42 protein-coding genes (1 of these 42 running past the window's edge) are annotated in these 57671 nt (G+C 46.9%); 35 read left to right on the plus strand and 7 right to left on the minus strand.

Translation table 11 applies throughout. The features are described from left to right. Positions 1-3146: pentapeptide repeat-containing protein (locus IQ268_RS13070; protein ID WP_193879347.1), on the plus strand; the 3146-nt coding region annotated here is incomplete at its 5' end. On the opposite strand, the gene IQ268_RS13075 is transcribed toward IQ268_RS13070, so the two are convergent. The 3 genes from IQ268_RS13075 to IQ268_RS13085 form a co-directional block, all read right to left on the minus strand. Beyond that, entirely contained in the window at positions 3143-4219 is a 1077-nt protein-coding gene (locus IQ268_RS13075; RefSeq protein ID WP_193879540.1) for a P1 family peptidase, read from the minus strand. The two genes, IQ268_RS13070 and IQ268_RS13075, sit on opposite strands and share 4 nt — an antisense overlap. A gap of 193 nt (positions 4220-4412) precedes the next feature. Beyond that, entirely contained in the window at positions 4413-6587 is a 2175-nt protein-coding gene (locus IQ268_RS13080) for a polysaccharide biosynthesis tyrosine autokinase (protein WP_193879350.1), read from the minus strand. 71 nt (positions 6588-6658) lie between these two features. Then, positions 6659-8578, minus strand: coding sequence for an SLBB domain-containing protein (locus IQ268_RS13085; RefSeq protein ID WP_228035329.1), 1920 nt, complete (start codon positions 8576-8578; stop codon positions 6659-6661). 1387 nt (positions 8579-9965) lie between these two features. Here IQ268_RS13085 and IQ268_RS13090 point away from each other — a divergent pair. The 31 genes from IQ268_RS13090 (at position 9966) to IQ268_RS13240 (ending at position 44581) form a co-directional block, all read left to right on the plus strand. Next, a complete protein-coding gene (locus IQ268_RS13090; protein ID WP_193879353.1) occupies positions 9966-11009 on the plus strand; it encodes a glycosyltransferase family 4 protein in 1044 nt (347 codons plus the stop codon). A gap of 174 nt (positions 11010-11183) precedes the next feature. Beyond that, positions 11184-12452, plus strand: a complete 1269-nt coding sequence (locus IQ268_RS13095; RefSeq protein ID WP_370584660.1) for a glycosyltransferase family 4 protein — start codon at positions 11184-11186, stop codon at positions 12450-12452. Positions 12453-12833: 381 nt separating this feature from the next. Next, positions 12834-13472 carry a PTPA-CTERM sorting domain-containing protein gene (locus IQ268_RS13100; RefSeq protein ID WP_193879359.1) on the plus strand — a complete coding sequence of 213 codons (639 nt, stop codon included), beginning with the start codon at positions 12834-12836 and terminating at the stop codon, positions 13470-13472. A 193-nt stretch (positions 13473-13665) separates the two neighbouring features. Continuing rightward, positions 13666-14274 (plus strand): HpsJ family protein, encoded by a 609-nt coding sequence (locus tag IQ268_RS13105; RefSeq protein WP_193879363.1) that lies wholly within the window; start codon positions 13666-13668, stop codon positions 14272-14274. Between the two features lie 6 nt (positions 14275-14280). Further along, a complete protein-coding gene (crtC, locus tag IQ268_RS13110; protein ID WP_193879366.1) occupies positions 14281-15198 on the plus strand; it encodes a cyanoexosortase C in 918 nt (305 codons plus the stop codon). A 617-nt stretch (positions 15199-15815) separates the two neighbouring features. Beyond that, a complete protein-coding gene (locus tag IQ268_RS13115) occupies positions 15816-16244 on the plus strand; it encodes a hypothetical protein (RefSeq protein WP_193879546.1) in 429 nt (142 codons plus the stop codon). A gap of 175 nt (positions 16245-16419) precedes the next feature. Then, positions 16420-18237 (plus strand): ABC transporter ATP-binding protein, encoded by a 1818-nt coding sequence (locus tag IQ268_RS13120; protein ID WP_193879369.1) that lies wholly within the window; start codon positions 16420-16422, stop codon positions 18235-18237. 309 nt (positions 18238-18546) lie between these two features. After that, positions 18547-19164 (plus strand): DapH/DapD/GlmU-related protein, encoded by a 618-nt coding sequence (locus IQ268_RS13125; protein ID WP_193879372.1) that lies wholly within the window; start codon positions 18547-18549, stop codon positions 19162-19164. 961 nt (positions 19165-20125) lie between these two features. Further along, on the plus strand, positions 20126-21097 hold the full coding sequence (locus IQ268_RS13130) for a glycosyltransferase family 2 protein (RefSeq protein ID WP_193879374.1): 972 nt from the start codon (positions 20126-20128) through the stop codon (positions 21095-21097). Positions 21098-21135: 38 nt separating this feature from the next. Next, positions 21136-22140 carry a polysaccharide pyruvyl transferase family protein gene (locus IQ268_RS13135; protein ID WP_193879377.1) on the plus strand — a complete coding sequence of 335 codons (1005 nt, stop codon included), beginning with the start codon at positions 21136-21138 and terminating at the stop codon, positions 22138-22140. 41 nt (positions 22141-22181) lie between these two features. Then, positions 22182-23009, plus strand: a complete 828-nt coding sequence (locus IQ268_RS13140) for a class I SAM-dependent methyltransferase (protein WP_193879380.1) — start codon at positions 22182-22184, stop codon at positions 23007-23009. Between the two features lie 38 nt (positions 23010-23047). After that, entirely contained in the window at positions 23048-24265 is a 1218-nt protein-coding gene (locus IQ268_RS13145) for a glycosyltransferase family 4 protein (RefSeq protein ID WP_193879383.1), read from the plus strand. Between the two features lie 4 nt (positions 24266-24269). Then, on the plus strand, positions 24270-25178 hold the full coding sequence (locus IQ268_RS13150) for a hypothetical protein (protein ID WP_193879386.1): 909 nt from the start codon (positions 24270-24272) through the stop codon (positions 25176-25178). Between the two features lie 1263 nt (positions 25179-26441). Next, positions 26442-26804 carry a hypothetical protein gene (locus tag IQ268_RS13155; protein WP_193879390.1) on the plus strand — a complete coding sequence of 121 codons (363 nt, stop codon included), beginning with the start codon at positions 26442-26444 and terminating at the stop codon, positions 26802-26804. A 140-nt stretch (positions 26805-26944) separates the two neighbouring features. Beyond that, the gene (locus IQ268_RS13160; protein ID WP_193879549.1) at positions 26945-28033 is read left to right on the plus strand and encodes a glycosyltransferase; all 1089 of its coding nucleotides are present in this window, start codon (positions 26945-26947) and stop codon (positions 28031-28033) included. 166 nt (positions 28034-28199) lie between these two features. Continuing rightward, entirely contained in the window at positions 28200-29243 is a 1044-nt protein-coding gene (locus IQ268_RS13165) for a glycosyltransferase family A protein (RefSeq protein WP_193879393.1), read from the plus strand. A 23-nt stretch (positions 29244-29266) separates the two neighbouring features. Further along, positions 29267-30226: a glycosyltransferase gene (locus IQ268_RS13170; RefSeq protein ID WP_193879396.1), complete on the plus strand. Its 960-nt coding sequence runs from the start codon at positions 29267-29269 to the stop codon at positions 30224-30226. A 22-nt stretch (positions 30227-30248) separates the two neighbouring features. Further along, positions 30249-31226 (plus strand): glycosyltransferase family 2 protein, encoded by a 978-nt coding sequence (locus IQ268_RS13175; protein WP_193879399.1) that lies wholly within the window; start codon positions 30249-30251, stop codon positions 31224-31226. Positions 31227-31233: 7 nt separating this feature from the next. Further along, on the plus strand, positions 31234-32187 hold the full coding sequence (locus IQ268_RS13180; RefSeq protein WP_193879402.1) for a glycosyltransferase family 2 protein: 954 nt from the start codon (positions 31234-31236) through the stop codon (positions 32185-32187). Between the two features lie 31 nt (positions 32188-32218). Next, positions 32219-32812: an acyltransferase gene (locus IQ268_RS13185; protein WP_193879405.1), complete on the plus strand. Its 594-nt coding sequence runs from the start codon at positions 32219-32221 to the stop codon at positions 32810-32812. Further along, positions 32809-33702 carry a glycosyltransferase family 2 protein gene (locus IQ268_RS13190; RefSeq protein WP_193879408.1) on the plus strand — a complete coding sequence of 298 codons (894 nt, stop codon included), beginning with the start codon at positions 32809-32811 and terminating at the stop codon, positions 33700-33702. The genes IQ268_RS13185 and IQ268_RS13190 overlap by 4 nt, the downstream gene beginning before the upstream one ends. After that, entirely contained in the window at positions 33699-34940 is a 1242-nt protein-coding gene (locus IQ268_RS13195) for a glycosyltransferase family 4 protein (protein WP_193879412.1), read from the plus strand. The genes IQ268_RS13190 and IQ268_RS13195 overlap by 4 nt, the downstream gene beginning before the upstream one ends. A gap of 28 nt (positions 34941-34968) precedes the next feature. Beyond that, on the plus strand, positions 34969-36096 hold the full coding sequence (locus tag IQ268_RS13200) for a glycosyltransferase family 4 protein (RefSeq protein WP_193879414.1): 1128 nt from the start codon (positions 34969-34971) through the stop codon (positions 36094-36096). 33 nt (positions 36097-36129) lie between these two features. After that, complete coding sequence (locus IQ268_RS13205; protein ID WP_193879417.1) at positions 36130-37377, plus strand: glycosyltransferase family 4 protein; 1248 nt, start codon at positions 36130-36132, stop codon at positions 37375-37377. A 269-nt stretch (positions 37378-37646) separates the two neighbouring features. Then, positions 37647-38807: a hypothetical protein gene (locus tag IQ268_RS13210; RefSeq protein WP_228035332.1), complete on the plus strand. Its 1161-nt coding sequence runs from the start codon at positions 37647-37649 to the stop codon at positions 38805-38807. A gap of 8 nt (positions 38808-38815) precedes the next feature. Beyond that, a complete protein-coding gene (locus IQ268_RS13215; RefSeq protein WP_193879423.1) occupies positions 38816-40012 on the plus strand; it encodes a glycosyltransferase in 1197 nt (398 codons plus the stop codon). Positions 40013-40052: 40 nt separating this feature from the next. Continuing rightward, complete coding sequence (locus IQ268_RS13220; RefSeq protein ID WP_193879426.1) at positions 40053-40670, plus strand: YdcF family protein; 618 nt, start codon at positions 40053-40055, stop codon at positions 40668-40670. A gap of 195 nt (positions 40671-40865) precedes the next feature. Continuing rightward, positions 40866-41462, plus strand: a complete 597-nt coding sequence (locus IQ268_RS13225; protein WP_228035333.1) for a YdcF family protein — start codon at positions 40866-40868, stop codon at positions 41460-41462. Positions 41463-42024: 562 nt separating this feature from the next. Further along, the gene (locus IQ268_RS13230; protein WP_193879429.1) at positions 42025-42771 is read left to right on the plus strand and encodes a PTPA-CTERM sorting domain-containing protein; all 747 of its coding nucleotides are present in this window, start codon (positions 42025-42027) and stop codon (positions 42769-42771) included. A gap of 367 nt (positions 42772-43138) precedes the next feature. Beyond that, the gene (locus tag IQ268_RS13235; protein ID WP_193879431.1) at positions 43139-43867 is read left to right on the plus strand and encodes a PTPA-CTERM sorting domain-containing protein; all 729 of its coding nucleotides are present in this window, start codon (positions 43139-43141) and stop codon (positions 43865-43867) included. 117 nt (positions 43868-43984) lie between these two features. After that, complete coding sequence (locus IQ268_RS13240) at positions 43985-44581, plus strand: putative colanic acid biosynthesis acetyltransferase (RefSeq protein WP_193879434.1); 597 nt, start codon at positions 43985-43987, stop codon at positions 44579-44581. Positions 44582-44621: 40 nt separating this feature from the next. Here IQ268_RS13240 and IQ268_RS13245 read toward each other — a convergent pair whose 3' ends face one another. Then, complete coding sequence (locus IQ268_RS13245; RefSeq protein ID WP_193879438.1) at positions 44622-45473, minus strand: DMT family transporter; 852 nt, start codon at positions 45471-45473, stop codon at positions 44622-44624. Positions 45474-45568: 95 nt separating this feature from the next. After that, positions 45569-45880 (minus strand): hypothetical protein, encoded by a 312-nt coding sequence (locus IQ268_RS13250; protein ID WP_193879440.1) that lies wholly within the window; start codon positions 45878-45880, stop codon positions 45569-45571. A gap of 276 nt (positions 45881-46156) precedes the next feature. On the opposite strand from IQ268_RS13250, the gene IQ268_RS13255 reads away from it, so the two are divergent. Then, positions 46157-52252 (plus strand): HAMP domain-containing protein, encoded by a 6096-nt coding sequence (locus tag IQ268_RS13255; protein ID WP_193879443.1) that lies wholly within the window; start codon positions 46157-46159, stop codon positions 52250-52252. A 92-nt stretch (positions 52253-52344) separates the two neighbouring features. On the opposite strand, the gene IQ268_RS13260 is transcribed toward IQ268_RS13255, so the two are convergent. Both IQ268_RS13260 and IQ268_RS13265 read right to left on the minus strand, forming a co-directional pair. After that, positions 52345-54255: an acetate--CoA ligase family protein gene (locus IQ268_RS13260; protein ID WP_193879446.1), complete on the minus strand. Its 1911-nt coding sequence runs from the start codon at positions 54253-54255 to the stop codon at positions 52345-52347. Positions 54256-54405: 150 nt separating this feature from the next. After that, entirely contained in the window at positions 54406-55215 is an 810-nt protein-coding gene (locus tag IQ268_RS13265) for an Rpn family recombination-promoting nuclease/putative transposase (protein WP_193879449.1), read from the minus strand. A gap of 321 nt (positions 55216-55536) precedes the next feature. On the opposite strand from IQ268_RS13265, the gene IQ268_RS13270 reads away from it, so the two are divergent. Further along, a complete protein-coding gene (locus IQ268_RS13270; protein ID WP_193879452.1) occupies positions 55537-56529 on the plus strand; it encodes a ligase-associated DNA damage response exonuclease in 993 nt (330 codons plus the stop codon). After that, positions 56529-57671: the 5' portion of an ATP-dependent DNA ligase gene (locus IQ268_RS13275; protein WP_193879455.1), read on the plus strand. The gene runs 489 nt beyond the window's last position; only the first 1143 of its 1632 coding nucleotides appear in the window; the start codon lies at positions 56529-56531; the stop codon falls past the right edge of the window. Before IQ268_RS13270 ends, IQ268_RS13275 begins: the two co-directional genes overlap by 1 nt.

Genomic DNA, 57671 nt, shown 5'->3' on the forward strand with positions numbered 1-57671 from the left:
TGGGGGGGCTGGGAAAAACCGCACTCTCGCTTAAACTAGCACACCAGATTCAAGATCGGTTCGAGTACGTTGTGTGGCGATCGCTGCGGAATGCGCCACCGCTCAAATCGGTGTTGTCCAGCATTGTTCGGTTTTTGTCGAACGGGAAAGAAACCGAGACGGATGTGTCCGGCTTTATTGATTATCTAAATCGGCATCGCTGCCTGATTCTATTGGACAATGCCGACTCGGTTCTGCGTAGCGGCGCTCGAACGCTACACGATCGAACGGGATATTATCTGGATGGCTATGCTGACTATGGCGACTTGATCCAGCAACTTGGAGCCGTTCCTCATCAGAGCTGTATTCTGATGACGAGTCGAGAAAAGCACCGCGAATTGGTGGTGCTTGAGGGAGCCACTAGACCCGTTCGAGCCATGCAGCTCACGGGTTTGTCTGAAGCAGAGGGACGAGAGCTATTTGCCGAAGTGGGCAAGTTTACCGGGTCAGATCATGAGTGGTCAATGCTGATGGCGCACTATGCCGGAAATCCACTGGCGCTGAAAATTACGGCTTCTGCCATTCATGAAATCTTGAATGGAGATATCTCCAGGTTCATTCAAGACTACCTCAGGCGCGGCCAGGTGTTTTTTGATGATATCAATGATCTAATCGCTCGGCAGTTCGAGCGGTTGTCCAATGCCGAGCAAGAAGTGATGTATTGGCTGGCGATCGCGCGTGAACCTGTTTCATCTTCAGAGCTACAAGCCGATATTGTATCCCCTACCTCGCAACATGAACTAATTGCAAGCTTGCTATCCTTACGCAGGCGATGTTTAATTGAGCGCAACTCTGACCTGTTTACACAACAGCCCGTCATTATGGAGTATGTCACCAGCCATTTTATTAAGGTCATTAAACAAGAGATTCTCGATCGAAAGATTCAACGGTTTAATAGCCATGCGCTGATTAAAGCTCAAGGAAAAGATCATATTCGAGAAATTCAAACCCGTCTCATTTTACAGCCGTTGGTTAATCAACTTCTTGCTGTATTAGGCAGCAAGGGAGCCGTTGAGTCGCAGTTAAAAACGATTATTTCGTGGCTCCACCACCAGTTTTCGGATCAGCCAGGTTACGGAGGCGGCAATAGTTTAAATGTGCTGTGCCAACTGGGTGTGGAGTTGAACGGGTACGACTTTTCAAATTTAGCGATTTGGCAGGCAGACTTGCGCGGTCAACGGCTCCATCACGTTAATTTTTCCAATGCCGACTTAACCCACTCTATCTTTACTCAGGCATTTAGCAGCGTTCTTTCGATCGCAGCCAGTCCCAATGGGGAACAGTTAGCAACGGGAGATGCCGACGGGCATATTTACCTGTGGCAAGTCGCTGATTTCAAGCAGCTTCAAACAATGGACGGGCATACCAATTGGGTCAGAGCCTTAGCCTTTAGTCCCAATGGTAATTTACTCGCAAGCGGCAGTAGCGATCATACGGTTAGACTCTGGGATGTAAAAACGGGGCGCTGTTTGAAAACCTTGAGAGGCCATGCCAGCCGGGTGTGGACGATCGCCTTCAGTCCCGATGGTGAGATGTTAGCCAGTGCCAGTAACGATCAAACCGTGCGGTGGTGGTCTGTTCGTAGCGGCGAACTAATTGGGTTGGTGCCAGCGCAAACGGGTATTCGTTCGATCGCGTTTCAGCCTGATGGCCGTTCTATCTTAGCGATGGGGCATGAGGATGGTACAGTCCACTGGTGGGATTTATCGACCCATACTTTCTTAAGAAAACTGACGGCTCATGCAGAACCAGTCCTATGTTTGGCCTTTCATCCGCGTGGCGAAATTCTGGTTACGGGTAGCAGCGATCAAACCATTAAACTATGGCAGATCAGCGATGATCAATGCCTCAAGGTGTTGAGCGAACATACCAAAGCCGTTCAAGTGATTGCCTTTAGTGCAGACGGGCAGCGGTTTGTTAGCGGTAGTGGTGACCATACGTTGCGGCTTTGGGCACTGGATCAAAATGCCAGTTTGAAACGGCTGCTGGGGCATGTGGGCAGAATTCATGCGGCAACGTTCATTCATGGTGGTGCGGCGATCGCCAGCGGCAGCAGCGATCAGGCTATTAAATTATGGGATGTGGAATGCGGGCACTGTTTTAGAACACTACAGGGCTATTCCAATTGGAATTTGTCGGTTGCGTTTAGTTCAGATGAACAACTGCTAGCGAGCGGCGGAAATGATACAAACGTCAGGCTGTGGCATGTGAAAACAGGTCGGCTTGAACAAACGTTGAGCGGACATTCCAGCCAGGTGCAAACCGTTGCCTTTAGCTACCACAAACAGTGGCTTGCCAGCGGCAGTGAAGATGGCACGATCAAACTGTGGGACGTGGATACTGGAGCCTGTATGTGGACACTGGCTGCCCATGACAACATTGTTTGGATGCTCGATTTTGGCGGGGGCGATCGCACATTGGTTAGCGCCAGTAGCGACTGTACTGTCAAAGTCTGGAATAGCCAAACGGGGGAGTGTCTGCATGTTCTACCCCACCCCAATACTCAAGTATGGTCTGCTACGATCAGCCCTGATGGGCAACTGATTGCCAGCGGCAGCGACGATGGCACGGTTCGTCTCTGGGACAGTAAAACGGGGGAATGCCTTAACCAATTAAAACTTCACACGGCACAGGTGTGGAAAGTGAGCTTTAGTCCTGATGGAGAGACGCTGATCAGTTGCAGCAATGATTTAACCGTGAAGTGGCTGAACGTCCACACTGGACAGTGCTTTAAAACGGTAGACGGATTCACAGACGAAGTACTCAGCGTTGCCTTTACTGCTGATAACCAAATTCTGGTCAGTGACAGCAGTTTGGGTCATTCCAGCATCAAGGTTTGGAACATCAATACTCAAGAATGTGTGGCGGTGTTTGACGGTCACGAGGACGGTGTGTGGTCTACCACCCTGAGTTCAAGCGGCCAACTGCTAGCTAGCACCAGCCGCGATGAAACCATTCGACTGTGGAACAGTGCGACTGGGGAGTGTTTGAACGTGTTGCGCGTCAACAAGCCCTATGAACACTTAAATATTGCTGGCGTTCGTGGATTAACCGACGCGCAACGCGCCACCCTGAAAGCGTTGGGAGCAGTGGAACGCCAAACTTAACGCATCGCCTGATAGTGAATTAATACTCGTTTTAATTGATCTAATGGCAGGGCATAGGCCACGCGATCGTGCAGCCCTTTCATGGTTTCAGCCATTGACAAGGCATTGAGAATGGCTTCTTCTACCGCTTCAGCAACCGCATCGAAAAAAGCATTCATCTGGCCGTGGGGAACCATTTCCAGCGATCGCAGCGTTGAACAGTTGCAGGGCAAGTGATTGCCCGTTGCAAAAGCCAGGAAAATATCACCACTGCTGTTGTGCCCGGTGCCGCCCACCCGTGCCAAACCCACGGTGGCTCGTTTGGCTAAGCGCTTGCATTGAGCTGGAAGCAGCGGTGCGTCGGTCGCAATCACAACAATAATTGAACCATCCCAAGGTGAAGTAACCCACGGCAACGCAATCTGGTGGTGATCAATGTCGCGACCTACCGGGGCACCATTCACGCGCAGCAAGGAGCGATCGCCATAATTTGCTTGTACCAGCACCCCCAGAGTATAGCTACCGCAAGCCACACTCACCAGACGGGAAGCCGTGCCAATCCCTCCTTTGAAGGCATGGCAAATCATGCCAGTGCCGCCACCCACGTTTCCTTCATCGACCGATCCGCTGCTGGCCTTAGCCAGGGCTTGATAAACATGCTCTTTGGTGACATGAAAAGCGTTGATATCATTGAGCCAGCCATCGTAGGTTTCAGCGACTACCGGCAACAGAAAGCCATCGTCTTTACCATGATCGACCCAGTAGGAAATGAGCGCATCGTGTACCGCTCCTACAGCATAGGTATTAGTAATGCCAATCACCGACCCCAGCATTCCAGATTCTTCCAGCCACAGCATCCCTGTCATCTCGCCATTGCCGTTAAAGGCGTAGTGTCCTGCAAAGGCATAATCCGTCCAGATTGCCCCATCCCGTGGCACGATCGCCGTTACCCCTGTTCGAGCCACTCGCGGCTGATCGTACAGCAGGGTGGTATGACCCACCAGAACCCCTGGCACGTCTGTAATAGCATTATGTTTACCGGTTGGAAAGGTGCCAATTGTAATGCCCAAATTTCGGATGCGATCGCGGCTCATATCGTACGTGTAGACTTGGATAATCCAATAGTTATACCAGGTACTTTGCACGTAGTTCAGCGGCTTACACGATGAAATAAAGCTTGGGTCACGCTTGCCGAACGTTTCAAAGCTCCCCAGATGGAGGGCTTAGCGCCTGCGGTTAAGCCAGAACAGGAAGCAGTTTGACCATTAGCACTTTTAAAATAGCCCCTTATACTCCATTAGCAACGAGACCTAAAATTGGAGTCTTGGGCAACTTGAGACTGGTCAACATTTGGGTTACAGCAGAACGCTCAGTTTTACCCAGCCGAACCACTAGAAGCACTCCATCGGTTCGAGTAGCCAGCACATTGGCATCCGCCAGACCAATCAATGATGGCGTGTCATAAATTACGAGATCGAAGGACTGAAGCATATCATCCATCAAATAATGCATGACGTATGATGAGAGCAACTTGGTTGAATCGGCCTGGATCTGTCCGGCAGGAATGACGTACAAATCAACAGACTCCAGCGGCTTCTGGATCACGTCGCTCAGGGACGACTCTCCGATCAGCAAATTGCTGAGTCCCTTAGGATGGGCAAAGTTTAACCACGTGTGAAGCTGCGAATGGCGTAAATCAGCATCAATGAGCAATACTCGTTTTCCCATTTCTGCGGCTGTTCGAGCCAGATTAAGGGCGATCGTCGATTTACCATCGCTGGAACCTGCTGAACTGACAACCAGGGATTGAATCGGTTGACCGAGATTGGCCAACTGAATATTCGTGTGGAGCAGTCTCAATGCATCTATAAATATTGACGAATCATCAAGAGTGTTTCCAGGCAACAACGTTTGCATCAGTGAGCGTCTGTTGGCCATTTCCTCCGATGAGAAAGACATCCTCTCCTCTGACGTTAGTTTGTCTGAATCCAGGAAGAACTGGCTTTGAATACTTGCCAGATGCGAGTACCACGGAATCGCCCCCAGCACTGGTAATTTAGTATGTTGTTGTAGTTCTTCAGCGGTGCGATAAACATCCGTTAGTTTTTCAAGCATGAAAGCCGCACCCAACCCGGCGGCCAACCCAGCAAAACAGCCCATCATCAGGCCACGCTTAACGTCAGGAGAAATAGGTGCCCCCGGTTGCACTGGTTCCCTGACAACTTGCCAGGGAATTTCCTTCTGAGCCGCTTCAATTTGCAGGTTTTCACGGGCTGCCAAAAAGCGGTTAAGGCTTTCGGTTGTCACTTGCAGTTCTCGCTGCAAATCGTTGTACCGTCGTTCGATCACGGGCAATTGCTGTATCTGTTGGTTCAATTTTTGTTGCGCCTGATCGATCGCCTGACGCTGTACTTCTAATGCCCGAATTTCGGTGGTGACCGCAGCCAATTCGGTTCCTACAATGCGCTCGGCTTCCTGACTGATCAAGGGCAACAGATTTCGCTGCTTCTCTCGTAACACTTGAATGGCAAGATTCTGCTCCTGAAAACGAGTCAACTCCACTGCAATCTCAGCATCTATTTGCTTCATCTGGCTAACGAGCTGCTGATAGGCGGGCGAGTTATTGAGCGTGGCGATTGCTCCTGCTTCGTCTTTTAAGTTATTCAAACGAAAGTTGGCTTGTGATAATGCCTGTTCAACCGTCTGCCGTTGCTGAGTTAAGCTCTCAACCTGGCTTGTAATTTGCCCTGCATAACTGGCTGGATCAATAAAGTTGTATTCCTGTCGAAACGCTTGCAGGTCTTGCTGAAGCTGATCAACCCGCTCTTGACTGGACGGTAACTGGTTTTCAACAAATTGGATGCCCTGGCGCAAGTTGGTTTGTCGTTCTTTGGAGCTGTATTCTAAGTACTCTTGAGCCGCTTGTTTTAATACAGCCTGAACTCGCGCCGGGTCGGTATCCTGATAGCGAATTTCCAGGATTTTGGTCTTTCCCAAACGACTAATACTTAATTGACCCGGAATGGACTCATAGCCGAGTCCTGGGTAGGCATCTTGCAACCCTTCTGCAATGTCTGTCAATAGCTCTGGGCTTCGCAGAACTTGAATTTGGGTTTCATAATCCAGCTCAGAGCGGCCTGAACTTCCACTTGAACCTGAGGTTAGTTCTGATACGTTGCGATCGCTGCTGTTAACGGGTTCAACCAATAGCTGAAACTGACCTTCATACACGGGCTGTTCGGTCAGGGTTGAGGCAGACATAAACGTCATCACCGTAATCGCTACGCCTGCAATGACGAGCGATCGCCGCCGTACCATTGCCAGCAACTGCTTGACGTTCCAATCCTCTTTGGGTTCATCTGGTGCTGGCAGGGTTGGCACCGGAAGCAGGTTGGGCTGTAATGGCGGTAAAGACCGATCACCCTGGTGGCTGTTTAAAGACTCAGAGGAGGCATTCTCCATTGTTCATTTTGCTAGGTTGATGGTGTGCAGGGAACGATACAAAACGCACAGGTGAATGAGAACGAACGCGGTTAAAACGGCAACAGACGAAAAAGGGGATTGAGCATAAAGAAAGACCCTAGCAGGCTGGAGAGTCCATCCGAGAGTCTGGCAAACCCAGTGCGATTGACTACAATAATGTCGTTATTTCGTACAATAGGGTTCGTGTTAGGGTCAATGCCTTGAGTCAGGTCAACCTGAACCTCCTGTTCAGACAACGTACCGTTTGGATTAAGCCGCAGCAACTTGACGGTGCGTTGTGCCCGTGGCCCCAACCCCCCTGCCGCGATGATGGCCTGGTTCAATGTGGCGTTAGACGGTACATCTACTGAACCCGGTGCTCCAACTTCACCAATCACACTGACTTGAATAGCCGTCGGAGAGATATTAGCCGATCCTAGCTGAATAGCTTCTGCCGTCGTCAGTTCTCCTGCGGTTGGAATGAGGATGGTGTCTCCTGCTTGCAGAATTAAATCCTGGCTCAGATCGCCCGACTGCACCAGTTGCCAAAGGTTGATGTTGATGAGCTGTTCTGCGCCTCTGCGAGTCGCGCGTCGAATCTGGATCTCGCGAAGGTCGGCTGAGGGCGTAATGCCACCAGCTGTTTGGATTGCCTGAGTCAGCGTCGGGCGATTGCCAATCCCTCCCTGCAACTTATAGGCACCGGGGCGATTGACTTCTCCAATTAAGGCAATGTCAATCATCTCGTTTGTATTGCTTGCCAGATTGGAATCCGCCAGTTGGGCGGTTTCGGCCAGGTTCACTTCACTGGTGGCGGCAATGAAAATAGTATCGCCATCTCTCAGGCTCAGATTTTGGCTTAAGTCGCCATTCTGTAAAAAGTCCCACAAATTGACGGTAATGGTTTGCGGGGAGCCAGAACGAGTGGGTCGGCGTATTTCAATTTGCCGAAGATTGGCTGCTTGAGTTGCGCCTCCAGCCGTTTGGATAATTTGCGTCAGTGTGGGAAATTGGGCACCCCCAACCAGGGGTAATGTGTACAGTCCAGGCTGTCCAACTTCTCCTAAAATACCGATTTGCAATGGACGAGCCGCTATGAGACCAATCGTGACTCTAGGATGGCGCAGTTCAGCGCTATAACGAGACGAAATGGCATCTCCAGCCTCTCTCAGGGTCATGCCTTTAACTGAAATACTGCCGACGGTAGGCATGTTCAGGGTGCCATCCACCAAAACCTGGTATTGACCGTTGTATTCAGGGACGTTGAAGAAGCTGACTGAGATGCTGTCTCCCGGCCCTAGCGTATAGGTTTCATCAACGTTTGTAGGGCTAACACCATTTGTCGGCGTTGCGTTTGAAGCCGCTTGAACCAGAACTACATCTGCTGGAGCATCACTGCCGTTGGTTGGCGACCCTTCGTTCGCGGTGCGCTCATCAGGTGCAACGTCATCAGCTAGCGAAAACAGTGCTACTTCCCTGGCAATTTGCGATCGCACAGTGGTGGGTAGTTCGCCCGGACTGGACTTTAAGGAACGGGCAACAATGGCGTCCCAGGGCAGATGGCTAGTGTCTGGTGGAGTGACGGTTGGATAAACGAGTGGCTGGGTTTCCGATCCGATCGGTTTGGGTAGAGAAGCTGGAACGGCTGATGCTGTCTCTGCGAATGGAGGAGGTGCATGGAGGGGGAGGGGCGATCGCTTGAGAGCCGATCGACTCACAGCCATTGATTCAGGAACAACAGTAGTAGCTGATTGCTTAAACTGATGTTTTGCAGAAAGATGCTTAGCCTCTAATGCTGGGTTTGGAAGCGAGGGTTGAGGAGAAGCTTGGACGTTTACATTTGGCTCGTGAGCCACCACAAACCCAATTCGGCTAAGAGCCGTTGCTGATAGAGATAGAATAAATACCGCACGCATTAAGGGATACCCTATTGCAATCTTAAATAAACGGTTGTGACTGGAATGAACTGTAACACCTATCGCTAAAGACATCTCCATCAACGCCTGTAACACCTCAATACGTATTGCTCTAGATGCTTGAGGGTTGGCAAGTGATATCAGAACGCATCAACCTGTCTAAACGGCTTTTTGAAATGAGTCTCAGATATACTCCTTACTACCAACGTTTACATACCGATCAGGAGAGACACTTAAAGATTTTGCTGATTACCAGTAGCGGTTTGTGAAGTTTTGTCAGTGCTGTTTTGTAGTACTGTCTTGCCTGGGGGTGGCTGCCAACCGCTGCCGCTAATTATTCTGACTGGCTTAATACACGCTGAAGGGCGTGGAGCTAGTCAAAAATCCTATCAATATAGAAGTTCGCTTATGGGTTGCCGCTCGGAGAAAGTCAGTTGGCTCGGCAATCTGTCTTCGTGTGCTGCGTTGCACAAGCATTAATTAACCCACATTACGTATCGCCAGCTTTTGTTTAGCTGCGGCTCCAACCTCCTGCTAAACGCTGATTGAAATTCAAACGAATTTCCCATATACCACTTCGAAACCTAAATGTACCTACTTAAATCAACCATGTGATTTTACTTAATTGATATACACAGACCGTTGATCTAAAACTAATCGGCAATTGATCTCGTGTGCTGAGAATAAGATTCGTCTCTCTACTTCTATAAACGGACAAGGATTGATCAGCAATTGCTCGGATTGTTTTCAGCCTATTTACTTACCTTAAATAGGTGATTTTGTGTCGAGGTCAGTTTAGAAAACAGATTGAGATGGAACTTTAAAAAATGCTTAGAGCGCTTTGTTTCAGCCTGGTTCAGGAGATTGCCTCAGCAGAAATAGAGATCAATAAGCAAACTACATATAAAAGTGGTAGTTACTTAAAGATAAAGTGAAGCTAGAAACTTTTTATACAAAGGTCATCAATATAGCTTTAGTATCAATTCAACTTCGAGATACAGGGTTATTGAAGTAGGCAGTTCCACGTAAGAGATTGTACTGAGCAAAGTAACTGAACAAAAGCTGCCTTGTTAGCTAGCATCACCACATTCGTTAGCAAACTCTCAATAGGTATTTATCTCAACGACGACTTAAGACGGGTTTTGAGCATCTCAGCAATTGTCACTCCAAACTCCCGGTTCAATGTGGGACGCCTGTACAAAACCATCAATTTTGATTCACAAGTATTTCTACATGGTGCCGTTCTGGAATGGTGTTACGTTCAACCATTGAGAATAAGCCAGTATTCTCTAACAGGTTTTGATATATTTCTCCAGACCTCAATCTATCTGAAGCAGGTAGATCCCTTCAGTTAACATTGAGGGTTTGGTTGAGATACAAGGGGAGCCTCTGCCAGGTTGTTTTAGAGTTGCAGACTCGTTTTGTAGTCTTTTCATCCACTCCTCGCCGTTTCCTAATCCTCATGTTGCTGTCTTTGTACTATCTGCTGGTTTTTGTCTTGGCCGCAGTGATTGTAATTTGGAGTACTCCCCTAGTTCGCGCGTTTGCGCTTCAGCATGGATATGTTGATTTGCCTGGAACACGTAAGGTTCATCGTCGTCCTATCGTGCGGCTAGGCGGTATTGCAATCTGTATTGGAACGTTGATTCCGCTTATCCTTGTATTTGGATTGGGCGGATTTGACCATCTACCGCCTGAAACGGTTTCCAGTATTGGCTGGGTGATGCTGGGAAGCAGCAGCTTTTTCCTGATCGGTTTAGTAGATGATCTCATCGGTTTGTCGCCCTTATTGAGGCTGTTTATGCAAGGGGGAGTTTCTAGCCTCATTTGGATGCTGGGTGTTCAGATTGAGTTCCTCACTGTTCCGGGCATGGACATTGTTCATCTAGGCTGGCTTAGTTTACCCGTGACGGTTATCTGGTTAACAGGTGTTGTGAACGCAATTAACTGGATTGATGGTCTGGATGGTTTAGCGTCTGGTGTGTCTGGTATTGCGGCGGCGGCACTCTTTACGGTTTGCCTCTTTACAGGAGATCTGGCGGCGGCGGCTGTTGTCATCGCTCTTGCTGGAAGTTTGTTGGGTTTCCTGTACTACAACTTCAATCCAGCCCAAATTTTCATGGGAGACAGCGGCTCCTATTTCATTGGCTTCACCATTGCGGGCATCAGCGTGGTTGGATTGGTTAAAAGTGCGGCGGCTACTGCGATTCTAATACCGCTTTTCGTTTTGGCAGTGCCTATTTTAGACATGTCAGCCGTGATTGTAGCTCGGTTGTGCAACGGGCGATCGCCCTTTAGAGCCGATCGGCGGCATCTCCATCATCGGCTATTGCAAGCGGGACTTTCCCATCGCTTCACAGTTCTGGTGATTTATGTTTTAACCTTCTGGTCTGGAAGTTTAGCGATCGCATTTGCCGGGGTTCCTACCAGTACAGCTATCCTGGCTAGCGCAACTGGGTTACTAGGGTGTACGACCTGGAAAGCATTCCGCTCTATTCGTCATTGATTCCGTCAGCATTCATTTACTGCAATTAAGTTGCAGGTTGGTTGGGCTAAGAAACCAGGGCATCTATCAACTTTGCGGATTATCCGCCATTTGAACATCACTTTTATTAGGTTGGTAGCATTCGTGAAACTAAACTATCGGCTCAAAAAAACCACCTGGTTCGGCTTTGATTCCATTGATGCTGTAACACAGCCCTTTGTTCAAACGAAACGCCCAATTAAACTCTCGGTGATTACTCAGTTCTTTCCTCCAGATTTTGCGGCAACGGGGCAACTGCTGGATGAACTGGTTCGACACTTGGGAGAGCAAGGAATAGACGTTAAAGTATTTACTGGACAACCAGGCTATGCGTTTCGGGCGACTAATGCTCCAATCTATGAAAAGAAGGGATTGGTGCAAATTAAGCGATCGCGCACATCGCAAATGTGGCCTCAGCGCATTCGTGGTAAAGCGGTAAATGGTCTCATCTTTAGCGTGCGAGCCATTTTACATTTGCTAAAGAACTGCCGCCGCCGCGATTTGGTCTTGATCACCACGGCACCTCCCTTTCTGCCTGTGTTGGGGTATCTGGCTCATCTCTGGTTTGGTATGCCGTATGTTTGCCTGCTTTACGATTTGTACCCAGATATTGCTGTTGAGTTGGGAGTGGTTCCGGCACAGCACTGGGTGGCTCGGGTATGGCGAAACGTGAATCGTCTTGTTTGGCGCAATGCCGAAAAAATTATTGTACTCAGCCCGGCGATGAAACAGCGAGTAATATCTGCTTGTCCGGATGTGGCTGATAAGGTTTCGGTGATTCACAGTTGGGCAGATCCGGAGCGTATTGTACCGATCGCCAAGAATAAAAATTGGTTTGCCTGGAAACACAACTTAGTGAAAAAGTTTACCGTTTTGTATTCCGGCAACATGGGTCGTTGTCATGATATGGACACGATTCTGGAAGCAGCCAAGCGATTACAAGATGACCCGATCGAATTCGTCTTCATCGGTGGCGGAGCTGGACGTGATGTCCTCATTGAAGAGGTTCAGCAGTTTGGACTAAAGAATTTTCAATTTTTGCCTTACCAGGACAAAGAGATACTACCTTATTCATTAACAGCTTGCGATCTATCTTTGGTAAGTGTAAGCCCTGGAATGGAGAACTTAGTAGCACCGAGTAAACTGTATTCGGCATTATCAGCAGGGCGTCCGATCGCGGTGATTTGTTCTAAGGAGTCGTATCTGAACCAGATCATTAAGGATGCTGACTGTGGTGCCACGTTTGAAAATGGCGACGGCCAGCGGCTGGCTGAGTTTATTCGCCACCTCAGTGTGGATCAACGTTTGGCTGAAAATATGGGCAATGCAGGGCGTCGATATTTGCAGCGACATTTCACGCCCACGGTGATTGCAAAGCAGTATTTTGGGTTAATCAATCAAGCGTTTGCCAATGCTTGGAAGTGATGAGATGATACATGGTTCATGCTAGGCAAATGTAATGACGACAAATATCAAGCCAGCATGAATTAACCCCATTCCGTCTTGATTAATGCTGTAGAACTATCTAGGATCGAATCAATATCAGAGTGATATTAGAGATATTTCTACGGTGTAATCGCTAAGTTTCAGGGTGCAAATGCTTCTACCAACACTGCACTGATGGAATGGTGAAACTAGCGATATCTGCTTCAGCTATCTAACAACTGAGACAAAGCTCATCCTTGATTGTTCCCAGTTCCATGTCATAAGCAGAACGTCGTGATGTTGCGTCTTAACGTCAGTTGCCTTGCGGGTTGAGTTCGATACACGTAAACGGTTCAAGGTACACACAAGGTAAATTCAACTATGAACTTCAAAAACATTGGCCTTGGCTTGGTAGCAACTGCAGCTGCTGTATCAAGCGTCGCTTTAGCCCAAGCTCCTGCACATGCTTTTTTCATCGGTGGAACAGCAGACTATGAACCATTAGGATCATTGCCAGCAACTCTTAAATTAACCGATGGTGCAATAATTAACGATGCCCAGTTCACAGCAACAGTCGCTAACTTGGAAATCAAGGACTTAAAGCTCTTATCTGGTTCTACTGCTGGTGGTTTCTATAATGCTAGCTACGAAAGAGTCAGTAGCTACATAACTGGCTTCAAGTTTAACGGTGTAGAGGCGGTCTTTGACCTTGCTGCAGGGAACGAAGTTGCTTTCAATGGTGCACCTGGTGTCGCTTCTGGCTCTGTTGACTACAATCTAAGTGGTATTATCAGAAGACAAGATGGTACAGGAGCCTTGGCCCAGGTTGTTGGCAGTCTTAATTCAGCAGGTGAAAATACAAGGACTGCAAACTTCTCTCTAACATTCGGTCAAGTTACCGAAATTCCTACCCCTGCTCTATTACCCGGTTTAGTGGGAATGAGCATTGCAGCCCTTCGCAAAAAGCGTAAGGATGAGGAGTTGAATGCAGGTGTTGAGCGTGCTGAAGCCCGCGCTTAATCAGGTAGTACGTTTCTTTTAGCTCTTTATTTTCGTGTTTTGCTTGGTTGGGTTGAGGATTAGAAGTTTTACACGATCCTAAAAATACATACGGATTGGTTAGGTTTTACAACCTCTCAACCCAACTTCTTTCTTTGAGGTCTGATTTCTCGATCGCATCTGTTCTTGGTTAACTTTACCTTCATTAGTCACTATGGCATCTATTTCTTCCCCCGCCCCTAATGCTGCTGGTTTCTACAGTGCCAAAGGATTTTGTCAAATTGTTGGTTTTGTTTGTTTAGCAGGGTTCATCATTGATGTTGTTGTTTTAGCCCTGCCTCCTGATATCGGTAATCTTCAATGGCGTGCAGGTTTGATGCAGCAGGTTTCAGACCGGAGCATTGTGCTTCTGCTTGGCACCGCCTTAACCCTGTTTGGCTGCATTGAAAACCGTCGGTGGTTAAAGCGGCTTTCTAGAGTGTCTTTAATTATTGGTGTTGCCTTTGTTCTCTCGTCTTTAATCGTTGTTGCCGATAGCGCCAAACTACAGCAGCAGGCGGTTAGTACCATTAGTAATCAGGAATCGCAGCTACAAACTCAAATTCAAACGGCACAGACTAACCCCAGTGCAGTCGGTGAAAATGTAACCTCACAAGATTTGCAACGGTTCTCAAAAGAGCTAACCAGTCAGGCTAATGCCTTAAAGAGCAATGCAAAAACCAGCGCGTTGAAACTGGCAACAGCGAGTGTGGGTAACTTGGTTGTGATCGGCTTGGGAATGATTAGCCTTGGGCTATATGGAATGCGGTTACGCATCAGATAATTTTTCATGAAACTGCCAACGATTAATCAATCCGCTAGCTCTCTGCTACATCAAAGTCTCAAAAATACCCATAACCGAATTGTTGCTTTGGGTCTATTGGCGAGTCTTTGTTACTTTCCTGCTTGGCTTGCAGATCTCGTCATTGGAACCCTTCATGGTTCAGCCAGTGTATTGATGGTCTTGGCGATTGCCTATGGTGTCTTCCACATTCGCAGCGATCGCCGCTATCTTACCAAGCTCAAAGCAGATTCAGAAGAGCGGTTTCTTGGATATCTCCTGATAGGGTCTGCCATCTTGATGATTCCCTTCGGCTTTTATGCTGAATGGGCACAACGGCTCATCTGGATGATCATTCTGGCAGGGATTGCTTGCAGCACTTGGGGAATCCACTTTTTCAAGCGGTATCCATTACCCGTCTTTATGATTGTCTTGGGATTATTTCCTCAACCTACAATTGTTAGCAAAGCAGTTTGGGAAGCTTTCACTCCACCCCAAATGCTTGAGCGATTGATGGCCTGGAGCGGTACGTTAGGACTCAGGGCAATTGGTCAGCAGGCTGAGAGGGTAAATACTATCATTTCTTTGCCTGCTGGTTCGGTGGATGTGGCTTGGGGATGTAGCGGATTTGATATGGCAACTATCATGGCGATCGCCAGCTTGCTTTTAGGACTTTTCCTGAAGCAAAAATTGCCAAAAGTCGTTCTCATGATTGGAATCGGTGTTGGTCTTGCTCTCCTGGCTAATATTCCTCGCATTATGCTGATGGCAATGGCAGAAGCCTATTGGGGAAAGGCATCATTCGAGTTTTGGCATGGCTTTTGGGGAGGACAAATCTTTTCCTCAATTCTGTTCACCATTTATTATTACGTGGTGATGGCGATGGTTAAACGGAGAAGTTCTAAAGCTGTTTCTCAAGACTATTAGACGATGTTTGAAGAGTATCGAGCTATGGTATTTGTCCCCCAAATTCCCCAGTTTTGGGGAACTTCCAGTCCAGTTCTCCAAAAATAGAGGGCAAATTGGGTAACAATCCTGATCTTTAATGCATCTTGGTAAAGATAGCTCACTCGCCTGATAATTCAATGGTTTTGAGGATTTTTGGTACACGAGTAATGTAAGATTTGGGTGCTTAATTGGCAGAGGGATAAAACTTGCATCACTGCCTATGCAATTGTCCTTTTGAGGAAGAAGTTAGGCGATCGCGCACTTAATAGTTTTAATTGTTGCAGTTCTTTAAGTTGGCTAAAATATCTGAAAATGAAGCGACTACAAACTCATAAAAAGAACTCGTAAATACAGCTAATTTGTGCTGATTTTGCTTTGACTTCCTGTAAAAGGAAATAGATGAGAGATAGCATAATGAGTTCCAACCATTAATTTCTTAAACTAAGCCTAGTTCAAGCGTATTGAATCGTTCTCAATACTAAAGCAACATCTAAATAGTTCATTTCCTAAGGAGTTGGGCTTCGATGGTCAGTTGATCTCAGTCCCTCCACCGTAACCTTCTTCTCATGTCTTTCATTGGAAAAGAGGAGGTCGAATTGCAGAGAAGGTGTGACCGAAATCGAAAGCGCTCTAAGCGGCGAGCTATATTTTGTCCTGCCCACAATTGTTATTTAGATAGCGTTAGTCAAAAGTATCCTTTGTTTGCCGATCGCCCTGGCCAACTACAGCAGCGTGGAGTGAATCGGCGCGATGCATTAATGCTCATTGCCAATCAAACGGCTGTTTCAATTAATGGAGAGTGGCTCGAATCCTTTTGGTGTAAGGAGTGCCAGGAAACCAAGTGGTATCACGTTAAAAAGGAAGGCGATCGCGCCTATGAGGTGAGGATTGCACCACAGGAGTTGTGGCAGCAAGTTCATGGGGTAATTCAACCGCTGGGTAACCCTTCGGTTAGTGAGTTTACTCGGCGGCATTCTCGAATGTTAGGATTCAACGGAGTTAAGGACTTTCGGTTTGTAGTTTGAAGTGCAACGTTTAGAAGCAGACTGCTTGAGAGACAATCGAGTTGTGCATACGGATAGCTCCTTCATTTGAGGGAGCTATTTAACTTTGTTGGTGAATAGAAAAAGCAACAACCGAAACTATTGGTAGATAAGGTGTATTTGGTAAAGCCATAACACACCATCAAACAAGGATTAGATGATTGTGAAACAACTTAAGGCGACTTTGAATTCTCCTGCTTATCGTTTAATTAGCGCTACAGCTTGTCGAAATTGGTCGCTATTAGCAATAGTTTTACTTACTAATTTATTCAGTGCTCTATTAGAAGGCAGTACTCTTGGAGTTATTTATCTAGCGATTTCTCTGCTTTCAGATAGTCAGAAGCAGCAGTTCCCTCCATTGTTGGAGCGCCTGCTATCAATTGTATCCTTACCAAATGAAATTCTATTTCTGGGATTGCTAGGGCTTGCTGTAGTGTTGCAGGCTTTGTTGGCGCTAAGCAACTATGGCAACAAGGTGAGTGCAGCCTATCTATCAGCTCGGGCACAGCCTCAAGTGACAGGTCGAGTGTTTGAGCAAATTATGTCGTTTAGCTTTGCCTGTGCCAGTCACTATAAAATTGGCGACTTACTAAATTTTGCTAACAGTGCAGCGAGCAGTGTTAATAACCAGATTCAAACTCTGAATGGCTTAATTGTTAGTTTAACGTTCAATATTGTTTATGCCGCCATTTTAGTTAGTCTGTCACCCCTTTTAGCCGTAGTCGCTGTTGTTCTAGCCGTTGTCATGGTCATTATCCAGCGGCAGTTGCTGCCCCGTTTAAGAGCTGCGGCTCATCGACTGAACTCTGCTCAAGTAGAACTAAGTAAGCGGATGACAGAAAATATTCAAGCGCTGCGATTACTTCACACCTTTGGAACTCAGCAACGAGCAACAGATGAAGTCACGCTATTGTTACGAGATGTACAAATCCAGCTACAGCAAAGGGCGCGAATATTCTATCTGCCGGAACCAATCTTAGATATATTGCCTATCTTGTCTCTGGCAATTTTGGCGGCCTTATCCTTTAGCATGAGTGATACACCGGAAACGATTTTGCCGCTGTTGGTGACATTTCTGCTAGCGTTGCAACGACTATCGATTCGTTTGCGTGGCGTAGCTGGGGCCTTTACTCAATTAGCAGATAACAGCGCCAACATGCAACGACTCAACAGTATTCTGGAAACTAGCGATAAGCAGTTTGCCTTGGTTGGACGTGAGACGTTTGAGTTTCTCCAAACGGATATTTGCTTTGAGGACGTAAGTCTCTCATATACTGCTGATCAGTCCCTAGCTTTGCAGAACGTGAATTTTAGAATTCCCAAAAACCAGGTAACAGCACTAGTAGGGCAATCGGGGGCTGGAAAGTCTTCGATTGTAGATCTGTTAATTGGACTATATCAACCAAGTCTAGGCCGTATTGCAGTTAATGGAAAAGACTTGCAAAATTACAATCAAGCGAGTTGGAGACAGCATATTGGCGTAGTTAGCCAAGATACATTCATCTTCAACACCAGCATTTTAGACAATCTGCGCTATGGTGCACCAGAGGCAACGTTTGAGGAGGTGACAGAAGCAGCAAAAGCTGCCCAAGCGCATCAATTTATCTTAGACTTGCCAGATAGTTATGAAACAACGGTAGGTGAGCGAGGTTACCGCCTATCAGGAGGACAACGGCAACGTCTAGCACTCGCTAGAGCAATTTTGAAGCAGCCTGAGATTTTGATTTTGGATGAAGCAACCAGTGCATTGGATAGTGAATCAGAGCGATTGATTCAGCAGGCCTTAGCCGAATTTCAACAGAATCGAACCGTGATAGTAATTGCCCATCGCCTATCAACAATTGTTGCAGCAGATCAAATTGTAGTTTTGGAAAAAGGACAATTGGTAGAACAAGGAAGCCACAGAACTTTGATACAAAAACAAGGGCGTTATGCTCACTATTGGAATTTGCAAACTCAAGAAATAGCTGTTTGATATACAGGTCGAATGGTGAACAAACTAATGCTTCTTGAATTTCTAATAATGTCGTTTTTATAAAGTTTGACAGGAGTAAGTAAAAATGTAGTTAAAGAGCTTTTGATTTTGCTTGCTCTTGCATTAGTTGATTTACAAGGATCATATTTTTCTATAGCTATTTCTTTTATCAGTCACAATAGGGAATAGAGAAAATGCTGAAATCGTTGTAAAGATGTCAAGTTTATCTAGTGAAAAATATGTGGGAACTTTGTTTAAGTCGTGTGATGCTCTGCTACGTCAAATCATGTTTTAGGAGAAAAAATTGGGATGATCATTCTTCTTCAATCGGTTAGGGATTGCTTAGTCGATAAGCTATATCAATGGCTGCTTCTAGCTGAACAGCGCCATACTATCAACAAGAATGAAAGATGGGTATCCAAACTGAAGAAACGAGGACAAAATCTACACATTTTTGGTTCAGTTTATGTAAGTGGTGCAGAGCATATTGAAGTTGGTAATAACGTTCATATTGGCGAAAATACATTTATTCGAGCCAGTGGAGGTTTGAAGATTGGTAATAACACATTCATTAGTCGAAATCTAGTGCTGTATACAGTTAATCACCAGTATCACGGCAATCACCTTCCTTTTGATGCAACTTCAGTCAAAAAGCCTGTTGAAATTGGACATAATGTATGGATTGGTATGAATGTTTGCATTACTCCCGGAACAAAAATTGGCGATGGTGCAATCATTGGTATGGGAGCAGTGGTTTCTGGAGAAGTCCCTCCTCTGAGTATTGTAGGCAATCAAAAATTTCGGATTTTAGGGTATCGTGATTCAGAACATTATCAAAACCTTGTAGCAAAAGAACTATATAAAGGTGTAAATGATATTACTTCAAAAGAGCAGTTTGATGTGTTATATGAAATTCCTAATCGTTAAAATTATTTCTCTCCAGAATTTACAGTTTAGATTGTGTGTCTGTATTAATTATTAATTCAAAGTTTGGGCAACTTGGAAACAGCTTATTACTAAATTCACATGTAATTCTTTTGCTATTGAATACAAATCGGCTGTTACCAATATTCCTTTCGATGATTGCTCAAAGTTTTTTTGTATTTACAGTAAACAATTTTTTGTGTAGTTATCCTAGTACCTCTCTTTCAATTCTTGCAATATTAATTAAGAAATTCAAGCTTAGAGGAAAAATCACTTCTACGTCACGAAAAGCCATTTCAGAACTAAAAATGTAATGGATTACCAACTGACTAAATGAGAATATTGCTACTGTTAATCTTTACTTCTCGGAAGAATTGATTTTAGAAGTCCCATTTTTTTGAACTTGCTAATCACTAAAAGGATAATTACATTGACAGGTTGATGGTTTCGTTTACCTGAAAAGGTTGGGAAGCATAGTAATGCAATTCGGTTTTATTTCTCTTCATTACTGAAATTTCCAAGATGGCGTTAAAACCTCGCCCAAAAAGCTAGAAATCAATCAGAGATTCTCGTTGGAGAGTGTATTTGCCAAGGAGTCTATAGTAAATGGAGAAAAGGTCAGTTTTTCTATAGTTCATTTGCTTATTTGAGGCTTATAGATCGGATCTCTGAAATGTTCTCCACTAGGAAAATTTCGTTTTTAATTGTTCCACACACCACAAGAATATTTTTTCAAATCCCGTTTAGATGACACGTTTAGGACAGGGCATTTAATAGAAGACTGCTATTTGCTTGCTGAATGTGATTGTATTGTAGGACCTCCAAGCAGTTTTTACCCTGTGGGCAGCTTCTATGGAGAGAAACCTACCATGTCTACGATATAGAGTGTTCACCTCAATTTGAGGATTTCAAGTTTCAAGAAGATTTATTGTACAAATCTTAATTTGGAAAGACTTTAAAGTAGATGTTGATTTTACAAGATTCTCAACCTCTTATAAGTGTTGTAATTCCTTGTTATAACACTGACCAGTTTATTGGAGAAGCGATCGCCAGTGCTCTCAATCAAACCTACCCAAATGTGGAAATCATTGTGGTTGACGATGGATCGAGCGATCGCAGCTTAGAAGTCATTCAATCCTTTGGCGATCGCATTCGGTTCGACAGCATCAACCATCGGGGTGCCTGTGCAGCTCGCAACCGGGGTTTAGAGTTGAGTAAGGGGGAATATATTCAGTTTCTAGACGCTGATGATCTCTTATTACCTACTAAACTCGAACGACAAGTTCCGTTACTAACTTCTGGTGAAGCAGACCTTGTTTTTTGCAAGGGTTACATCTTTGGTGATGGTCGTCCGACACGTCCTAAGAAAAGCCAAATTGAATCCCCCGTTGGAATTGATCCGTTTGTCTACTGCTTAAACCAAGGACTAAGTACAGAAGGTCCATTGCACCGGAGGAGCGGTATTGAGAAAGTAGGCCGGTTTACGGAAGGATTACTCCGTGCTCAAGAGTATGATTTGCACCTTCGGCTTGCTGCAACAAACATCAGACTACGTTTGTTGAATGAACATCTTTACAAGCATAGGAACCACGATAATTCCTCAAGGATTACAAAGTCTAAACTGTCGCCAGATCATCTGCTCCAGCTCTTTCTAGATCTTGAAACAAGATTAATGGCAGGGGAACCATATGAAATGTCAAAGGAGCGAGTTCAAGCTCTTGCAAGTAAGATTTTTCAGCACTCAATATACGCTTTTCGCAACGGTTGTGAGGAAACTGCATTAGAAGGTTTTGATAGAGCAAGAAAGCGTTCTAAGAAATTTGATTATGCAGAGCGAAGTTGGTACAAAGGCTTGGCAAATTTCGTGCACCCCCTATACATTGAACGTTTCCTTAACCAGGGACGAATGTATAGAGAACTTTTCTTAAAGAGCTAAGGCTTCAGTTATTTATTCAGAGAAATAGGTAAAAGATAATGACTTTACGTGGTGCTGTTTTTGGTTGGTATCACAATCAAAATGCTGGGGATGATCGTATTGCTCAATGTATTGAAATGTGGTTGGATGACCATCAACTAACCTTTCTACCTCATACTGAAACTCCTCCCATTGAGATATTACAAAGGAGCGATTATGTCATTTTGGGAGGCGGCAGTATCGCGAACCAGGTTTACGGCGCATTCAAAGATATGCGCAGATGGATAGCTAAGGTGGAAATTCCTGTATTTGGTGTGAGCTTAACTGTTAGTCAACATGAAGCCTTTAAGTATGAACTCAGCAGCATTTCGCAAACTGGAGGATTAATTTGGACGCGTGACCGCAAAACATTAGAGTGGCTTAATTTCAAAGATGATGATGTTATCTTTGGACCGGATATTTCGTGGCTGTATCCACGATACTTTCCCCATGAAACTCGTCATGATCTTGTTGGAGTGAATTTTCGCCCCTGGGATAAAGTGCATTGGGAACCCCAATCATGGAATATCGCTCTTAAGCAAAGTTTGGGAGACACAGCGATTTCATGGCCCCTTTGTTTTGGAAAGGATGCAGATTCAAGCATTCTCAAGGAAATACTCAAAGTAAATCCCTGCTCTGCTGAATTTGATCCAACGGTACCAAGCCGAAGCAAGTTGGTTGTTGCAATGCGGTATCACGCAATCATTTTTGCGATCCAGGCTGGCACTCCATTTATTGCCATTGATAACACCCGAAAAGTTAGAGATTTATTGGAGCAAGTTAACTTACAACATATCTCAGTTCCATTAAATGATCCTAGTCAATTCACGCCTATGCTGGATTACGTTAGCAAGAACATTGATACTTCATTGCTAACGCAAATCACTCAAAAGATGACAACTCAGACTTGGGAAGTTGCAAATCATGTGAAACAGAAAATAGAAGAATCTGCTTATATTTATCGAGAACGTAGAAAGAGATTAATCTTCAGAATTAGTCAGAAATTAAGCAAATTGACTTCTTGAGGCTCTAAAGAATTTTAGAAGAACAGATAAGGTATATAGCTATGGCAATCAGTTTGCAAAAGAGAGTGAACACTATAACCTCCTACATTGTTCGACCCTATACCTACCCCTTTCTACTGCGTTTAATTAAAACCACGCTCTTTGGCGGCTCCACGTCGCTGGATCACACCCAAGATAAGGCCACTATTTGGTGCCGGAGACGAGCAATTAATACAACAGAAGCTATTCACAAAATTACGGGTTGTGAATTATTAGCTCCAATCAGTTGTACTTTTGAATCTATCTTTAAACAAGCAGAGTCTAGGATTAGCCAGTGCCCACAAAAAATGGGAGGTGCAGGCAACCTTGATTTAATTTATTCTATTGCTCACTATCTTAAAGCTGTACGGGTAATTGAAACGGGAGTTGCTTACGGTTGGTCATCCTTAGCAATTTTATTAGCTATTTCAAAGCAATCATCTCCTTGCCTTATAAGCACAAACTTACACTATTCACGCTATGGAGACGATAGCTACGTCGGTTGCGCTGTTCCAAATGACTTAAAGCAATTTTGGACTATCTTGCGAGAAGCCGATCGCATTGCGCTGCCAAAAGCGTTAGCAATGTTTCCTGAGTACGACTTGTGCCACTATGACAGCGATAAAACTTACGGTGGAAGAATTTGGGCTTATCCATTGCTATGGCAGTCTTTAAGGATTGGGGGCTGCTTTGTTTCAGACGACATTGGCGACAACCTCGCATTTGCACATTTTTGCAAAATGGTACGAACCAACCCAATCGTTGTAAGGATGCCAAGTTCAACTGGTGAAAAGTATGTAGGCATTCTTGTCAAAAGAGACCGTCTACCACCACGCCAAATAATGTTTTGAATGTCGCACCAAATGAACGTCTAAGAATTTAAGTAGCTATGCGAATTGCATTTGTTACTCCAGAATTTGTCACTGAACCATCTTATTCTGGAGGACTAGCCAATTACCTTGGACGAGTGACCGTTGCACTTGCCGAACAAGGACATGATGTTCATGTGTTTACACGAGCGCAGCAGAATGAAACACTTAAATTTCAAGGCGTAACGGTTCATCGGGTTGTTCCCCTTTGGGATCAGCGCATGATACTTGACCATGTTGATCCACTAATTCCAAAAGTATTCTATAACCCGTACCAAGATTTCAAAGCAGCTTGGTGTTTATGGAAAAGATGGTTATCTGTTCAACAACACGTCCAGTTTGATATAGTTCAAGTTGCCAATGTGATGGCAGTTGGACTATTTTTCCGTTGGGAACGATACGTTCCCGTAGTCACTCGCATGTCTAGCTACCGCCCCTTTTGGGATACCGCCGCTGGAATTCAGCAGACCAGCGGAGTGAAGCTACGCTGGTTGATGGAAAAATTGGCAGTAAAAAGAACCCGATGGATTTATGCACCAACTTATTTTGTAGCTGGGCAGGTACAAAAGGGGTATGGCATCCCAAAAGTCAACGTGATTGAAACCCCCTTCTTTGTGGAACAACCAACCTGTGATACAGCGCTCTTTGAGGAGACAGCTAAGGGGAAATCCTACATCCTCTACTTTGGCAGAATGACACAAATGAAAGGAGTGCATATCCTCGTAGAGGCATTGCCTCGTTTGTTAAACGACTATCCGGAAATGCATGTCTTGTTCATTGGTGGGAGTGGCCCTGCCCCAACTGGCCAGCCTATGAATGAGTACATTTCTGAACAATTGCACTCCTTTGGCGATCGGGTCAAAGTTTTGCCATCCATGCGTCATGATAAGTTATACCCCTTTATTCAACAAGCAAAAGTAATTGCCTTACCGTCTTTAATTGACAATTTGCCGAACACTTGCTTAGAAGCAATGGGGTTAGGCAAAGTGGTTGTGGCAACAACAGGCTCCTGCTTTGAACAGGTCATTGAACCTAGCGTCTCTGGAATATTAGTGAATCCAGGAGATCCGCCTGCTCTAGCTGATGGAATTCGCAAAGCGTGGAACTTAAATGAGCACGAACAAGCTGAGATGGAGTTGCAGGCGCAAAACAGCATTACAAAGCTGCATCCCACTCAAGCCATTCCTCGGTTGCTTGACTATTACCAATCCATTATTCAGAACCAGCAAGCTGGGTAAATTCATGTCTTTACTTGGAGAAACAGTTTATAAGCTGAAGTCTCGCTTTCAGCATGGTTTTGGAACAGCCCACTATCAAGATATAGTTAGACCTCGCATTCTTAATACAAAACCGATCGCCAACACCACCGATCGCACCTGCGAGATTCACGTTCTTACCTATGAGAAAGACTGGCTCAATCTCATTTGGGCACTAAAAACGTTTTACTACTATTCTCAACGCCACTATGCGCTTTGCATCCACGATGACGGCACCCTAACGGCTGACAACCGAGCAACCTTGCAACATCACTTTCCCAACGCTCGCATTATCGCTCGCCCAAGCGCTGACGTTCGTGTACTCTCAGCTTTGCAATCCCATCCTCGTTGCTTAGAGTTTCGCAAAACCAATCATCTCTCACCCAAAGTGTTTGATTTTGCCGAGTATTTGGAGAGCGATCGTATGTTACTGCTAGATAGCGATGTGCTGTTCTACAAAGAACCCACCGTCCTCTTGCAGCGGCTTGAGAATCCTAATTATTCTCTCAATACTGTAAATGGAGATGTTGCAAGCGCTTACACCATTGACCCTGAAGTTGTCAAAGCTAAATGTGGGTTTGACGTGATCGAGCGCTTCAACTCCGGTCTCGGCTTAATTCATAAAGCGTCACTCAACTTAGATTGGATAGAAGAGTTTCTAAGCTTGCCCGATATCTTGGGGCACTTTTGGCGAATTGAACAGACACTGTACGCCCTCTGTAGTTCTCGGTTTGGGACCGAGCTACTTCCGCCCGAATACGATGTGCATCTTGAGGGCAGTATTAACAGCCTTCCGTGTCGTCACTATGTCGGTAAGATTCGCCATCTAATGTATAGCGAAGGAATTCGGCACCTAGTAGACAACGGCTTTCTCAAAGCTTTAAGGAATAGCTAGACGCAGCTGGCGTGCCAGTTCTAGACAGCTATGAAAGGATTTTAAGCACTCCTATGTGCTGGCAGAAACTTCTCCATTCTTAGCGCTGGTCTGAGAAGTATTAAACATTCTGCATCGGCCCCCTAAATCCCCCAATTTTGGGGGACTTCCTATCCAATTCCGTTCCAAAGTTCCTCAGTTCTGGGGGATTTGGGAGGCAGTTTGAGTTACGATTAGCACTTTTAAGACATCCTCTTAAATTTCAAATCAGCTCCAAAGTTTTTAGAGTTTGAAAATTTGGGGAACGGAGACAGCAAAATTGTTGATACTTAAACAATCCTTAAAAGAGCGATCGTTTTTATCAGTACGGTTTGCCCTTTTGCTTCATGCTTTATAAGCCTTGCTTAAGCAGTTGCAGATATTGTTTAAGCGTTTACTGATATTACTCCAGGAGTATCAGGTTATGTTTCAGCATCAACTGTTTACACTTATACATTGATGGATATTAATTAAACTTTTTAAGATATCACTGAAACGATTGTCTTCTTTTCTAACTGATTTGATATTCAAGCCTAATGCAGTGTGATGATGGAAGCTATGGTAAGCAGGAACTTAACAGTCCGCCGCTACCCGACAAAAGTACTTGTCTGTTAAACTGCTGGATCAGTGGCTGTGTTGCATACGGAAATGGCGATCGCGTTAACTCTAGTAAGGTGGTCTAGATCCCCCTAAATTCATAACAGAAATTTAGGGGGAGGACAATTAGAGATTATCTGAAAAGTATCAACCGTTCTGCATAGCCCCCCAAGTCTCCCAACCTTAGCAGGGCTAATTCATCACGGTCAGAGACAATCCAAATGCCTTGAGTTCTCGTTTTACAGAGATAAAACAGTTCAGAGAAGGGTTGGAACGGGGTCTTTGTCACGCGAAGCGCCCCCTCAATCCCCCAAATTGGGGGACTTCCGAGCATCTGTTTCAAAGTCCCCCAATTTGGGGGATTAGGAGGCGAATGCAGCCGAGTTGCCACGGTTCAAACCGTCCTCTGGAGTACTGTACGGAACCTCCACTTATGCATTACCAGCCAATTGATATCTACACTACCTGAAGCAATATTCAGAGGACTGGGTTTACCTCATCAGCTATTGCAGTGACCAGGAAAAATCTACTGAGGACAATTTCTAAATTTGATGAAGGGACACTGATTCTTCCGCATCCTCTCTAATAGAGAGGTACAAACAAACTGGTTAACCTGATCAGTGTTAATCCATCAGGGAGGCATCAATTATGTCCAGGAGAAAAAGAAGCTCTAAAGTTTTGGAAAAAGCGGAACGTCGAGCGGCAAGCTTGCGCTCCATTAATACTGCATTAGATTTAGGCAATGGTTTAAGCATTGAGGCGTATTTCAGCATGATTGAAGAAATGCGCTCAGAGCTTGCCAGCTACAATACTGCTCTTTCCGGAATCGATAAAACATATAGCAATGTTTTAGAGCTTGAGAGAAAATTAGGTGATTTCTCAGAACTGATCCTCCTTGGTGTTGCCACACGATATGGCAAAAGCAGTGATGAATATGTGATGGCAGGTGGAGCTCGTAAAGTTAGCCGCAGACGACCACTACGAGAAGTGGTAGATTCATCCAGCAGCTGACCTGCTTAATTGCAAATCACTCAATTGAAACATTAGCTTGCATTCATCAAGCTGCTTGCCCTTCTGCTATGTCCGACTGTAAAACAGCAGAAGGGCATCCTTATGTCATCTGCTCACCCTGCTGCATAACCATCAGCACCATGACTCAAAATGCCGATTCCTCTACTCTGCATGTTTTAATGATGCCGGATTATCGACCAGATAATCCCTATCAAAGCTTGCTCTCAGAAGGGTTACTAGCAGAAGGAGTTGAGAGTTCATTTCCAACAGGCTATCGGCGGGTTTTTCCAATTTTTAGAGCCATTACCTCTAGCCCGACAAAAATTGATGTTCTGCATCTCCATTGGCTCGATCCTTATACGAAAAGCAACCATCGAATTACAAAATTAATTTATACAATCAAATTTCTTATTGATATCCTGTTAACTCGTCTAGCAGGTGTAAAGGTAGTTTGGACAATTCATAATCGGATTCCTCATAACTCCAAATTTCCCAAGCTCGATCGCTGGACTCGTTGCATGTTGTCAAAACTAGTCGATCGCATCATTGTGCATCACCCGTCTGCGTTAGAGGAACTAGCTCAAACGTATCAGTTTAATCCTACTAAGGCTACAGTTATTCCTCACGGTCACTACCGACAAGTGTATGGAAATTTGAGTAACTCTTTAGAAGCAAGAGAAAAACTTGGATTACCCCTATCAGGGCGGATCTATCTCAATCTTGGAATGTTGAAACCTTATAAAGGAATTGAGCGACTGTTGGAGGTTTGGCAAAAAAATCATGAACTATTTGCCGAAGACACGCTCCTGATTGCGGGGCAAGCTTTAATTGAAGAGTATGGGCTTAAGTTATCTCAGCAAGTTGCTCAAACAAAAAATGCTATTTTACATCTTGGCTTTGTAGATGATAACCAAATCCCGCTTTATTTTAGTGCTACAGATGTGATTGTATTGCCATTTGAATCAATTCTCACGTCAGGGAGTTTGATTTTGGCCATGTCTTTCAATAAACCAATCATCGCTCCTTGCGTTCCTGGTATTCTCGAAACATTAGGTGCTGCCAATCATTTGCTTTATGATTCTAATGATCCACAAGGTTTACTGTATGCCCTTAAGGAGAGTACTCAAATTGACCTTAAACAATTGGGTGAGATAGTCAAACACGAATGCGATCAATTGGACTGGCGAGCAATTGGACAGAAGATGTTTCAGGTGTATCAAAATAGTTGAGTTGTTTTCAGCAGAGATAAACTCTAATTCAGCTTGAAATTTTACGAGGACGATCATTCCTTGGCAGTTTAATTGATTCTATTTGGAATGACTCATATCAAACCATTGCTTAAAACCAAAGCATATAAGAGGATGTGCTCGAGTTGATTACTTTCAAGATTTATCTATGAAGCCACCAAAAATCACCCTGCTTACCTGTACCCATAACGGGGAGAGAACCATTGAACAAGCTTTGGAAGCGATCGCCAATCAAACTGATGTTTCCAGGGATCTCTTCGAGGTTCTTGTAATTGACAATGCTTCTAGCGATCGCACATCAGAAATTGCAAAAACAGCTATTCAACGCCTCAACTTAAATGGACGAGTTTTGCTTGAATCCTGCATTGGAAAAATCAATGCATTTCTGAAAGGAGTGCAAGAAGCACAAGGTGAACTAATTAGCATCATTGATGATGACAATCTGATTGAGCCAGGCTTCATCCGTTATACCCTCGAAATCTTTGAACATTACCCCAACGTGGGTATGTCAGGATCCAAAAACCAGATCATTGTTAACCAACCTCTCCCGTCCTGGTTTGTATGGGTTAGCGGACGTTATGGCTGCGCTCAACCTTTTTTGGAGAACAGCGAACAAGATCCGGACGGTAGAGTAATTGCTAAAAATGGCATTATTGCTGGTGCTGGTTCAACCTTTCGAGTTAGGCCTCTCTTAAACTGTTTAGAAAAAGGATACAGCTTTTTTAATGACACTCAGCGCGGCAAGAAGATGAAGGTAACTGGTGAAGATACTGAACTTTGCTGGCTGATACGTAGTCTTGGTTACCGATTTGCCCACGATCCACGTATTCAGATTCGTCATGTAATTAAAGCAGATCGTTTGGAGCTGCAACATTTTGAAGTTCTGTCTAAAACAATCGGGGCGGGAAGCATTGGCGTTGATCCCTTTATGTTTACTCATAAACATAAAGGTAGACAGTTACCTATTCAATGGACGTGGCAGTGGCAATTGCTATCAAAGTTGAAACGTTATTTTAGCTTAATAATTCTTCAAAGTTTTAGTAATATAGACGAGGAGCAAAAATTTAAGAATTGGAGGGATAAATTAGAGTGCATGGGCGCTATCCAGCGAATATTGTATGAACGGAATAAATACACTAAGCATATTCGGCAGGTAGCATCTGGGGAGTGGACTGAGTTCCGGGTTCAGTAGATGAGACTTTGAGAACTAATCCAATGAATCAATCCCCTATTGTCAGTATTCTTATTCCCTGCTACAACGCCGATCGCTGGATTGCTCAAGCGATTCAAAGTGCTCTCGATCAAACTTACCCAAATAGGGAAGTGGTTGTAGTTGATGATGGGTCAAGCGATCGAAGTCTAGAAATTATCAAAAGCTTTGGCGATCGCATCCGTTGGGAAACAGGAGCCAATGGAGGTGGTAATGTAGCAAGAAATCGGTTATTAGAACTGAGTACGGGAGAATGGTTGCAATATTTAGATGCGGATGACTACTTGCTGCCTGACAAAATTGAGAAGCAAATCCAGTTTCTGACCCAGAATTCCAATGCTGATGTTATCTACAGTCCTCACATCACTGAAGAATTAGGGGAGGATGGTGTATTCCATAATGCTCCTGCGATCGCAAATCTCCCTTTACCTCATGACCTGTGGCTGCTTGCCATCCAGTGGAAATTACCTCAGACTGGAGGGCTACTGATTTGCAAACAAGCCTTGATTGACATTAATGGTTGGCGTGAAGACCTGAAACATTGCCAGGACTACGATTTATATGTTCGATTCCTGATGGCAAACAAACGATTTGCCTATTGTGAACAGGCAGGTGCAGTTTATCGCTGGTGGTGTAGTGGTACCGTTACTCGCAGAAAAATAGCCGAGATTTATCGCGATCGGCTAGGAGTACAGAATGCGATCGAATCTCATTTATCTGCAATTGGACAACTCACCAAAACGAGAAGCGATGCCATTAATCAGGCACGATTTGAATATGCTCGCAGAATTTACTCATGGGATAAGCAGTGGGCAGTTCAAGTCGCCTCAACAATAAGAAGCAGTAACCCTCAGTTTGAACCGTGTAGTCGAGTTGCTCCCAGTTTCTATCGCCGCATTTATAAAGCGATCGGCTTTACTGGAGCTGAGTACGTTGCAGAAGTGAAACGCAAGGTTTGGAAGTAACGGGTCTTGGGAGAATACATCTATGGAATTATGCGAAGTAAGAATTCCAACCTATAAACGTCCACAACTGCTCGAACGGGCACTTAACAGCTTGGTAAATCAGGACTATCGCAATTGGGTTGCTTTAGTGATGGACGACTCACCCTATCAAGAGGGTAGGTCTGTTGCTGAAAAGTTTAGAGACGAACGGATTCAGTATACTCCTAACTTAAAAAACCTTGGCTGTGCAGGAAACATTAACCGAGCTTTTACCTCGAAAAGTTTAGCGGGCGGTATGTACGCTTGTATTCTTGAGGATGACAACTGGTTAATGCCAACATTCCTTTCGGAAAATATTGCATCACTCAAAACCCATGACGTTGATCTACTCCTTCGAAATCAAGAGATTTGGCTCCAGGACAAAGATATTTCAAAAGCAACAGGCAGAACCACCCGAGGAGATTGGTTTACAAATCGCGTTTATACGCCGCTAGAATTACACGCGCATCTGTTTTATTTTGAGGGTATCTCTAATGGTGGTTTATTCTGGCAAACCTCTCTCCAATCGAACCTTCAAGTCAGCAATTGTGTTATTGATTCAGGCTTACAGGAATACTGCCGCACTCTACAAATTCACGAAAACCTGTATTTTGAACCTAAGCCGTTGTGTTATTGGTCGGAAATGCCGTCTGCTTTGTCATTAAGAAATGCCGTTGACAATCGGAGTTTTGGTCGTGGCGTTCAAACCATCAAACGCAATCTTCTAAAAAAATATGGAGAAACTATTGCTCGAGAAGTCATCCGCATTGCTGAACGCCTAGATAAGCAAACAGATTTGGAAGTTTCTTTATTGGATAGCTTATTTACAAAATATGAGTTTCGGCAGCTGAGCCTAACACAACGCGTTTACCAATATTTGAAATCTTACGCCAAATTCAAACTTGTCCAAAATCCACTTCATCTCTATTTTTCTGCCCATTCCGACGAACCAGCCTTACCTGCTAATCCCCAAATGATTTAAATCTGAGATGACAGTTCAACTTCCCATTTCTGCATTGGTGCCTACTCGCCACCGTTCATTACCTCTTGCTCGAACACTCAACAGCCTTGCCCAACAGTCATCGCAGCCTATCGAAATGATTATAGTAGATGGTTCAGACGATGATGAAACCCAACGCCTTTGCCAAAGCTCAATTCCAGGACTACTCACTCAGATTAAATATTATCGAGCAACAGAAATTGGGGCTGCAACTCAGCGTAACCAGGCGATTGATCGAGCTACGCAAGAGTTTATCTGGCTGATGGATGACGACATTTTGTTGGAACCAGAATGCTTGGCACGTTTGTGGGATGCTTTGCAGAGCAGTCCATTCATCGGTGGAGTAAACGCAATGATTACTAATCAACGTTATTTGCCACCCGGTCGTATCAGCCGCACCTTATTTCAGTTCCTACATGGGAAAGTTGAGAAGAGCTATGCTGGAAAGTGTATTGGTCCTGCGCTCAATCTATTGCCCGAAGATGATCATACATTACCTGAGATTGTCTCAGTAGATTGGCTCAATACAACTTGCGCGCTTTACCGCCGCGAGGCGTTACCCACCCCTCTATTTTCCGCAAACTTCGTTGGTTATTCGTTGATGGAAGATGTGACCCTGTCATTAATAGTAGGGAAACACTGGAAATTGGCTAATGCTCGTACAGCTCGTATTTTTCATGACAGTCAACCAGGTGACCATAAAAATAATCCAGCCATTTTAGCAAAAATGGAATTGGTGAATCGCCATTTCGTCATGACTCGAATTCTTGAACGACAAAATCTTAGAGATTACTTGAATTTAACAATACTTCAATTGTTTGAGATCGCAGCACTATTACAGGATATAAAAGGGTGGCGATCGCTCCCAGCAGTTTTAAGTGGAAAAATAAATGGCTTAGCTCAGATCTTACGAACCGAGCAGCTAGAATCCACTCCAAAATAGATACAACGACTCATCACTTAAAGAATTAATTATGCATCGTTTGATTCAAGGAATTAGTAGTCGATGGCGTAACTTTTACTACCGATTAATCGGCGTGAAGCTCAATGGTTACGTTTGGATGCAACAAATTGACATTCCTCAAAATTTCAAAAATGTTGAGATTGAAGGAGCCTGTGCCCTAGATCGAGGAGTGGTACTCTTGTGTAGCGGTGAAGCCACCTCAACTCCCAAGATCCATATCGGTGCTCATACTTATATTAATCGCAATACTTTCATTGATGCATCTTTCTCTATTACCATTGGCCAACACTGTGGCATTGGGCCAGGGTGCTATATTACCGATCACGATCACGGTTATGTTGAACTTCTACCTCCACTATCTCAACCCCTGATTTCACAACCTACTCATATTGGTAATCAGGTTTGGATTGGAGCAAATGTCACCATCCTGAAAGGCGTGACGATTGGAAACGATGCAGTGATTGGAGCAGGCAGTGTGGTAACGAAAGATATACCCGAAAGGGCTATCGCCGTTGGAGTTCCCGCTAAAGTCATTCGTTACAAGCATCAGAGCACCGAAGCCATCAGCGCTGAACTTATTGCCTCAGCCCATGAACAGCCATGAACAATTGCAATATCAGCGTTGTTATTCCCACTTATAACCGCCCCAAGCAACTCCTAGTAGCGATTGAGGAAATCTTTGCGTGTAATCCTCGACCTGACGAAATCATTGTTCACATTGATGGCAGTGATAATGTTACCGAAGCTGCATTACATCAAAGTGAGTTCAAAGATATTGTAATCATCAAAAACCCTATTCAAGTGGGGCCTGGGGGTGGTCGAAATGTAGCGATCGCCCGTGCTAAGAATACAATCGTTGCTAGCTTTGATGATGACTCTTACCCGCTAGACCCAGATTATTTTAGTCGTTTACTTCAGCTGTTTGAACAGTTCCCCAAAGCTGCCGTCATTGGAGCAGCCATCTACCATATTGGAGAAGAAGTAAAGCCCGATGAGCAAAACATACGATGGGAATCCGCCTTTGTTGGCTGTGGCTGTGCCTATCGAAAAGACATATTTTTACAAACAAATGGCTATGTCGAACTTCCTGTTGCCTATGGCATGGAAGAAGTTGATCTAGCTCTACGCCTACATCACCAAGGCTGGGGTATTCTAATTAGCCCCTGGCTCCGGGTATTTCATGATAGCAAGTTAGAACACCATAGCAGCCCTCAAGTTACCGCTGCTAGCATTGCAAATTTGGCGTTATTAGCATATTTACGTTATCCCCCTAGTCTTTGGTGGCTAGGCATTGGGCAATGCTTAAATCGAATGGTTTGGTTGATGAGGCATCAACGGTTTGCGGGCATCATGGATGGGGTGTTCACGGTACCTAGGCTCATTCGCCAACACCAACACCATCGCCAAGTCATTACATCGCAATCCCTATTGTCATATCTTCGTTTGCGCCGCAATGTTGTTTCTATTCCGCTGTCTCAGGTGTCTTGCCAATGAGCCATCCTGCTTGGATTTGCTGCCAACTAGGTGCACGGGAATATTACGCTATTCCGCGTGCTCTGCATCAAGCAAGGCAGCTTTCGCTACTGCTCACAGATGCTTGGGTTCCACCAAATTCCTTACTCACCAAGCTGCCAGGTGCATCATTCAAAGCATTGCAAGAGCGGTATCATCCTGACTTAGCGCAGGCCCCCGTTCCAGGATTCAACAACTCACTACTCCAATTTGAGTTGACCCAACGGATTCGCAGAACGGTAGGTTGGGAGCGGATGATTGCTCGAAACAACTGGTTTCAAACTCAAACCCTACGGCAGCTCAAGCAGATAGCACCCAAGTTTTCTAAATTTGGCGATCGCCCAATCCTCTTCACATATAGCTATGCCGCATTGGATCTACTCCGCTTTGCTAAACAGCAGGGCTGGTACACCGTTTTAGGGCAAATTGATCCAGGCATTGCGGAAGAAAAAATTGTGCTTGAAGAATACACCGCGCATCCCGATCTAGCACCTGCTTGGAAACCGACTCCTGACGGATATTGGGCTAGATGGAGACAGGAGTGTGATTTGGCCGATTGCATTCTGGTCAACTCATCCTGGTCAAAACAGCTCTTAGAAGAAGCGGGTATCAATGCCAATAAAGTTGAAATCGTTCCTTTGGTTTATGATCCTCCTAGTGCAGCCAGTCAGTTCCACCGCAGCTACCCGAAACAATTTACGACGGATCGCCCGTTGAAAGCGCTGTTTCTAGGTCTAGTCACTCTTCGTAAAGGCGTTGCTGCACTCTTAGACACTATCAAACGTTTGGAAGGAAAACCGATTGAATTCTGGATGGTAGGTTCACAGCAAATCACAATTCCAGTTGAATTGCAAAACCATCCACAAGTTCATTGGGTAGAGCATGTACCACGCAGCCAAACCCATCAGTACTATCAGCAAGCAGACGTGTTTCTGTTTCCAACCTTATCTGATGGATTTGGTCTAACACAGTTGGAAGCACAAGCCTGGAAGCTTCCCATCATTGCCTCTCAATCTTGTGGAGAGGTTGTAGTAAATGGCATTAATGGGCTAAGACTAAATGAAATTACGGGAGAAGCGATCGCCACTTATCTCCTCGACCTCCTAAGGTACCCCGATCGGCTGCAACAGCTTTCAGATCAATCGATTCATCCGTCTCAATGTAGCTTAAATCATTTGTCCAATAAGCTTCAATCCCTAGCGATCAAGCTCAGTAACTGATCCTCTTAAGAACAAGAAAGTGGTAAGCATGACCTCCAGGAAAATTCAAGCGGTTTTCTACTCCATCGTCCCCTCTCCTTACCAGCGGGATTTGTTCTATGAGTTATCACGATCGCCAGATGTAGATATCACCGTTCATTATTTAGAGCCTGCCAGTCCAGACTCTCCTTGGCCAGAGAAACCCTTACAGCCCTATGAACATATCCTGCCTGGAACTTATCTTTCCTGGGGATTGTCACGCTTTCATCTAAACTGGCATTTGCCGAACTTGAATCAAGCGGATGTCATTGTTCTCAATGGGTATCAGAATTTGACTAGCCAACTGATCCTGCACGGCTGGGCCAATCGGATTCCCTGTATCTTCTGGGGAGAGAAGATGGTTGCGGGTGCCGACGGGCTAAAAGGAAGGCTCCAGCAAGTTCTGGCTCAAGGATTGGAGCAATGCCACGCGATCGCCGCCATTGGTACCCGTGCCGAACAGGATTATCGGCAACGGTTTCCTGGCAAACCCGTTTACAACATTCCTTATTACTGCGATCTCTCAAAATTTGCAGTTGACATCCCACAACGGCCTCGTGACCCAATCACAATTCTGTTTTGTGGTCAAATGATTGAACGTAAGGGTGTTGATCTGCTGCTCACTGCGTTCGATCGACTCATTCAATTGGGTCTAAATGCCCACTTGCTGTTGGTAGGGCGAGAAGCCGAATTACCCCACATGCTGGAACCACTACCTGATGAGACGCGATCGCACATTAAATATGTGGGCTTCCAAGATCCAGATAGCTTGCACCCATTCTTCCGGCAAGCCGATCTCTTCGTCCTTCCCAGTCGCTATGACGGTTGGGGTGTAGTTGTCAATCAAGCGCTGGGGGCCGGATTACCGATTATTTGTTCCGATGCCGTTGGAGCAGCATATGACATCATTCAACCGGGAGTTAATGGACATATTTTTCCGGCAGGGGATGTGGATGCCTTAACAGAAGCACTCGTTCATTTTGTTCAAGATCCTCAAAGGATTCGATCCGCCAGTCAATCGTCTCAAGAAAAAGCTGCTCTATGGTCTCCTGTTGCAGGAGCTGACCGTTGGATTCAAGTTTTTCAGCATCTAACGAATCAACAAGACTTGGCGGAAACCATCTCCTGCAACGTTTGATTTATATTCATCCATCTGCTTACGAAACTCATCATGGTCGATCGCCGTTTGCGGGTTCTGTTTTTAGCCTCCTATTTTCCCAAACCTGATAACCCATTGATGGGAACATGGGCATTGGCGCAAGCACAGGCATTGGCCAAACAAGACATTGATCTTAAGGTTGTTTCGTTTACCTCATGGGTTCCCAAACTTCTGGCACAAACATCCGGTGCAAAGGCATATGCCAACTGTCCTGAACGCTACTGCTGGGATGGCAGTGTTGAAGTTGAATATCCCCGTTGGCTATATTATCCAGTCCCTCCACTCAAAACGTGGGCCTATTCTAATCCAGTCCCCTATCTAAACATGGCTTGGTGGTCGGCCCAAGAAAAGCTGCAACAGATTATTCAAGAATTTCAACCGGATGTTTTGTTTTGTCATCACAGTTTACCGAACGGTTGGATCGTCGCTCACTTGCCACCTCAGAATCGCCCCCCAATTATTACCCTAGACCATGACTTTGACGAGATTGCGGATTGCCACCATTACCCACGTCGTAAAGCGGCAATGCAGTTTGTTTCAGAGCAAGTTAGCACGATGCTGGCGGTTTCTAATCGCATGGCCAATGACTTGCGATCGCTATTTCCATCAGCCAACGTAATTACCCAACACAATGGCGTTGAACCGATTCCTGCCAGTTTCTTTCAGCAGAAACGACCTGTCGAGCTGAACGGTAAGAAGGTCATTTTAACGTGTGCTCTATTTGCCGAGCGCAAGGGCATTCCGTTACTCGTTGAAGCATTTGGCTTAATTGCGTCCCAACATCCTGATGCCATTCTCCGGATTATTGGTTCTGGGCCAGAAGAAGAAAGAATTAAGAATACTATTACAGATCTGAATCTGGCTCATCAAGTACACATGGTTGGAAAAAAGCCTCATCACGAGGTATTGCAGGAAATGATTTGGGCCGACTGCTTTGCCCTAGTTGGTTGGGATGAACCCTTTGCTACCGTTTATTTGGAGGCAATGGCATCTGGAAAAGCAATTATTTGCTGCAATGACGGTGGCATCACCGATGTCGTTCAGGATGGTGTGCATGGCTATACTGTACCGCCCAAAGATGTAAACGCGACAGCCGCTGCTCTCGATCGGATATTGAGCAACAATGCAAAATGTCACGAAATGGGACACAACGCTCAACGTTTGATTTCGGAGAAATTAACTTGGGATGCCAAGACACAAGAATTAATTCAGCTATGTAAACAAGCTGTAGATCAACCACAATCAATTGTCGCTGTTTAAAGGGTGCCAATATGTCATGGTCAGGCTATCCAACTGAATTGAAAGCTTATTCTGATCCCAAAACGTATTATCCACCTGCCCCCGCAATGGCAGGAACGGCATGCTTGTTAGCTGGGTTATTTTTAGCCTATAGCCTTTATCAATCGGAAACCACACCCGCAACTATGGCGAGGGCAGCAGCCATTCCGGTCGGGGTCAGTTTTCTGGTTAGCGTCTTCTTCGATAGCCGCAAGGGACTCTGGAATCTTTTTCGCACTGACCTACTCTGTTTGATTGGGATCTATGGACTTACCCTGGCCGAATTTCTGTTTCCCCAGGAAGAGTTTGATGCCATGACCACAGTAGCGCAAACTGCCAATTCCTTGAATATGACGCTGCTGGGAACTGCTGGATTGGCGATCGGTCGTCACCTAGTTGCTCCGAAACCAATGCAGTCGCGCTGGCTGCAGCTTCAAGAGATTTCAAATAAAGCGTTGTTTAATGTCTATGTAGTCTCAGCGCTGCTTGGTTTTCTCTACATGTTGATGTCCGTCGATTTTGATCCAGTTGCATTCATTGAGGGAATGCTAGGGCCACGATTCACAGAACCTTGGCAACGTGGAAGATTGGGGGGCTGGAACAGTTTGCTGACGGAGTTAGGGTTACTTCGTTACGTTATTCCTCCTTTAGCCGGAGTGATTTGGAACAGGCGTCGGTTTTATCCAGCTTGGCAAATGCTAATCATGGCGGCTATCTTTGCCTTGACATTATTTCACGGCTTTTCAGGTGGAACACGCAACATCTTTGTCGCTTATATCGCTACCTTCCTCATGGGATATTTGCTGACGTTACCAAAAACCACCTTTAGAAATACAGTAATTCCGATTCTGATTGCTGCCTGGATTTCTGTCTATGGCTCCTATCACATGCTGGAATTTAGAACTATGGGGCTGCGTAACTATATTGAAAATCGTGTTTATGAGAGCGAGTCTACCCGTGACACTTTGGCCGTTGATTACAACTTATCCTCCATTGGTCCCCTAGTGGATGCCATGCCAGCAAGGCATCCTTTTCTAGGAATGGAAATTATTACCTGGTCATTAGTCAGACCAATTCCGCGTGTCTTTCTTCCAGGTAAGCCAGAGGGATTAAGTGTCAGCATTGAAGAAATTGTGGGGGCGGAAGGATGGACAGTCGCCGTGACCTATCTGGGTGAAAGCTACATGATGGCAGGCTGGTTGGGCGTCATTGGCATGTCGCTCTTCCTTGGAGCACTGGCAGCTTGGTGGAATCGGATGGCCATGCGACATCAATCAGACTACGCATTGGTGGTGTATGCACTAGGCTTCTTTGCTGCAGGAATTACCATGCGGAGTATGTTTATGTTGACGACTGCAATCTTACCAGTGCTTGCATTGGTAGCGTTTCAAAAATATGGTCCAATCCGCTGATACTCAACATGAAAATTCTGCATGTGATTCCATCTCTGGGGGTGAGTTTAGGCGGTCCATCTCAGGTGGCGATGAATTTGGTCAAAGCTCTGCGTGATCTCAGCATTGATACAGAAATCATCGCTACAAATTATGACCATCCACAGCCGTTAGATGTGCCTTTAAATCAGCGAGTAGACTACTGTTTTGAAAGTGGATCGGTTCCAGTTTGGTTCTTGCCTTACAACCCGCCTGCTGTAAAAGAATTTATTTTCTCTAAAGCATTGACAATATGGTGCTGGCAGCATCTTCATCGCTATGATGTGCTGGATAATCACTACTTATTCTCCTATGCATCTACCTGTGCTGCCGCGATCGCCCACCGCAAGAAGATACCCTACACCATTCGAACAATGGGTCAATTGTCACCCTGGGCATTGGCGCAAAGTCGAGTCAAAAAACAACTCTACACAGCCTTGATCGAACGCCGTAATTTACACAATGCAGCAGCAATTCATTGCACAACTCCAGCTGAAGCAGACGATGTTCGCAGCTTTGGGATTAACACTCCAACCATTACCCTACCATTGGGTGTTAATTTACCAGAGGTCTATCCAAATGCTAGAGCAGAGCTGCGACAGAAGTATCGTATTCCGTCTGATACTCCGGTTGTTCTATTTCTCTCCCGTTTACATTATAAGAAACGCCCCGATTTATTATTAGAGTCCCTTTCTTATCTCAAGGCACAGCGATTTTGTTTTCATGCCATTTTTGCAGGTTCGGGAGAAGTTGACTATCTAGCACAATTGAAGAATTTAACCACATCGTTAGGGCTAGACGATTGCGTTTCATTTCCTGGCCTAGTTGTTGGAAAAGACAAAGATTTGCTGTTGCAGGGATCGGATTTATTTGTATTACCATCCTTTTCAGAGAACTTTGGCATTGCTGTTGCTGAAGCGCTAGTGGCCGGTTGTCCTGTAGTCATTACTCCAGGGATTCAAATCGCGCCTGATATTGCTTCAGCGCAAGCCGGATTCGTTGTTGAGGGGGCAAAAGAGTCCGTTGCTGAGGCGATCGCACAACTCCTAAAGTCTCCAGAACTCCGGCACGAGTATGGAATGAATGGCCAGCGGTTAGCTAGAGAACGCTACTCCTGGAGGGCGATCGCACAGGAACTCACTACGGTGTATCAAGCTATTATTGATCGCCAACCTCTGTCACATTAAAGCTTCATCTAGTTGAATAATTATCAATTCATTACCACCAATGAAACGCTTGCGCCGTCGATTTAGGGGAACCGAATTGCTGCGGTTTGCTATTTTAGGGGTTTTGATTGGTTGGATCAGCATTATTCCAGTACGGTTAGCGATCGCATCCCATCAATCGCCCCATCCGGAGGGCATTTTCATATTGGGAGGCGATCCCAGTCGAGAAGCGGCTGCCGCAACAATTGCCAAATACTATCCAACATTGGATATTTGGGTTTCCGGCAGTAGCGAAACCCCGGAACGGGCAAAAGCTATTTTTCGTGCAGCAGGCGTCGCTGTCGAACGGCTCACCCTCGATTATGCAGCAAGCGATACCGTCACAAATTTTACAACCCTTGTACCAGAGTTTAAGCAGCGCAACCTTCGTCACCTGTATCTGGTTACATCTGATTTCCATATGTCGCGAGCAAAGGCGATCGCCACAATTGTTTTAGGCAGCCAAGGAATCACCTTCACCCCTGTCTCTGTTCCCAGTAATGAAGAAAAGGAATCAACGCTCCGGATTGTACGAGACATTTGTCGATCGTTCCTTTGGTTAATTACAGGCCAAACCGGTGCAACGCTGGGCGAATCCCTCATTCAAAAATTGGCTCATCTTCAGGTGAGGGGACTTTAAACCAGTCTTGTTGCAGCCAGTGTCAGTGCAGAACGGTTATACCATCATCAGCTTTATAGCCTTGCTGCCCTGTTCCAAAAAACAGTGGCAAATGATGACATAGCGGCATGACATAGCACTAAAATTCGCCGTTAGAATACTGAAAGCAGTTTGTCCTACAACTGTAATCAGGATTTGACATGGTTATGTGCAGTCATGCTCTACCCTTCTCTGCGAAGACGCTTGTTAATGGGATGGTTTATTGCAGGAATTTTAGTTGCCCTGCTAGGTGTTATTCCAGTGCGGTTGGCGATCGCTCGTTATCAAGCACCTTATCCACAAGCAATTCTAACGCTGGGTGGAGATCCTAGACGGGAACAGTTAGCAGCGCAGCTTGCACAAGACAACGCTGCGTTGAAGGTGTGGATTTCAACGGGGCAAACGCCTGAAAAAAGCCAAGCAATATTTCAGGCGATCGGGGTCAGTGAAGAGCGTTACCATCTCGATTTTCGAGCGACAGATACAGTAACGAACTTCACGACGCTTGTACCAGAGTTTAAGCGTCGTGGAATTCAGCATATTTACGTGGTTACGTCTGATTACCACATGCCACGGGCAATGGTCATCGCTACGATTGTTTTGGGCTATGAGGGCATTGCTTTTACCCCGGTTTCTGTTCCCTCTACTCGATCTGAGGAATCGTGGCTGCGGATCGTGCGGGATGGCGGGCGATCTTTGCTGTGGATTGCAACAGGACGAACTGGCGTAAGAGTAGGGCGATCGCTGCAAGAGACGCTCTTACGCTGGATGTAGCAGAACGGTGGTGACGTGATGAGCGTTAGCGTTTAGTATACGTCTTCAAACGAATCTGAAGCGTATAACTCCAATTTCAGAAAATACTACGACTGCTTTCAGTATTGACGCTAAAGATTATGAAGCAAACTGGTAACAATAACAACACAGTAATTGTAGTAACATAAAGACAAGGTGAATCTACGTACGTAACAGTAGAAACTCAGTATAGAAAACGTATACTCAAATGGTGCCTCGGTATTGAGTATCTATTCGTTTTAATGCTGTTCCCGCTGATGTTGTTTGGCTCAATGCTACATCAGAGTCAGAGCAGCTCAGTTTTACAGGACTGTATCACCACGAACACTCACAAGGTAAACCTCGCTCAAGATCAAGGCCGCAAATTGCTTGTACTTAACCGTGTAAGGTGCCTACCTCAATTTTCGATATCACTGTCGGAATGGATAGCGTTTCTACCACTCTCAACCCGCCCTTTTGCTGGTCATTCAACCTCACACTTAATCTCCGAGGGTGGATAGAACTTTGTTGATATGGTCACAGCACATTCACATTCAGGACAATCATGAAACAACAACTCTTAACTGGTGCTCTCGCCGTAGGCGCTGTAGCAATTGGTTCTTTAGTGCAGGTAAATCCTGCAGAAGCACTCACTTTAACTAGCCAGTTGTTGGGAGATCCACGCGCAAACAACCCAGATGGATTAATTGTTGACGTAACAGTTAAAACGGGTACAGATGCTGGGCTGTCAACTAACCAGGCGCTTTGGACTGTGGACATTAATTCTCCACTGCATTCGAACATCAAACTTGGACAATTTTTCTTCAATCTTGCAAATGCAGCAGCCAGCAATTACACGTTCTCTGGATTCAACCCTACAGGTTGGGCAATTCAAACACCAGCTAATAATGCTAATGGCTCAGGTAGTGCTGACTTTATCTTCAAGGCTCTAGATCCATCGGGACCACCTAATGCTGCTAACGTGACAAACAACACCAACCTCTCCTTTATAATGACTAAGGGCTTAGGAGCAATCACAGAAGCCGATTTTCTGACCGCTCCTTTCGCTACAAGTAACAACAACCTCCTTGGTTCTTTTCACTTAGGAGCGCATTTGCAATCACTGACGGTTAACGCAACAACTTGTCCTTCAAAGAGTACATGTCGTGACAGTGGATTTGCAAGGGGCAACTATACCTCTACTCCTATTCCAACTCCCGCCCTGCTTCCTGGCTTGATTGGTATGGGCGTTGCGGCTCTACGGAAGAAGAAGGGTGAGCAAAATTTGGAATCGGTAGCACAAGAAGCTTAGGAAGACATTTGTAATCTTGATAGGCTTCGAATGATATTGATTTATTGACCCTCAAACATCTCAATATCTCCTCTTAGTGAAGGAGTGGTTAAGCATCACAAAATCCCCCTTGAAAAGGCAGGGCTACTTTATTGTCGTTGGAGAAATCATAGAAGCCTTGAGTCTTCGTTCAGCCTCAAATGGTACCTAAACGAGAAATGAATGTTACAGATTTTCTTTGATGACCTTTAATTAGCCCTGCTTTGAAAAGGGGAATTTTATAGAAGTTGGCATAGTCGTTCTTTAGTCTCACCTTCCAAGTCGTGTAAAGCTTACTGGAAAAGAGATTGATTGTTGTTATGTTTATTCCCCCTTTCTTGAGGAATCAATGAAAAACTTTCTGGCTGGCACCTTGATTGCAGGCACATTAGCAATCAGCTCTTTGATGCAGGCGTGCCCTGCCGAAGCCGTCACATTTGAGTCTTTGCCGCTTCTAACTGATAACGACTTTCGAGACCTTCTCAATTCTGGTGACTTTGTTGAAAGTTTTGTGGTTGAGGGACGAATTGGAACCGGATCTAGCGGAATACACAGCGAACGAGAGTTGGGAATCAACAATTTATTGGGTCAACCGCTAGTTGCTGGTCAACTTGCAAATTGGGCAAGCCCTTACAATTTTTCTTTAATGTTTGATGGCAATAACATCACCTACAAACTTGATAATCAAACATTGACTACAACGGTGGGAGCAAAGGTTAATCGCATCTTGGTTCGTACTTTTGCTCAAAGCGGTAAAGGTAACGTAACCCTATCCGATCTAGTGTTCAATGGTGAAGTCTTCAGTGGACTCTTAACTTCTGATGGAGCTGGTGGAAATGATGTCTCATACTTGAATATCACTGGCTTTTCTACGCCGTTTACTTTAACTGGGAAAGCTTTAATTTCCGCTAATAATGGAGCTGCACGCTCTCAATTAGCCTACCAATTTAAAGCAGGTTTTTCTCCAGAGCCTATCCCTACTCCGGCTTTGCTTCCTGGTCTGATCGGTATGGGTGTTGCGGTTCTGCGTAAGAAGCAAGATGAGGAAGATGTGGAAGCGGTAGCACAAGATGCCTAGAAGCTCTTAAGGGACGTTCCTAACCACCGTTCATAACAATTGAATCAACACGATCGCACACCCACTTCTATTCGTGCGATCGCTTTTTTATCATGCAAAAGAGTAATAGAGTTTCCTATGTATCTCGATCGCTACACCACTGGAAGCTATACACCGGGCGCACCCTATTGGAAACAACTCCTGTGGTATTTCATTGGTTCACCTTTGGTGCAAAGCTATTGGCTACCGATGTCAGGGCTAAAAGTTTGGTTACTGCAACAATTTGGTGCGGCGATCGGTCAAGGTGTACGAATTAAAACAGGTGTACGAGTCAAATTTCCCTGGCGGCTCACCCTTGGCGATTTTGTCTGGATTGGGGAAGATGCCTGGATTGATAACCTGGCGCAGGTAACGATCGAGAGTCACGTTTGTATTTCCCAGGGGGTTTATCTGTGTACCGGAAATCACAATTGGAGTGAGCCTGATTTTCGATTAATTACCGCACCGATTCATATTCAAGCAGGCAGTTGGATTGCAGCAAAAGCGGTTATTGGTCCCGGAGTCACGGTCGGCCAAGGAGCCGTGTTGACATTGGGCGGAGTCACGGTGCGATCGCTCGAACCAATGACGATTTATGCGGGTAATCCAGCACAGGCCATCAAACCCAGAAAGGTAAGCGAGCTACAGCCCCTTTTGCCAGATCTGAGCGATCGCATGAGTGAAGAGCGGTGTTGAACCAATGACTCCAGCTTGAGCAATCGCCGAACGGATCGAACTATGCGCGTGTTGCAAACCGGGACGCGCCCGCTGCGGCGATCGACACCAGCAGGATGGCGATCATGGCACGAAGGCTGAGGGTTTCTCCTAACACAATGAACCCAATCAGTGCGGCGGCCACGGGTTCTAAACTGAGCAACACGCCAAAGAGTTGCACTGGCAAAAAGCGAAGCGCCTCCAGTTCAAATGAATAGGGAATCGCTGAGGATAGTAACGCCACCCCAAACCCAACCAGCAGCACGATAGGGTTCAACAGATCCGAGCCACCCGACCAGATCCCAATGGGCAACAGCACCACAGTACCAACCGCCATCGCCAAGGCCAGTCCGGCTCCGCCCGGTAGCGCCCGACCCACCCTGGCCGAAAGAAGAATATAAGCCGCCCAAAAGCCCCCTGCGAGAAAGGCCAAAGCAATGCCAATCGGGTCCAGCACAAGCCCACCAATCGGTGTGAGTAGCCCAATGCCAATTGCGGCCAGCACTACCCACAGGCCATCCAGCAGTTTGCGAGAGTTGGCGATCGCCACTCCCAACGGGCCAATAAATTCGATCGTGACTCCAATCCCTAGCGGAATCCGCTCAACCGCCAGATAAAAGGTCAGGTTCATCAGGGATAATGCCAGCCCAAATAATACCAGCGATCGCCAGTGGCTTTGCCAGTCTTGCTTTTGCGGTTTCCACAGCAGCAACAGCACGATCGCCGCAAACCCAACCCGAAGCAGTGCCACCCCTGCCGGATTCATCACTTCAAACAATCGTTTAGCGATCGCTGAACCCAGTTGAGTCGAGCCAATCGCCAGGAAAAGAAGGCTGGTCGGAGGAATGGTTGGAATGGAACGGAGAAGCTTCATGCGAATCTAGCGAAATCCAGTAGGTAGACACACATCATTTGACCATTGATAGCCGTTGATAGCCGTTGGAAACGTCATTCGCATCCCTCACCGGATTAGACCAAACCGCTACCAGACTGCAAGTCGGCCATCAGCAAGTTGATCCGTTCTGCCACATCTGCCTTACCTTCCGGGTCAGCCTCGCGCAGAAACACGTCTAGAATGAACCAGCGGCACAGCAACGGGTCTGTTTGCACCAAATTCAGCATGATGCCGTTTAGCACTTCGGTGAGCAGTGATTCTGGCAGGCGATGTAAATGGTCGCAAATGGCGATCGCATCTCCCAATTTGCGGGTCTGGTTGGTAACGACGATCGCGGCAACGACCGCATTAACCAGGCTGTTCAGGCTATCTTCTAAATCATCCATGCGTCAGGGGAAGCACGACGGCTGCAAACAAGGCATTTCTGTCCAAAATTTGTCCAAAATTTGTTCAAAAGAGTATTAAGCAATTGAACCGTCCTGACCCAGCCTCTATCTTTAGATAGAGAGGGTTTGTTCTATTTTTTGCCAGATAATAGCTTATCCACTTGTAGAATAAGCTGCATCTTGCCGCGTCAATCAGGATTCGTTTAAGTTTTATCCTGGTAGAGACACTGTCATTCCCAAAACAATACCTTGTCACGTCACCTGAAGGTTTAAGCTATGTCCACTGCATCCGCTCCTGGCGACACAGATCAACTCGATCTGAGGCAGCTTTTGCGAACGTTGACTGAAGTCAAGAAAGGTAATTTTTCGGCACGAATGCCCTCTGACCAAACGGGCATGGCTGGAAAAATTGCTGATACGCTCAACGACATCATTGAGATGAATGAGCAAATGACCCAGGAGTTAGCGCGAGTCAGCAATGCGGTTGGCAAGGACGGCAAAATCGATCAACGGGCATCGCTGGACAACGCCAAAGGGGCGTGGACGGAATCCGTTCATTCCGTCAACACCTTAATTTCCGACCTGGTGCAGCCGATGGAGGAAACCACTCGCGTCATTCGTGCGGTTGCCAATGGGGATTTGTCGCAGGCGATCGCCACCGAAATCGACGGCAGACCATTGCGAGGGGAATTTCTGCAAACGGCCACTATTGTCAACACAATGGTAGGTCAGCTCAACTCCTTTGCCTTCGAGGTCACAAAAGTGGCGCGGGAAGTGGGCACCGAAGGCAAGCTGGGGGTACAGGCCGAAGTGCAGGGCGTGGCGGGCACCTGGAAAGACCTGACCGACAGCGTAAACCTGATGGCCGGAAACCTGACGGCACAGGTGCGAAACATTGCCGAAGTGACCACAGCCGTTGCCAATGGCGATCTGTCTAAAAAAATTACGGTGGGTGTCAGGGGCGAAATTCTGGAGCTGAAAAACACGATCAATACAATGGTGGATCAGCTCAATTCCTTTGCCTCCGAAGTAACGCGCGTGGCGCGGGAAGTGGGCACCGAAGGCAAGCTGGGGGTGCAGGCGGAAGTGCAGGGCGTGGCGGGTACCTGGAAAGACCTGACCGACAGCGTGAACTCAATGGCCGGAAACCTGACGGCACAGGTGCGAAACATTGCCGACGTAACCACAGCCGTCGCCAATGGCGATCTCTCCAAGAAGATTACGGTGGACGTGAAGGGCGAAATTCTGGAGCTGAAGAACACGATCAACATCATGGTGGATCAGCTCAACTCCTTTGCCTCCGAGGTAACGCGCGTAGCGCGGGAAGTGGGTGCCGAAGGTAAGCTAGGCGGTCAGGCGCAGGTTCCTGGGGTAGCGGGGACGTGGAAAGACCTGACGGATTCGGTCAACTTCATGGCGGGCAGTGTGACGGCACAGGTGCGGAACATTGCCGAAGTGACGACCGCCGTTGCCAATGGCGATCTCTCCAAGAAGATTACGGTGGACGTGAAGGGCGAGATTCAAGAGCTGAAAAACACGATCAACATCATGGTGGATCAGCTCAATTCCTTTGCTTCCGAAGTAACGCGCGTGGCGCGGGAAGTGGGCACCGAAGGCAAGCTGGGGGTACAGGCCGAAGTGCAGGGCGTGGCGGGTACCTGGAAAGACCTGACCGACAGCGTGAACTCGATGGCTGGAAACCTGACGGCACAGGTGCGAAACATTGCCGACGTAACCACAGCCGTCGCCAATGGCGATCTGTCTAAAAAGATTACGGTGGACGTGAAGGGCGAAATTCTGGAGCTGAAGAACACGATTAATACAATGGTGGATCAGCTCAGTTCCTTTGCCTCCGAGGTAACGCGCGTGGCGCGGGAAGTGGGCACCGAAGGCAAGCTGGGGGTACAGGCGGAAGTGCAGGGCGTAGCGGGTACCTGGAAAGACCTGACCGACAACGTGAACTCGATGGCCGGAAACCTGACGGCACAGGTGCGAAATATTGCTGAAGTCGCCACGGCGATCGCCAACGGTGATCTCTCCAAGAAAATCACCGTCCAGGTGAAGGGCGAAATTCTGGAGCTGAAGAACACAATCAACATCATGGTGGATCAGCTCAGTTCCTTTGCCTCCGAGGTAACGCGCGTGGCGCGGGAAGTCGGATCGGAGGGCAAGCTGGGGGTGCAGGCGGACGTGCGGGGCGTAGCGGGGACGTGGAAAGACCTCACCGATTCGGTCAACTTCATGGCGGGTAGCCTGACGGCACAGGTGCGAAATATTGCAGCGGTAACCACAGCTGTCGCCAATGGCGATCTGTCTAAAAAGATTACGGTAGACGTAAAGGGCGAGATCCTGGAGCTGAAAAACACGGTTAATACAATGGTGGATCAGCTCAACTCCTTTGCCTCGGAGGTAACGCGCGTGGCGCGGGAGGTGGGGTCAGAGGGCAAGCTGGGGGTACAGGCAGAGGTTCCGGGCGTAGCGGGGACGTGGAAAGACCTCACCGATTCGGTCAACTTTATGGCGGGTAGCCTGACGGCACAGGTGCGAAACATTGCCGAAGTAACGACAGCGGTGGCGAATGGCGATCTCTCCAAGAAGATCACGGTAGACGTAAAGGGCGAAATTCTGGAGCTGAAAAACACAATCAACACGATGGTGGATCAGCTCAATTCCTTTGCCTCCGAAGTAACGCGCGTGGCGCGGGAAGTGGGCACCGAAGGCAAGTTGGGTGTGCAAGCCTACGTGCGGGGGGTGGCGGGTACCTGGAAAGACCTGACCGACAACGTGAACCTGATGGCGGGTAACCTGACAGCGCAGGTGCGAAACATTGCTGGAGTGGCCACGGCGATCGCCAATGGTGATCTCTCCAAAAAAATTACGGTAGACGTAAAGGGCGAAATTTTAGACCTGAAAAACACGATCAACACAATGGTGGATCAGCTTAGCTCCTTTGCCTCGGAGGTGACGCGCGTGGCGCGGGAGGTGGGCACCGAGGGCAAGCTGGGTGGGCAGGCGCAGGTGAAAGGCGTAGCGGGTACCTGGAAGGACTTGACCGACAATGTGAACTCGATGGCCGGGAACCTGACCGCACAGGTGCGAGGCATTGCCAAAGTGGTGACAGCCGTGGCGAATGGCGACCTCAAACGCAAGCTGATGCTGGATGCCAAAGGCGAGATTGAAACGCTGGCCGACACCATCAACGAGATGATCGACACGCTGGCGACGTTTGCCGACCAGGTAACGACCGTGGCGCGGGAAGTGGGCATTGAAGGCAAGCTGGGTGGGCAGGCCAAAGTGCCCGGAGCCTCTGGCACCTGGAGAGCCTTAACCGACAACGTCAACGAACTGGCGGCAAACTTGACCACGCAGGTACGGGCGATCGCAGAAGTAGCAACAGCGGTAACGAAGGGCGATTTAACCCGATCGATCGCAGTTGAGGCGCAGGGGGAAGTGGCCGCGCTGAAGGACAACATCAACCAGATGATTGCCAACCTGCGAGAGACGACCCAAAAGAATACCGAGCAGGACTGGCTCAAAACCAACCTGGCTAAATTCACTCGCATGTTGCAGGGGCAGCGCGACCTGGAAACGGTGTCCAAGCTGATTCTGTCTGAGTTGGCTCCTCTGGTTCGGGCGCAACACGGTGTCTTTTACCTGATGGAGGTGGGCGAAAATCATCCCCCCTATCTCAAGCTGCTGAGCACCTACGCCTATCGCAAGCGCAAGCATTTGGCGAATCGCTTCCAGTTGGGTGAAGGACTGGTGGGACAGTGCGCTCTGGAAAAAGAGCCAATCTTACTGACCGAAGTGCCCCAGGATTACGTCAAAATTAGTTCTGGGTTGGGTGAAGCGACTCCCATGAGCGCCGTGGTGTTGCCTGTGCTGTTTGAGGGGCATGTGACAGCGGTGATTGAGCTGGCCTCCTTCCATCAATTCAACGACATTCACCTTACTTTCTTTGATCAGCTGACTGAAAGTATTGCGATCGTGCTGAATACGATCGCCGCCAGCATGAGAACCGAGGAACTGTTGAAACAGTCTCAGTCTCTGGCGGAAGAACTCCAGATGCAGCAAAAAGAACTGACCGAAACCAATCAGCGTCTAGAGCAGCAAGCGCAGTCGTTGCGCGCCTCGGAAGAGTTGCTCAAGAATCAGCAGGATGAGTTGCAGCAAACCAACGAGGAACTGGAGGAAAAAGCCGAACTGTTAGCGCTACAAAACCGAGAAGTAGAGCGGAAGAACCGCGAAATCGAGCAAGCGCGCAGTTCTCTGGAGGAGAAAGCCGAGCAGCTAGCGCTCACGTCCCGGTACAAGTCGGAGTTTCTCGCCAATATGTCGCACGAGCTGCGAACCCCGCTCAATAGTTTGCTGATTCTGGCACGGCTGCTGGGCGAAAACAGCGAAAATAACCTGACGCAAAAGCAGGTGGAATACGCGCGTACCATTCACTCGGCGGGTAATGATCTGCTGGGGCTAATCAACGATATTCTCGATCTGGCTAAGATTGAGTCGGGCACGATGTCGGTTGATGTTGAGCAAACGCTGTTCAGCGAGTTGCGCGAGCAGATCGATCGCACGTTCCGCCAAACTGCAATCGATCGCGCGCTCGATTTTCAAATTAACGTTGGTGAGCAGTTGCCTCGCGCCATCTACACCGATTTGAAGCGGCTGCAACAGGTATTGAAAAATCTGTTAGCCAACGCCTTCAAGTTTACCGAGCGAGGCCGAGTTAGCCTGACCATTAGCGTTGCCACCCAGGGTTGGAGCCGCGATCGCAACACCCTAAACCAGGCCGATACGGTCATAGCCTTTAGCGTTACCGATACGGGAATTGGGATTGCGCCCGAAAAACAGCGAATTATTTTTGAAGCCTTCCAGCAAGCGGATGGTACGACCTCCCGCAAGTACGGCGGTACGGGGCTAGGCTTGTCAATCAGCCGCGAAATTGCTCAACTGTTAGGCGGCGAGATTCAGATCCAGAGCCAACTGGGGCAAGGCAGCACCTTTACACTCTATCTGCCGCAAACCTACACCCCTGCCCCAGGAGCGAGCAACTCGGAGCCAACGGTTAGAAGTGCAGGGCTATCACAAATGAGGAGCGATAGGCTGGCGGCGGCTCCTCCCCTACCGGAGCTGTCATCGTCTGCACTGTTAGCTAACCGAGACGTGGCTGACGACCTGGACTCTATCAATGAAGGCGATTGTGTCTTACTGATCATTGAGGATGATGTCAACTTTGCTCAAATTCTATTGAGCATGGCGAGAGAGCAGGGATTCAAAGGGCTGGTGGCAACGCGCAGCAACATTGGGCTGATCATGGCACGCGAGTTCAAACCAGTGGCCATTATGTTGGATGTTCGCCTGCCCGATATGGACGGCTGGACGGTATTGGATCAACTCAAGCACGATCCCAATACTCGCCACATTCCGGTTCACATGATGTCGATTGAGGAGGGGCAACAGCGGAGTTTGCAACTGGGAGCGATCGCCTTTCTGCAAAAGCCTGCCAGCAGTGAAACACTGTCTGCCGCGTTGTCTAGCCTGAAGGGGTTTGTTGAACGTCCAGTCAAAAATCTGCTGGTGGTCGAAGACGACGAAACCCAACGCCTCAGCATTGTTGAATTGATTGGCAACAGTGATGTCAGCACCACTGCCGTGGGTAGCGGTTCCGCTGCCCTGGAAGCGCTGCAATCGGGACACTTTGACTGTGTTGTCTTGGATTTGGGCTTGCCCGACATGAACGGCTTTGAACTGATCGAGCAGATTAAACAGCAGCCCAATTCAGGCTATCTGCCCGTCATCATCTATACCGCCAAAGAGCTAACGGCTCACGAGGAAACGGAACTGCGGCGAATCTCAGACACTATTATTGTGAAAGATGTGCGATCGCCCGAACGGTTGCTGGACGAAACAGCGCTGTTTCTCCATCGCGTCCAGGCCAACTTACCAGAACCTCAACGGTTGATGCTAGAGCAAATTCAGCAGAGCGACCCGATTTTGGTTGGTAAGAAGGTGCTAGTGGTTGACGACGATGTGCGAAATGTATTTGCTTTAACCAGTTTGCTAGAGCGCTATCAGATGCAGGTGGTTTACGCCGAAAACGGTCGAGATGCGATTGAGTTGCTGCAAAGCAATCCCGACACTCACATCGTGATTATGGATGTGATGATGCCAGAAATGGACGGCTACGAAACAATGCAACTGATTCGTCAAGTGGAACAGTTTCAGATGTTGCCGATGATTGCGTTGACAGCCAAGGCGATGAAGGGCGATCGCGAGAAGTGTATAGAAGCTGGAGCCTCCGACTACATCACCAAACCAGTGGATACAGAGCAACTGCTCTCGCTACTGCGGGTATGGCTATATCAATAACGAGATAGCCACACGACATAAAATGATGCTGGTTTGGTTGTCTTTACCAACGGAGGCCCGCTGCCTCCGTTGCGTTGGTTCTGGCGGAATGGCTACAGGATAGTGGCGATTTCCTTGAGGAAAACGCGGCTGAACGGCTCGTCGGCGTTGAGTTGATACTGTTCTATCAAGCCTCCTCGCTGAATTGAAACATGATCATCCCGCTTCACCACAATAGTGGAGTCATGAAATACATCTCGCTTCAGCATCATTTCGGTATCCGTTGGATTATCTAAAATCACAACGTTGCTGCCGTGGTAAAACATGCCGTCCCGCTGCAATACGTCTTCCTGATATTCAACCATCAGTAAATCAAGTTTGGGATTTCGCAGCAGGTTCGAGACATTGATGTTGTAATCGCTATGGAGATTCTTCTCGGCGCGGTTAACCAGAACGGCCTCCTGGCAAACGGCTCCAACCACCCAATCGGGGTGCTGCAACAGAATAAAATCAATCATTTCCTGAAGTTCATGCACCCGAACATGGTTGAACGTGATGATGGGAATCCTGGCATCTTCCTTGGATTCGAAGAATGTTTCCATCACATGAGATGTAACATCCACACTCTCGCCCATGGCCGGTTTAAGGTGCATGTAAATGCCCGGAGCCGCATTGATTTCGATGATGCCAAAGTTGCCGTCTTTCCACGATTTAGACAAATCGTGAGCCACTACATCAATCCCCAAACAGGTAAGGCGGAAATGTTGAGCAATATCCTGGGTGAGGATGATGTTGTCCGGGTGGACGGCATGAGTTGCGTCAATGCTTAACCCTCCAGACGATAAGTTGGCCACCTTACGAAGATAGACGGTGCGATCGCGCTCAAGCACACTATCTAACGTCAATCCCTGCTGTTCCAGATACATGTGCATCGCTTCGTCCGTCTTAATCTTGCCAAGCGGCGACGTTGGCGTATCGATGCGGGCAGGCAAACGGTTCTCGCGGTCAATTAATTCTGCAATGGTTAGCTGTCCATCCCCTACGACATACGCCGGACGGCGCTCTGTTGCTGCTACAAACCGACCGTTGACGCAAAGCATACGAAAATCTTTCCCAGAAATGCTGGTTTCTACAATAATTCGCACACTTTCATCTTCTGGAATTGCCTGTAACGCTCGATGGTACGCTTCTTCTAGCTCAACGGCATCTTGCACGTCTGCCGTCACACCGATACCCTTGTGACCCGAAACTGGCTTAACCGCTACAGGATAACCAATCCGAGCGGCGACAGCCAGTGCCGCCTTACGCGATCGCACCACTTCTCCCTTGGGTACCGGAAAACCTAAGGTTCCTAAGAAGGCTTTGCAATCGTCTTTGCGGGTTGTAAAGTCAGAATCGAGATGGCTATCACCGTCAAAGGTGGTAGCCACACCACGCACCTGCCTGCGGCCATACCCATACTGCATCAGCCCTTCATCCCATAGATAGAAGGTCGGGATCTCTTTGTTGTGGGCAGCACGCAACAGAGCGTAGACGGTGGGGCCACCATACACTGATTGCCGAAACAGCCCCTGGATGACTTCGATCTGGTCTTTTATCTCAAATTCTTCGTGCTGATTGATGGCCTCAAACCAGTCCCAAACGCTGTAGACAACCGCTCGGCAGGTACGGGCATGGAGACACTCAATCCCGATCCGGGTGTGGCTGCCGTGAGGACTGACGCTCCAACGCTCGAAGTACAAGTCCATCTCCAGCTTGTTAACCTCGGACACAGTTCGAGCAAACAAGTGAGTATAGGAGTCGTAACGCTCTTCTAGTAAATGAGGGTAGCGATCGCCCACCGCGGCGATGTACTGATCTAACGGCAGCAGTTTTTGGGGCTGAACCAGCGTCAAATCGAACACAAACGCGGCTGTGTCAAGGTAGGGATTCGGCCCTACATAATGTTGACAGTTGAAGACATCAAATGCGTCAGTCGATCTGGCATTAACGCGTGTGGCGTTGGTCTCTTGATCCAAAACCATTAGATTATAGGGGCTATACAGTGCAATTTACCTAGATACAATAGTGAGTTTTCAAGAGCGCGGCATCTATCAATGGGCACGAACGTCCATTTCCTAAACCCAACTCTCAGCGATTTTTGCGGCTTGAAGCAGACTACCTGGTGCTCGACATTAAGGGTCAGAGAAGGTCGCCTGTTGAACGACTGCCACTTCCAGGTTCAACTTTTCGGCAACCTGTTGAACCGTAAGTCCCATTTCTAAGAGCATTGGGATCATTTCAAACTTCGCTTCCAGTCGGCCTTCTTCTCGGCCTTCTTCTCGGCCTTCTTCCTTTGCTTCTTGATAAACTCTAGTTTGCTCCAGTGTTAATCCCAGCATTGCTTCAACCTCAGCGCGATCAAGGTTAACAAACTTGTAGACAGCGATCGTTGCCACTATGTCTATTATCTCAGCCGCAGACAGATTTGCGCTATCTCCCTGCCTGGCTCTGGCAATCAAAGATTTGGCCTGTTGCACAAGCTGTTCCTGTGGTTCAACCATTAAGCGAAACAGGCTGCGTTCCATAGACGGTTCGTTTGCGCGATCTAACTCGTTCAGATAGAGGCACTGCACCTGATCGCTGCTCAGTAATGCCCGGTGCGTGGTTGCATCGTCTGGCTCTAAACCACGATTGGGAAAAATCAACGCCCCCTGCCAATCGTTGTAACGAGCTTGACTGCGATACAGGTAAAGAAATAATTCAGAAAAGAAGCGATGGTAGAGGGATTGGTCTTTTTGAAACTGCACCTCTACAAAAAATACGGTTTTGGATGTGGCGTTGTCTGGTGGCAAGAACACACCATCAATGCGAAAATTCGGCTCTTTTACCTCTACAGACTCAAAGCGATAGCCCTGAGCTTGTTCCAGTGGGATGTCAATTAGAATGAAAAACAGCGTTGGAAACCGTTTGAAAATTTGATAGAAGATGGCATCGCGTCTCATATTGGGGTATTGAGAAACCAGGCTCGATCTTAAGCTAAACAGGTAAGCTCATACCCCGATTTAGCAACGCCTGTTACTGCACATGTTTCTAGAAGACAGCACATTACCCTCTGGATGGATGATGTCAATTGCTTGCCAAACTGCTCTAATCAGTAAACGACGTGGCTGTAATTTGAGTTGCTATCCGACATCGCCTAACCTTGCCTGACATTGCCTATTGACATTGCCTATTGACATTGCCTATTGACATTGCCTATAGACAGGGGAAGCCGGAGCGGTTTGTCACCATTGCTGGTCGTTCGCTGATCGTTGAAGAGGGACATGGCGCTAATTACTGTTCATCAAGAAGGGCTGTATTGTGAACAAGGTGGGTTTCACATTGACCCCTGGCGGCCTGTAGACTGTGCCCTCATTACCCATGCCCATTCTGACCATGCCCGTTCGGGTTCACACCACTACCTAGCTACTCATCGTTCGGAAGGCATTTTGAGACGGCGCTTAGGCAATGACATTAACCTGCAAGGAGTGGAGTATGGGCAGAAAATCAAGCTAGGTAATACCTGGGTATCGTTTCATCCCGCTGGACATGTGCTTGGTTCAGCGCAAATTCGGGTGGAATACCGGGATGAGGTTTGGGTGGTTTCGGGCGACTATAAGCGCAATGATGATCCAACCTGTGATGCGTTTGAGGTAGTTCCCTGCGATACATTCATTACAGAAGCAACTTTTGGATTACCCATCTACAAATGGCAGACAGGAAAACAAACGTGTCAGCAGATTTACGATTGGTGGCAGGGCGATCGCGATCGCCCCTCGTTATTGTTTTGTTATGCCTTCGGTAAGGCACAGCGAATACTGGGTGAGTTGACTCAGTTGACCGAGCAGCCTGTTTATGTGCATGGAGCCGTTCATGTTTTAACAGAGATTTACAGGCAGGCAGGTATAGCAATGGTAGAGACCATTCCGGCCTCCGAGCTGCCCCGTAGCCATTCGTTCAACGGGGCGTTAATTCTGGCACCACCCTCGGCCTACCGTTCAACCTGGATGAGACGATTTCCACAGCCTCAAACCGGATTTGCGTCGGGTTGGATGGCGGTTCGGGGTGCCCGCCGCCGTCGTGGATATGAACGTGGATTTGTTTTGTCCGACCATGCCGATTGGCAGGGGTTAGTCGATACGGTGTTGCAGACACAGGCCAAAACAGTGTATGTAACGCATGGGCAAACAGAGGTGCTCTCGCGCTATCTCAGCGAAGTCCATCACATCAATGCCCTGCCGTTGAATACCTTATTCGAGGGCGAGGGAGATATCTGATGAAACGCTTTACACGGCTCTATCAGCAAATTGATGCCACTACCTCAATTAATGAAAAGGTAAGAGTGTTGCAGCATTATTTTCAAGATGAACTGCCGCACAATGCTGTGTGGGGGCTGTATTTGCTGCTGGGGAAGATTCGTAGACGACTGATTACATCTAAAACGCTGCGAGACATTTTTCTGCAAGTCTCTGATATTCCAGAATGGTTGTTTCAGGAGTGTCATGCTCATGTTGGCGATTCTGCTGAGACGATCGCCCTGCTGCTACACGAAACGCCGCTGAAACGTCACCAGACATCGGCTTCGGATAATACTAAACCGGATATTGCCCTGCACGAATGGATGGAGGTCATCATTCCTCAAGTCAAAGGTGTGAAATCGGATGAGGCACTCAGGCAGTTGGTGGTGTCGTGGTGGTCATCGTTGGATGATATTGAAGTATTCGTGCTAAACAAAGTTTTGACGGGCGCTTTTCGGATGGGAGCCTCTGAAAAGCTGGTGATTAAGGGACTATCTGCCGCCTTTGGCATTTCGGAGTCGGTGTTGGCGCATCGGCTGATGGGCGATTTTGAACCCACGGTTGAGTTTTATCAACAGCTTACTGCCCGGGCGGCAGAGGAACAGCGATCGCCCAGTAGACCTTACCCGTTTTTCCTGGCCTCTCCATTGGATGAGGAAAAGTTTCAAACTGAAGATGTTTGGCGCTGGCAGGCCGAGTGGAAATGGGATGGCATTCGTGCCCAAATCATTCGACGAGCCGATGAACTTTTTATCTGGTCGCGGGGCGAAGATTTAATTACTCACCAATTTCCTGAATTTGAAGCCGTCTTCCTGCAACTGCCAGATGGTGTGGTGCTGGATGGGGAAATTCTGGGTTGGATGGGCGATCGCCCCTTACCTTTCAACCATTTGCAAAAGCGCCTGGGTCGAAAAAAGGTGACGCAAAAAGTTATAGACGAGAACCCCGTTCATTTTATTGCCTACGATCTGCTGGAGCAGGATGGAGCAGACATTCGTGAGCAGCCGTTGTTGAAGCGCCGTCAATCCCTGGTTGATGTTTTAGCAACGATCGACTCTCCGTTGGTGCATGGCTCACCCACCTTGACGGTTGAATCCTTTGAGCAGGTGAAAGCCCTGAGG

This window comes from Oculatella sp. LEGE 06141, from assembly GCF_015207605.1.
GTDB lineage: Bacteria > Cyanobacteriota > Cyanobacteriia > Elainellales > Elainellaceae > Oculatella.

Excerpts from the sequence above, each read along its gene's own strand:
- IQ268_RS13240 (WP_193879434.1), top strand. The coding sequence starts at position 43,985 with ATGTATCTCGATCGCTACACCACTGGAAGCTATACACCGGGCGCACCC.
- IQ268_RS13090 (WP_193879353.1), top strand. The coding sequence starts at position 9,966 with ATGTTGCTGTCTTTGTACTATCTGCTGGTTTTTGTCTTGGCCGCAGTG.
- IQ268_RS13155 (WP_193879390.1), top strand. The coding sequence starts at position 26,442 with ATGTCCAGGAGAAAAAGAAGCTCTAAAGTTTTGGAAAAAGCGGAACGT.
- IQ268_RS13080 (WP_193879350.1), bottom strand. The coding sequence starts at position 6,587 with ATGGAGAATGCCTCCTCTGAGTCTTTAAACAGCCACCAGGGTGATCGG.
- IQ268_RS13260 (WP_193879446.1), bottom strand. The coding sequence starts at position 54,255 with ATGGTTTTGGATCAAGAGACCAACGCCACACGCGTTAATGCCAGATCG.
- IQ268_RS13180 (WP_193879402.1), top strand. The coding sequence starts at position 31,234 with ATGACAGTTCAACTTCCCATTTCTGCATTGGTGCCTACTCGCCACCGT.
- IQ268_RS13165 (WP_193879393.1), top strand. The coding sequence starts at position 28,200 with ATGAAGCCACCAAAAATCACCCTGCTTACCTGTACCCATAACGGGGAG.
- IQ268_RS13150 (WP_193879386.1), top strand. The coding sequence starts at position 24,270 with ATGTCTTTACTTGGAGAAACAGTTTATAAGCTGAAGTCTCGCTTTCAG.
- IQ268_RS13120 (WP_193879369.1), top strand. The coding sequence starts at position 16,420 with ATGATTGTGAAACAACTTAAGGCGACTTTGAATTCTCCTGCTTATCGT.
- IQ268_RS13175 (WP_193879399.1), top strand. The coding sequence starts at position 30,249 with ATGGAATTATGCGAAGTAAGAATTCCAACCTATAAACGTCCACAACTG.
- IQ268_RS13230 (WP_193879429.1), top strand. The coding sequence starts at position 42,025 with ATGAAACAACAACTCTTAACTGGTGCTCTCGCCGTAGGCGCTGTAGCA.
- IQ268_RS13105 (WP_193879363.1), top strand. The coding sequence starts at position 13,666 with ATGGCATCTATTTCTTCCCCCGCCCCTAATGCTGCTGGTTTCTACAGT.
- IQ268_RS13235 (WP_193879431.1), top strand. The coding sequence starts at position 43,139 with ATGAAAAACTTTCTGGCTGGCACCTTGATTGCAGGCACATTAGCAATC.
- IQ268_RS13250 (WP_193879440.1), bottom strand. The coding sequence starts at position 45,880 with ATGGATGATTTAGAAGATAGCCTGAACAGCCTGGTTAATGCGGTCGTT.
- crtC (WP_193879366.1), top strand. The coding sequence starts at position 14,281 with ATGAAACTGCCAACGATTAATCAATCCGCTAGCTCTCTGCTACATCAA.
- IQ268_RS13190 (WP_193879408.1), top strand. The coding sequence starts at position 32,809 with ATGAACAATTGCAATATCAGCGTTGTTATTCCCACTTATAACCGCCCC.
- IQ268_RS13100 (WP_193879359.1), top strand. The coding sequence starts at position 12,834 with ATGAACTTCAAAAACATTGGCCTTGGCTTGGTAGCAACTGCAGCTGCT.
- IQ268_RS13270 (WP_193879452.1), top strand. The coding sequence starts at position 55,537 with ATGGCGCTAATTACTGTTCATCAAGAAGGGCTGTATTGTGAACAAGGT.
- IQ268_RS13185 (WP_193879405.1), top strand. The coding sequence starts at position 32,219 with ATGCATCGTTTGATTCAAGGAATTAGTAGTCGATGGCGTAACTTTTAC.
- IQ268_RS13265 (WP_193879449.1), bottom strand. The coding sequence starts at position 55,215 with ATGAGACGCGATGCCATCTTCTATCAAATTTTCAAACGGTTTCCAACG.
- IQ268_RS13195 (WP_193879412.1), top strand. The coding sequence starts at position 33,699 with ATGAGCCATCCTGCTTGGATTTGCTGCCAACTAGGTGCACGGGAATAT.
- IQ268_RS13075 (WP_193879540.1), bottom strand. The coding sequence starts at position 4,219 with ATGAGCCGCGATCGCATCCGAAATTTGGGCATTACAATTGGCACCTTT.
- IQ268_RS13145 (WP_193879383.1), top strand. The coding sequence starts at position 23,048 with ATGCGAATTGCATTTGTTACTCCAGAATTTGTCACTGAACCATCTTAT.
- IQ268_RS13245 (WP_193879438.1), bottom strand. The coding sequence starts at position 45,473 with ATGAAGCTTCTCCGTTCCATTCCAACCATTCCTCCGACCAGCCTTCTT.
- IQ268_RS13205 (WP_193879417.1), top strand. The coding sequence starts at position 36,130 with ATGGTCGATCGCCGTTTGCGGGTTCTGTTTTTAGCCTCCTATTTTCCC.
- IQ268_RS13125 (WP_193879372.1), top strand. The coding sequence starts at position 18,547 with ATGATCATTCTTCTTCAATCGGTTAGGGATTGCTTAGTCGATAAGCTA.
- IQ268_RS13140 (WP_193879380.1), top strand. The coding sequence starts at position 22,182 with ATGGCAATCAGTTTGCAAAAGAGAGTGAACACTATAACCTCCTACATT.
- IQ268_RS13085 (WP_228035329.1), bottom strand. The coding sequence starts at position 8,578 with ATGTCTTTAGCGATAGGTGTTACAGTTCATTCCAGTCACAACCGTTTA.
- IQ268_RS13255 (WP_193879443.1), top strand. The coding sequence starts at position 46,157 with ATGTCCACTGCATCCGCTCCTGGCGACACAGATCAACTCGATCTGAGG.
- IQ268_RS13225 (WP_228035333.1), top strand. The coding sequence starts at position 40,866 with ATGCTCTACCCTTCTCTGCGAAGACGCTTGTTAATGGGATGGTTTATT.
- IQ268_RS13160 (WP_193879549.1), top strand. The coding sequence starts at position 26,945 with ATGACTCAAAATGCCGATTCCTCTACTCTGCATGTTTTAATGATGCCG.
- IQ268_RS13130 (WP_193879374.1), top strand. The coding sequence starts at position 20,126 with ATGTTGATTTTACAAGATTCTCAACCTCTTATAAGTGTTGTAATTCCT.
- IQ268_RS13200 (WP_193879414.1), top strand. The coding sequence starts at position 34,969 with ATGACCTCCAGGAAAATTCAAGCGGTTTTCTACTCCATCGTCCCCTCT.
- IQ268_RS13215 (WP_193879423.1), top strand. The coding sequence starts at position 38,816 with ATGAAAATTCTGCATGTGATTCCATCTCTGGGGGTGAGTTTAGGCGGT.
- IQ268_RS13220 (WP_193879426.1), top strand. The coding sequence starts at position 40,053 with ATGAAACGCTTGCGCCGTCGATTTAGGGGAACCGAATTGCTGCGGTTT.
- IQ268_RS13135 (WP_193879377.1), top strand. The coding sequence starts at position 21,136 with ATGACTTTACGTGGTGCTGTTTTTGGTTGGTATCACAATCAAAATGCT.
- IQ268_RS13170 (WP_193879396.1), top strand. The coding sequence starts at position 29,267 with ATGAATCAATCCCCTATTGTCAGTATTCTTATTCCCTGCTACAACGCC.